The sequence below is a fragment of the Streptomyces sp. NPDC046909 genome (assembly GCF_040644695.1).
Taxonomy (GTDB): Bacteria; Actinomycetota; Actinomycetes; order Streptomycetales; family Streptomycetaceae; genus Streptomyces.
The window spans coordinates 225,177-282,071 of the sequence record NZ_JBEYXC010000010.1; the positions used below are offsets into that span (position 1 = coordinate 225,177).

At 71.9% G+C, this 56,895-nt stretch carries 46 protein-coding genes and 1 riboswitch (2 of these 47 running past the window's edge); of the genes, 28 read left to right on the top strand and 18 right to left on the bottom strand.

Features of this window, described 5'->3' with window-relative positions; genetic code table 11:
• Nucleotides 1–99, bottom strand: partial view of an NlpC/P60 family protein gene (locus ABZ928_RS31575; protein ID WP_361526363.1) — the 5' end (the start) only. It extends 963 nt beyond the left edge of the window; the window shows 99 of its 1,062 coding nt (coding positions 1–99); the start codon lies at nt 97–99; its stop codon lies off the left edge, out of view.
• A gap of 520 nt (nt 100–619) precedes the next feature.
• Between ABZ928_RS31575 and ABZ928_RS31580 the strand changes: the two genes are divergently transcribed.
• The gene (locus tag ABZ928_RS31580; RefSeq protein WP_361526366.1) at nt 620–973 is read left to right on the top strand and encodes a hypothetical protein; all 354 of its coding nucleotides are present in this window, start codon (nt 620–622) and stop codon (nt 971–973) included.
• Here the strand turns inward: ABZ928_RS31580 and ABZ928_RS31585 are convergent.
• Entirely contained in the window at nt 951–1,994 is a 1,044-nt protein-coding gene (locus ABZ928_RS31585) for a tellurite resistance/C4-dicarboxylate transporter family protein (protein ID WP_361526368.1), read from the bottom strand. The two genes, ABZ928_RS31580 and ABZ928_RS31585, sit on opposite strands and share 23 nt — an antisense overlap.
• A gap of 252 nt (nt 1,995–2,246) precedes the next feature.
• Between ABZ928_RS31585 and ABZ928_RS31590 the strand changes: the two genes are divergently transcribed.
• The gene (locus tag ABZ928_RS31590) at nt 2,247–2,882 is read left to right on the top strand and encodes a hypothetical protein (RefSeq protein WP_361526371.1); all 636 of its coding nucleotides are present in this window, start codon (nt 2,247–2,249) and stop codon (nt 2,880–2,882) included.
• Between the two features lie 44 nt (nt 2,883–2,926).
• Here the strand turns inward: ABZ928_RS31590 and ABZ928_RS31595 are convergent, their stop codons facing one another.
• Complete coding sequence (locus ABZ928_RS31595; protein ID WP_361526374.1) at nt 2,927–4,096, bottom strand: NlpC/P60 family protein; 1,170 nt, start codon at nt 4,094–4,096, stop codon at nt 2,927–2,929.
• An 8-nt stretch (nt 4,097–4,104) separates the two neighbouring features.
• Nucleotides 4,105–4,277, bottom strand: a riboswitch (cyclic di-AMP (ydaO/yuaA leader).
• A gap of 271 nt (nt 4,278–4,548) precedes the next feature.
• On the opposite strand from ABZ928_RS31595, the gene ABZ928_RS31600 reads away from it, so the two are divergent.
• Both ABZ928_RS31600 and pcrA read left to right on the top strand, forming a co-directional pair.
• Nucleotides 4,549–5,640, top strand: coding sequence for a ScyD/ScyE family protein (locus ABZ928_RS31600; RefSeq protein ID WP_361526376.1), 1,092 nt, complete (start codon nt 4,549–4,551; stop codon nt 5,638–5,640).
• A gap of 61 nt (nt 5,641–5,701) precedes the next feature.
• Complete coding sequence (gene pcrA, locus ABZ928_RS31605) at nt 5,702–8,191, top strand: DNA helicase PcrA (protein ID WP_361526379.1); 2,490 nt, start codon at nt 5,702–5,704, stop codon at nt 8,189–8,191.
• An 80-nt stretch (nt 8,192–8,271) separates the two neighbouring features.
• On the opposite strand, the gene ABZ928_RS31610 is transcribed toward pcrA, so the two are convergent.
• The gene (locus ABZ928_RS31610) at nt 8,272–9,687 is read right to left on the bottom strand and encodes a M23 family metallopeptidase (protein ID WP_361526706.1); all 1,416 of its coding nucleotides are present in this window, start codon (nt 9,685–9,687) and stop codon (nt 8,272–8,274) included.
• Between the two features lie 225 nt (nt 9,688–9,912).
• On the bottom strand, nt 9,913–10,779 hold the full coding sequence (locus tag ABZ928_RS31615) for an alpha/beta fold hydrolase (protein WP_361526381.1): 867 nt from the start codon (nt 10,777–10,779) through the stop codon (nt 9,913–9,915).
• 515 nt (nt 10,780–11,294) lie between these two features.
• Here ABZ928_RS31615 and ABZ928_RS31620 point away from each other — a divergent pair.
• Nucleotides 11,295–11,711 (top strand): cobalamin B12-binding domain-containing protein, encoded by a 417-nt coding sequence (locus tag ABZ928_RS31620; protein ID WP_361526384.1) that lies wholly within the window; start codon nt 11,295–11,297, stop codon nt 11,709–11,711.
• A 134-nt stretch (nt 11,712–11,845) separates the two neighbouring features.
• On the opposite strand, the gene ABZ928_RS31625 is transcribed toward ABZ928_RS31620, so the two are convergent.
• Together ABZ928_RS31625 and ABZ928_RS31630 are read right to left on the bottom strand one after the other, a co-directional pair.
• A complete protein-coding gene (locus ABZ928_RS31625; RefSeq protein ID WP_361526386.1) occupies nt 11,846–13,468 on the bottom strand; it encodes a DUF5691 domain-containing protein in 1,623 nt (540 codons plus the stop codon).
• Nucleotides 13,469–13,956: 488 nt separating this feature from the next.
• Entirely contained in the window at nt 13,957–15,306 is a 1,350-nt protein-coding gene (locus ABZ928_RS31630; protein WP_361526389.1) for an SWIM zinc finger family protein, read from the bottom strand.
• Between the two features lie 146 nt (nt 15,307–15,452).
• On the opposite strand from ABZ928_RS31630, the gene ABZ928_RS31635 reads away from it, so the two are divergent.
• From ABZ928_RS31635 to sucD, 7 genes are all read left to right on the top strand, one after another.
• Nucleotides 15,453–16,592, top strand: a complete 1,140-nt coding sequence (locus ABZ928_RS31635) for an AAA family ATPase (protein ID WP_361526392.1) — start codon at nt 15,453–15,455, stop codon at nt 16,590–16,592.
• Between the two features lie 314 nt (nt 16,593–16,906).
• Entirely contained in the window at nt 16,907–19,552 is a 2,646-nt protein-coding gene (locus ABZ928_RS31640) for a DUF5682 family protein (RefSeq protein ID WP_361526708.1), read from the top strand.
• Nucleotides 19,553–19,739: 187 nt separating this feature from the next.
• Nucleotides 19,740–20,909, top strand: a complete 1,170-nt coding sequence (locus tag ABZ928_RS31645) for a VWA domain-containing protein (RefSeq protein ID WP_361526395.1) — start codon at nt 19,740–19,742, stop codon at nt 20,907–20,909.
• Nucleotides 20,910–21,168: 259 nt separating this feature from the next.
• Nucleotides 21,169–22,038 carry a hypothetical protein gene (locus tag ABZ928_RS31650; RefSeq protein ID WP_361526398.1) on the top strand — a complete coding sequence of 290 codons (870 nt, stop codon included), beginning with the start codon at nt 21,169–21,171 and terminating at the stop codon, nt 22,036–22,038.
• 257 nt (nt 22,039–22,295) lie between these two features.
• Nucleotides 22,296–23,804, top strand: a complete 1,509-nt coding sequence (locus ABZ928_RS31655) for a hypothetical protein (RefSeq protein WP_361526401.1) — start codon at nt 22,296–22,298, stop codon at nt 23,802–23,804.
• Nucleotides 23,805–24,280: 476 nt separating this feature from the next.
• Complete coding sequence (sucC, locus tag ABZ928_RS31660) at nt 24,281–25,459, top strand: ADP-forming succinate--CoA ligase subunit beta (RefSeq protein ID WP_164423563.1); 1,179 nt, start codon at nt 24,281–24,283, stop codon at nt 25,457–25,459.
• 18 nt (nt 25,460–25,477) lie between these two features.
• Nucleotides 25,478–26,362 carry a succinate--CoA ligase subunit alpha gene (sucD, locus tag ABZ928_RS31665; RefSeq protein ID WP_030930211.1) on the top strand — a complete coding sequence of 295 codons (885 nt, stop codon included), beginning with the start codon at nt 25,478–25,480 and terminating at the stop codon, nt 26,360–26,362.
• 189 nt (nt 26,363–26,551) lie between these two features.
• On the opposite strand, the gene ABZ928_RS31670 is transcribed toward sucD, so the two are convergent.
• Complete coding sequence (locus ABZ928_RS31670) at nt 26,552–27,664, bottom strand: helix-turn-helix domain-containing protein (RefSeq protein ID WP_361526404.1); 1,113 nt, start codon at nt 27,662–27,664, stop codon at nt 26,552–26,554.
• Between the two features lie 96 nt (nt 27,665–27,760).
• On the opposite strand from ABZ928_RS31670, the gene ABZ928_RS31675 reads away from it, so the two are divergent.
• Entirely contained in the window at nt 27,761–30,178 is a 2,418-nt protein-coding gene (locus ABZ928_RS31675; protein WP_361526407.1) for a DUF6350 family protein, read from the top strand.
• 3 nt (nt 30,179–30,181) lie between these two features.
• Here the strand turns inward: ABZ928_RS31675 and ABZ928_RS31680 are convergent, their stop codons facing one another.
• The gene (locus ABZ928_RS31680) at nt 30,182–30,967 is read right to left on the bottom strand and encodes a hypothetical protein (protein WP_361526410.1); all 786 of its coding nucleotides are present in this window, start codon (nt 30,965–30,967) and stop codon (nt 30,182–30,184) included.
• Between the two features lie 294 nt (nt 30,968–31,261).
• Between ABZ928_RS31680 and purN the strand changes: the two genes are divergently transcribed.
• From purN to ABZ928_RS31695, 3 genes are all read left to right on the top strand, one after another.
• A complete protein-coding gene (purN, locus tag ABZ928_RS31685; RefSeq protein ID WP_361526413.1) occupies nt 31,262–31,909 on the top strand; it encodes a phosphoribosylglycinamide formyltransferase in 648 nt (215 codons plus the stop codon).
• The gene (purH, locus tag ABZ928_RS31690) at nt 31,906–33,471 is read left to right on the top strand and encodes a bifunctional phosphoribosylaminoimidazolecarboxamide formyltransferase/IMP cyclohydrolase (protein WP_361526415.1); all 1,566 of its coding nucleotides are present in this window, start codon (nt 31,906–31,908) and stop codon (nt 33,469–33,471) included. Before purN ends, purH begins: the two co-directional genes overlap by 4 nt.
• Nucleotides 33,472–33,556: 85 nt before the next feature.
• On the top strand, nt 33,557–34,294 hold the full coding sequence (locus ABZ928_RS31695; RefSeq protein WP_361526418.1) for an AAA family ATPase: 738 nt from the start codon (nt 33,557–33,559) through the stop codon (nt 34,292–34,294).
• Between the two features lie 39 nt (nt 34,295–34,333).
• On the opposite strand, the gene ABZ928_RS31700 is transcribed toward ABZ928_RS31695, so the two are convergent.
• From ABZ928_RS31700 to ABZ928_RS31720, 5 genes are all read right to left on the bottom strand, one after another.
• On the bottom strand, nt 34,334–36,208 hold the full coding sequence (locus ABZ928_RS31700; RefSeq protein WP_361526421.1) for a serine/threonine-protein kinase: 1,875 nt from the start codon (nt 36,206–36,208) through the stop codon (nt 34,334–34,336).
• Between the two features lie 135 nt (nt 36,209–36,343).
• Nucleotides 36,344–36,829, bottom strand: a complete 486-nt coding sequence (locus ABZ928_RS31705) for a hypothetical protein (RefSeq protein ID WP_361526424.1) — start codon at nt 36,827–36,829, stop codon at nt 36,344–36,346.
• Nucleotides 36,830–36,919: 90 nt separating this feature from the next.
• Entirely contained in the window at nt 36,920–38,413 is a 1,494-nt protein-coding gene (locus ABZ928_RS31710; protein WP_361526427.1) for a serine/threonine-protein kinase, read from the bottom strand.
• Nucleotides 38,410–39,156 (bottom strand): FHA domain-containing protein, encoded by a 747-nt coding sequence (locus tag ABZ928_RS31715; protein ID WP_361526430.1) that lies wholly within the window; start codon nt 39,154–39,156, stop codon nt 38,410–38,412. Before ABZ928_RS31715 ends, ABZ928_RS31710 begins: the two co-directional genes overlap by 4 nt.
• A gap of 146 nt (nt 39,157–39,302) precedes the next feature.
• Nucleotides 39,303–39,953 (bottom strand): hypothetical protein, encoded by a 651-nt coding sequence (locus tag ABZ928_RS31720; RefSeq protein WP_361526433.1) that lies wholly within the window; start codon nt 39,951–39,953, stop codon nt 39,303–39,305.
• 247 nt (nt 39,954–40,200) lie between these two features.
• Between ABZ928_RS31720 and ABZ928_RS31725 the strand changes: the two genes are divergently transcribed.
• The 6 genes from ABZ928_RS31725 to ABZ928_RS31750 all read left to right on the top strand — a co-directional run bounded on the left by ABZ928_RS31725 (nt 40,201) and on the right by ABZ928_RS31750 (nt 46,155).
• Complete coding sequence (locus ABZ928_RS31725; RefSeq protein WP_361526436.1) at nt 40,201–41,055, top strand: bifunctional methylenetetrahydrofolate dehydrogenase/methenyltetrahydrofolate cyclohydrolase; 855 nt, start codon at nt 40,201–40,203, stop codon at nt 41,053–41,055.
• Between the two features lie 31 nt (nt 41,056–41,086).
• On the top strand, nt 41,087–41,527 hold the full coding sequence (locus ABZ928_RS31730) for a DUF3017 domain-containing protein (RefSeq protein ID WP_361526711.1): 441 nt from the start codon (nt 41,087–41,089) through the stop codon (nt 41,525–41,527).
• Nucleotides 41,528–41,741: 214 nt separating this feature from the next.
• Entirely contained in the window at nt 41,742–42,206 is a 465-nt protein-coding gene (locus ABZ928_RS31735; protein ID WP_361526438.1) for a helix-turn-helix transcriptional regulator, read from the top strand.
• 333 nt (nt 42,207–42,539) lie between these two features.
• Nucleotides 42,540–43,715, top strand: coding sequence for a DUF2690 domain-containing protein (locus ABZ928_RS31740; protein ID WP_361526441.1), 1,176 nt, complete (start codon nt 42,540–42,542; stop codon nt 43,713–43,715).
• A 380-nt stretch (nt 43,716–44,095) separates the two neighbouring features.
• Nucleotides 44,096–45,085: a malate dehydrogenase gene (locus tag ABZ928_RS31745; protein ID WP_361526443.1), complete on the top strand. Its 990-nt coding sequence runs from the start codon at nt 44,096–44,098 to the stop codon at nt 45,083–45,085.
• A gap of 137 nt (nt 45,086–45,222) precedes the next feature.
• Nucleotides 45,223–46,155 carry a hypothetical protein gene (locus tag ABZ928_RS31750; protein ID WP_361526445.1) on the top strand — a complete coding sequence of 311 codons (933 nt, stop codon included), beginning with the start codon at nt 45,223–45,225 and terminating at the stop codon, nt 46,153–46,155.
• Between the two features lie 21 nt (nt 46,156–46,176).
• On the opposite strand, the gene ABZ928_RS31755 is transcribed toward ABZ928_RS31750, so the two are convergent.
• Entirely contained in the window at nt 46,177–47,583 is a 1,407-nt protein-coding gene (locus ABZ928_RS31755; protein WP_361526448.1) for an MFS transporter, read from the bottom strand.
• A 96-nt stretch (nt 47,584–47,679) separates the two neighbouring features.
• Here ABZ928_RS31755 and ABZ928_RS31760 point away from each other — a divergent pair, with 96 nt between their 5' ends.
• A complete protein-coding gene (locus ABZ928_RS31760; protein WP_361526451.1) occupies nt 47,680–48,660 on the top strand; it encodes a LysR family transcriptional regulator in 981 nt (326 codons plus the stop codon).
• Here the strand turns inward: ABZ928_RS31760 and ABZ928_RS31765 are convergent.
• Both ABZ928_RS31765 and ABZ928_RS31770 read right to left on the bottom strand, forming a co-directional pair.
• Complete coding sequence (locus ABZ928_RS31765; RefSeq protein ID WP_361526454.1) at nt 48,589–49,566, bottom strand: helix-turn-helix domain-containing GNAT family N-acetyltransferase; 978 nt, start codon at nt 49,564–49,566, stop codon at nt 48,589–48,591. The two genes, ABZ928_RS31760 and ABZ928_RS31765, sit on opposite strands and share 72 nt — an antisense overlap.
• 11 nt (nt 49,567–49,577) lie before the next feature.
• Nucleotides 49,578–50,561: a WYL domain-containing protein gene (locus ABZ928_RS31770; protein ID WP_361526457.1), complete on the bottom strand. Its 984-nt coding sequence runs from the start codon at nt 50,559–50,561 to the stop codon at nt 49,578–49,580.
• 67 nt (nt 50,562–50,628) lie between these two features.
• Between ABZ928_RS31770 and ABZ928_RS31775 the strand changes: the two genes are divergently transcribed.
• Nucleotides 50,629–51,225, top strand: a complete 597-nt coding sequence (locus tag ABZ928_RS31775; RefSeq protein ID WP_361526459.1) for a DinB family protein — start codon at nt 50,629–50,631, stop codon at nt 51,223–51,225.
• On the opposite strand, the gene ABZ928_RS31780 is transcribed toward ABZ928_RS31775, so the two are convergent.
• Nucleotides 51,211–51,960, bottom strand: a complete 750-nt coding sequence (locus ABZ928_RS31780) for a hypothetical protein (protein WP_361526462.1) — start codon at nt 51,958–51,960, stop codon at nt 51,211–51,213. The genes ABZ928_RS31775 and ABZ928_RS31780 overlap by 15 nt on opposite strands.
• A gap of 187 nt (nt 51,961–52,147) precedes the next feature.
• Between ABZ928_RS31780 and ABZ928_RS31785 the strand changes: the two genes are divergently transcribed.
• From ABZ928_RS31785 to ABZ928_RS31800, 4 genes are all read left to right on the top strand, one after another.
• Nucleotides 52,148–53,677 (top strand): aldehyde dehydrogenase family protein, encoded by a 1,530-nt coding sequence (locus ABZ928_RS31785; protein ID WP_361526465.1) that lies wholly within the window; start codon nt 52,148–52,150, stop codon nt 53,675–53,677.
• Between the two features lie 72 nt (nt 53,678–53,749).
• On the top strand, nt 53,750–55,291 hold the full coding sequence (locus tag ABZ928_RS31790; RefSeq protein ID WP_361526468.1) for a GMC oxidoreductase: 1,542 nt from the start codon (nt 53,750–53,752) through the stop codon (nt 55,289–55,291).
• Nucleotides 55,291–56,373, top strand: a complete 1,083-nt coding sequence (locus ABZ928_RS31795) for a glycine betaine/L-proline ABC transporter ATP-binding protein (RefSeq protein WP_361526470.1) — start codon at nt 55,291–55,293, stop codon at nt 56,371–56,373. Before ABZ928_RS31790 ends, ABZ928_RS31795 begins: the two co-directional genes overlap by 1 nt.
• Nucleotides 56,373–56,895, top strand: the 5' portion of a protein-coding gene (locus ABZ928_RS31800) for an ABC transporter permease subunit (protein WP_361526473.1). It continues 1,454 nt past the right edge of the window; the window shows 523 of its 1,977 coding nt (coding positions 1–523); it begins with the start codon at nt 56,373–56,375; the stop codon falls past the right edge of the window. The genes ABZ928_RS31795 and ABZ928_RS31800 overlap by 1 nt, the downstream gene beginning before the upstream one ends.

Genomic DNA, 56,895 nt, shown 5'->3' on the forward strand with positions numbered 1-56,895 from the left:
GCCGGTCGCGGTCGCCGCGCCCGCCAGGGCGATCGTCGTCGCGGTGCGGGCCGTATTGCCGCCGACCGAGCGCTGCCTGGGCTTGCGGTGCGCTGCCACGTGCGTCCTTTCGTACGACCGCCTGATCCGTCTGATCCGTCTGACCTGTCGGATCCAGCGGACCCGGCTGATTGATCCAGCTGATCCAGCCGATCCACCCGGTCCGTCGGATCCGTACGACCGCCCCGGACGACCTGTGGTCGTACGGCCACCAGGGGGAAGCGGACGTACGACCGCCCGGGGCGGCTTACGCGTCCGGCGGCGGCCCGCACAGGGGGAGCGGGCCGCCGCCGGACCTTCTCGGCGGTGGTGTCCGACTGCCGCCCCTGGCCCGGGCGGCGGTGGGGAGCCGGTCACCTGGTGGAGGACGCTAAACCTCGGTGTGCCGTCCGGGTAACGGCTTGCGCGGAACTGCCCCCAGGGGACCGCCGGGTGTCCGCATCTGACCGCGCCGCCGTGGGCGTGCCGTCGACTTCACGCGGGGTGATGACCGAAGTGGGGATTCCGGAACATGGGCGGGCGGGTGAGTGCTATGGGGCGCATATATGCACCCTGGGGTCATTGGTTAGGCTCCGGCCTCATGGACGTACTCATCCATCTCTTCGTCGGCCTGCACATCATCGGCATCGCCTCGCTGCTCGGCGGTTTCCTCACCCAGATGAAGGCGATGGGCCAGGGCACCGCCCGCTTCGTCCCGGCGATGCTGCACGGCGCGCTGACCATGCTGGTCACCGGCGTGATCCTGGTCGGCCTCAACCAGGCGGACGACCAGACCGTCAACAACATCAAGATCGGCGTGAAGCTGGCCCTGCTGGTCGTGATCCTGGGGCTCGTCTATGTGCAGCGCGACGAGGAGAAGGTGGACAAGCGGCTGTTCGGGCTGGTCGGCGCGCTGACCACGGCGAACATCTTCATCGCGGTGCTGTGGACCTGAGGGTTCGCACGCCCGTACGGGCCGCCCCCACCGCACCCGCCGCCACCGCCAGCCACGCCGCCACGGCCATCCACAGCAGCACCTGACCCGGCGTCCTGAGCCACGGCACGTCCAGGGCGGCGGCCACCGACAGGGTCGCCGCCGACGTCATGCCCATCGGGAACACCGTCGCCCAGCGGCGTACGTCATAGCGAAGGCGCGGCCGTACCACCTCCGCGACCAGCAGTACGGCGTACCAGGCCAGGTCCAGCGCCAGCAGCGCCACCGTCACGGCACGCAGGACGCCCCGGTCGTCCACGTTCCAGAGGTACAACCGCGCGCTGTCCGCGGCGATGAGCTTCGCGCCCGCCAGCGCCGAGATGGCCATCGCCCCGCCGGCCACCCAGTGGTCCCCGGCGCCCGTCGTCACCTGGCGCAGGTCGAAGCGGGCCAGGGCGAGGCCGTAGAGGACCAGGCCCAGCCAGAAGAGCACGAGCGCGGTGTGGGCGAGCCACGCCGTCGACTCCGCCGCGGCGAGCGTGGCGCCGAGCACCGCCAGACCCTGCGTGGCCACGCACGCCAGGAACACCGCCCCCGGCATCCGCCGCTTCCAGTGCCCCATGACCAGCACGATCAGCACCGGCCACAGCAGCGCGGACAGCGCGAGCAACGCCTCGGCGAGCGACTGCCACCCGAGCAGGGACAGCCGCGTGCCCAGCACCGTCGTAGCCGCTACGGCGGTCAGCGCGCCCGGCGTCTCCGCCTCCGCCACCCATCGCGCCCGCTCCCACAGCAGCCGTACGGCGAAGTCGGCGGCGAGCCCGACCCAGGCGACGCCGGCCAGCGCGAGGGCGATGCGGGACAGCGTCTCGTACCCCGTCAGGTGCAGCCCGACCGACACGATGCCGGTCGCCATGACGGCCGCCCCGGCGGCGGGCGGACGCTGCGCCCACCAGGCGCCGAGGGGGGAGCGGGGGGCGCGGTGGGAGGCGCGGTGAGAGGGGTGGTGGGTGGCGCGGGAGGCGTGGGAGGGGCCTGGCATGGGCCGATGCTAAGGAGCGCGGGCCGGGGTGAGGGCGGGGCACGCGCGCGGGCGGGGCGGAATACACGCGGGCGCGGGGTAGGGGGCGTGCTGCGGGGGTGCGGTTGCGGGCCGAGCTCGGTGGTGCCCGGCCCGCCCCAGGGCTCGCAGGGCTCGGTGATGGGCAGATCCGTTCCACACCGGCCTCCGCCCCAGCCCATCTGAGTAGTTGCGCTCATGACAGGGGTGGAGTGAGGCGGCGAGACTCCCGCCATGTCCTACAGACGATCAGTCGGGCCGGCCTACAGGCAATCCGTCGCCCTGGCCGCCCTCGCTCTGCTCACCCTGACCGCGTGCGGCACCGAGAAGGCCGGGCGGACGGAGACGGGCGCGGCGGCATCGGGCAGCCCGACGCCCTCCTACTCGTACCCGCCGCCGCCCAAGTGCGCCCAGGCCAGCGCCACGCCCGCGCCGACGCCGACCTCCGCCTCCCCGTCGAGCGCGTGGAGCAAGCCGGCGAGCCCTCCGGAGGGAGCGGGGGACGCACCGCCCAACTACGCCGACAACCACGCCTACCGCATGCAGGCGTCCCTGAGCGCGGTCCAGCAAGCGAGCGGGGAGGCATCCGCCGAGCTCATCCGGAAGGAGCTGGAGAAGGTCCGCGAGGAGGGCGGTTCGGGGGAGTACGGCGCCTATCCCGACGCCCGGGTCGAGGCGGCGCTGCAACGGCTCGGCTGCGGTGAGAAGCACGGCGTCGTCGTCGCGAACGGCTTCTACGCCGTGTACACCGGCATCGCCTGCGTGTCCGGGCGGGTGACCAAGGACGAGCTGACCACCGAGGTGCACGGCGTCTACGCCGAGCCCCAGCCCGGCCAAGGGCCCTGTGTCGAGAACCGGGGAGGTCACTGACACCAGGGCCCCACCGGGCGTCCCACCGCGCACCCCATCGTGTGTCAGGCGGGCCGCACCACGCTGTGGATCGCCGACTCACCGTCGTAGTAGATCGACTCCTCGCGGACGTACGCCCCCGGCTTCGGCGCGTGGATCATCATGCCGTTGCCGATGTAGATGCCGACGTGGCTGACGTCGTCGTAGAAGAAGACGAGGTCGCCGGGCCGGGCGTTGGCGAGGGAGACCGTGGTGCCGAAGTCGACCTGGTCGTAGGTGGTGCGGGGGAGGGAGATGCCGGCGGCGTTCCAGGCGGCCTGGGTGAGGCCGGAGCAGTCGTAGGAGTCGGGCCCTGTGGCGCCCCAGACGTACGGCTTGCCGATCTGGGAGCGGGCGAAGGCGAGGGCCTTGTCGGCCTTCGTGGCGTACGAGGAGTCCGTGGAGGTGGAGGAGGAGCCGGAGGTCCCGGAGGACGAGCCGCTCGCCGCCTCCTCGGCCGCGGCCGCCTCCTCCGCCGCCTTCTGCTCGGCCGCCTGCTGCTTCGCCAGCTCGGCGGCCTTGCGGGCGGCCTCCTCCTGCTTCCGCTTCTCGATCGCCGCGAGCCGGGCCTTCTCCTCGGCGGTGAGCTGCGACAGCAGCTCGCGCGCGTCGGAGAGCTTGCGCTGGACGGTCGCCTTGGCGGTCTTGAGGTCGCTCTGCGACTCGGTGAGCGTCGCGAGGCTCTCGGTGGCCTCCTGGCGCTTCTTCATCGTCGCGGACTGCTCGGTGATGTAGTCGTCGACCGCGCCCTTCTGACGGTCCGTCATGCGGCCCATCAGCTGCGTCTGGTCGAAGTAGTCCTGCGGGGTGTCCGCGAGCAGGAAGGTCGCGGTGTCGGGCGCGGAGGCGCCGGTGCGGTACTGGGCCGCGGCGAAGGAACCGAGTTCCTCGCGGGCCTCGTTGAGCTTCTGGGTGCGCTGGGCGACGTCGTCGAGGAGGGTGTCGACCTCCTTGCGCTGCTTGGTGGTCTTCTCCTTGGCCGAGTTGTACTTCTCGGTCGCCGACTCCGCCTGGCGGTAGAGATCGTCGACCTTCTTCTCGACTTCCTCGATGCTCGGCTTGTCATCGGTCGAGGGTGCTGCGGTGGCCGTCTGGGAGAGCAGGGCCACGGAGGTGAGGGCGGCCGTGGCGAGGGCGGGGGTGCGTATGCCTGCTACGCGCGTACCCGCCGGCGGCGACTTGCGGTGCGACGCCAAGGGTGGCGACTCCTTCCATGTTCCGCCTACCGAGTTAGCTGTCGGGTTCGGGCGGGTGGTTCGGAAGGTGTGCCCTACGGCCGTTCCCGTGAAGGGAGTCGGGCCGATTCACCCCAAGGTCGGTGTGGGTCCCCGGCTCCGGGCGCCCCCAGGGGCGTACCGGATTGAGCGGAGGCCGCGCGGCCCGGCGAGGTTCGCCGGTGGAGGTCGTACGGCCTGTCCGGCACGGTAGCCAACTGGTGTGGCCCCTGTGAAGGTTGATGTCCGATAGGCCCGATACATTTTCGTGACCTTTGGTCAGCCCCTCGCTCGGCGTGGTCAATCCGGAAGGATCTGCGGCGAGTTGTGCGTATTTTGACCCGAGTGTTACGGAGTAGAGCCGTCCGCCCGCTTATGGCCGCTACCTTCCAGTCGACCCGCGGACGCACCCCGTGGGTGGGAGGGATACGGCCATGAAGACCCGTACGTCACTCGTCGTCGCCACCGGAGTCGCACTCGCCGCCACCGCGGGCATCGCACCCGCGACAGCCTCAGGAGGTCACGGCGGCGCCAAACCCGTCGTCCGCGTCATCGCGACCGGCCTCGACAACCCGCGCCAGCTGTCCTACGCCGACGGGAACGTGTACGTCGCCGAGGCCGGCCGCGGCGGCAAGAAGTGCATCGGTGAGGGCCCCGAGGGCGAGACCTGCATCGGCCTCTCCTCCGCCGTCACCAAGATCTACTGGGACGGCGGCGCATGGCAGCACTACCGGGTCGTACGGGGCCTGCCCTCGGGCGCCGCCCCCGACGGCGGCTTCGCGACCGGCGTCGACGGCGTCTCCGCCCGCTGGGGCGAGCTCTGGGGCGTCGAGACCTTCGCCCCGCCGGAGGCCGGAGTCCCCACGACCCCGCCCTGGAACAAGCTCGGCAAGCTGCTCCGCGTCGAACAGAACGGCGATCACGGCACCGCGGAGATCGCCGCCGACATCACCGCCGTGGAGCTCAGGTACAACCCCCACAAGGCGGCCCTGGAGTCCAACCCGTACGCCGTCCTCGCCCTCCCCGACGGCCGCGAGATCGTCGCCGACGCGGCCGGCAATGACCTGGTCGTCGTCTCCCCGCACGGCAAGGCCCGCCCCTTCACCGTCTTCCCCGACCACGACAAGCACGAGACCGTCCCCACCTCCCTCGCCCTCGGCCCCGACGGCAACCTCTACGTCGGCGAGCTCAACGGCCTCACCGAGAAGCCCACCGCGCGCGTGTGGAAGGTCGACCCCCGGACCGGCAAGATCCTCGGCTGGAAGTCCGGCTTCGGACCGATCACCGGGATCGCCCTCAACGACCGTGGTGATCTGTACGTCAGCCAGCTCCTCCAGGGTGTCGTGACCAAGGTCTCCGGCGGCAAGCGTACGAACGTGAAGGTGCCGTTCCCGGCGGGCCTGGCCGTCGACCCGTACGACGGCAAGGTGTACGTGTCCGCCTGGTCGGTCGCGGACCGTGACGGGACGGTCATGGAGGGCAAGAAGACGCCCGGCGGGCAGGTCTGGAAGATCCTCGGGTTCTGATGCGCCCGAGTTCCCGGGGCGGCGGCGGGGTGTCAGTGGGGAGCCCTAGACTCGGAGAGCGATGACAGGCCTCTTTGACGACAGCTTCCTGGCGAACCTCCAGGCCCCTCAGGGGCACGAGGAGGAACCCCCGCCGCCGCCCGAGGACGAGCACGGACCGGAACCCGTTCCGGACGATCTGTTCGGCGGGAAGTTCGACGTGCCGCCGGACCGGGACGGCTACTACCGGGACGGCGCACCGCGGCCGGTCCTGGACGCGGCCGCGCTGATCGACGGGCTCAACGAGAACCAGCGCGCGGCGGTGATCCACTCCGACACCCCGCTGCTCATCGTGGCCGGTGCCGGCTCCGGCAAGACGCGCGTGCTCACCCACCGCATCGCCTACCTGCTGGCCGAGCGGAACGTCCACCCGGGCCAGATCCTCGCGATCACCTTCACCAACAAGGCCGCGGGCGAGATGAAGGAGCGCGTCGAGCAGCTCGTCGGCCCGCGCGCGAACGCGATGTGGGTCATGACGTTCCACAGCGCGTGCGTACGGATTCTCCGGCGGGAGTCCAAGAAGCTCGGCTTCACGTCGTCGTTCTCGATCTACGACGCGGCCGACTCCAAGCGTCTGATGGCCCTGGTCTGCCGTGACCTCGACCTCGACCCCAAGCGCTTCCCGCCCAAGTCCTTCAGCGCCAAGATCAGCAATCTCAAGAACGAGCTGATCGACGAGGAGGACTTCGCCGCCCAGGCCACCGACGGCTTCGAGAAGACCCTCGCCCAGGCCTACGCCATGTACCAGTCGCGGCTGCGCGAGGCCAACGCCCTCGACTTCGACGACCTGATCATGACGACGGTCAACCTGCTGCGTGCCTTCCCGGACGTCGCCGAGCACTACCGCCGCCGCTTCCGGCACGTCCTGGTCGACGAGTACCAGGACACCAACCACGCGCAGTACGCGCTGGTGCGGGAACTGGTCGGGACCGGCTCGCATGCTGAGGACGTACCGCCCAACGAGTTCGACGTACCGCCCGCCGAGCTCTGCGTCGTCGGTGACGCCGACCAGTCGATCTACGCCTTCCGCGGCGCGACGATCCGCAACATCCTCCAGTTCGAGGAGGACTACCCGAACGCGACGACGATCCTGCTGGAGCAGAACTACCGCTCCACGCAGACCATCCTGTCCGCCGCCAACGCGGTCATCGAGCGCAACGAGTCCCGCCGCCCCAAGAACCTGTGGACCAACGCGGGCGCGGGCGCGCGCATCACCGGCTATGTCGCGGACACCGAGCACGACGAGGCGCAGTTCGTCGCCGAGGAGATAGACCGACTGACGGACGCGGGCGACGCGAAGGCCGGCGATGTCGCCGTCTTCTACCGCACCAACGCCCAGTCCCGAGTCTTCGAGGAGATCTTCATCCGCGTCGGCCTGCCCTACAAGGTCGTCGGCGGTGTCCGCTTCTACGAGCGCAAGGAGGTCCGGGACGTCCTGGCCTACCTCCGAGTGCTGGCCAACCCCGAGGACTCGGTGCCGCTGCGCCGGATCCTCAACGTCCCCAAGCGGGGCATCGGAGAGCGCGCCGAGGCGATGATCGACGCCCTCTCCCAGAGGGAGAAGATCAGCTTCCCGCAGGCCCTCAAGCGGGTCGACGAGGCGTACGGCATGGCCGCGCGGTCGACGAACGCCGTGAAGCGGTTCAACGTGCTGATGGAGGAGCTCCGTACGATCGTCGAGTCCGGCGCCGGACCCGCGACCGTCCTGGAGGCGGTGCTCGAACGCACCGGCTATCTCGCCGAGTTGCAGGCCTCCACCGACCCACAGGACGAGACCCGGATCGAGAACCTCCAGGAACTCGCCGCCGTGGCCCTGGAGTTCGAGCAGGAGACCGGGGAGGGCGAGGAGTCCCCCGGGCTCGCCGCCTTCCTGGAGCGGGTCGCGCTCGTCGCCGACTCCGACCAGATCCCCGACGAGGACGAGGACGGCTCCGGAGTCATCACCCTGATGACTCTCCACACCGCCAAGGGACTCGAGTTCCCGGTCGTCTTCCTCACCGGCATGGAAGACGGCGTCTTCCCGCACATGCGCTCCCTCGGCCAGACCAAGGAACTGGAGGAGGAACGGCGGCTCGCGTACGTCGGGATCACGCGCGCGCGTGAGCGGCTGTATCTGACCCGCTCGTCCCTGCGCAGCGCGTGGGGGCAGCCGTCGTACAACCCGCCCTCGCGGTTCCTGTCGGAGATCCCGGAGCAGCATGTGGACTGGAAGCGGACCGGTGCGACGACCGCGCCGGTGTCCTCCGGGCCGGCGTCGGGTGTCGCGGCCTCGCTGTCCTCGTCCCGGTCCCGTTCGTCGGCCTCCGGCGCGTCCGGCTTCGCCACGCGGCGTGCCGCCGAGAAGCCGGTCGTCTCACTGGCCGTCGGTGACCGGGTCACCCACGACCAGTTCGGGCTCGGCACGGTGACCTCGGTGAAGGGCACGGGCGCGAACGCGGAGGCGACGATCGACTTCGGGGACAGCAAGCCGAAGCGGTTGCTGCTGCGGTACGCGCCGGTGGACAAACTGTAAGAGCCGTTACGTGAGTGAGCCCCCGCTGCTGTGAAGTGCGGGGGCTCACAACGTGGTGGGGGCGTACGGCCGGCTGCTGCTTACGTCGGGTCCAAGCCGTGGCTGCGCAGCCACGGGAGCGGGTCGATCGCCGAACCGCCCGCCGGGCGCACCTCGAAGTGCAGGTGCGGGCCGGTCGAGTTGCCGGAGTTGCCGCTGTACGCGATCGGGTCGCCGGCCTTGACCGTCGTACCGGAGGCCACGCGGTAGCTGGAGAGGTGGCAGTACCACGTCTCCGTACCGTCCTTCGCGGTCACGATCATCATGTTGCCGTAGGCGCTGTTCCACTGCGTGCGCACGGTGCCGTCGGTCGCGGCCATCACGGTCGTGCCGTACGAGACGGGGAAGTCGATGCCGGTGTGCACGGACATCCAGTTGACGCCGGCCTGGCCGAAGTAGGCGCTGAGGCCCCTCTGTGCGACCGGGAGCGCGAACTTGGGGCGCAGCCGCTCCTTGCGGGCCGCCTCCTCCGCCGCCTTCTTCTTCTCGGCCGCCTGCTGGGCCTTGAGGTCGATGCGTTCCTGCGTACGGCTGGCCCGGTCGGCGAAGTCGTCGGCGCCCGCGGAGAGGCTCTCCAGCTGGGTGTCCAGCTTGTTGTTCGCGGCGGACGGCTTGACGGACTTGGTCGTCGCGTCGGACGCGGACGCCGAGGTGTCCTTGCCGTCGCTCATGCTGCCGACGGAGGCGGCGGCGATGCCCGTGACCCCCATGACGCACGCGGAGGGCACCGCGATCTTCATCAGCGCGGAGCGCTTGGCGGGCGGACGGCGGCGGGAGCGGCCGGCGTTGCGGGCGGCCATGCGCGAGCCCGGGGCGGGCGCGGGGGCGGGGTCTTCCTGATCGTCGAGGAGCGCGGGCAGCTCACCGGTGGCGCTCAACTCGACGTCATGGGCGGCCGGTTCCTCGTAGCCGACCTGCTCGAACATCGTCGTCGACTGGTGGTCGACGGACTCCTCATGCTGCTGAGTCGCGTCGTCGCCGTCGGAGTTCCACTGCGTGGCGTCGTACGCGCCGGTGTCGAAGGTCTGCGTGCCCCACTGCCAGTGCTGGGTCTGGTCGGCCGCGTTCCCGGACTGGTCGGGCTGGAGCCAGGCGCCCGCGTCCCACTGCCCGCTGACGTCGGCGGCACCGGCCTGCGGCGGGATCGCGGAGAGCTGCTGGTGCTCGCCGGTCCAGCCGGTCGTGTCGTACGCGCCGGTGTCGTAGGCGGCGTGGTGCTGGGCCGCGTACGCGTCGTAGTTCAGGGTCTGATGGCCGCCCGTGGACCACTGATGGGCGTCGTACGACCCGGTGTCGTCACCGGGGAGACTGCCGAAGAGCGGGTCCGTGTCGAAGTGCCCGGTGGTGTGTGCGCCCGTGTCGTAGCCGTAAGTGGCGTAGTCACCGTACTGAGCCTCCTGCGTGCCGTACGACGCGTAGTGCGCCGTGGCATCGGAAGCCGGAGCCGGGGTCGTCATGATCCCCGACGGGTACGGGTCGTTCACCAACTTCTCTTTCGCCTCGACAACAGGGGCTGCCAGAGCAGTGCGGTGACTGTACCCGGCGGTACGCGGGCACGACAATCTTCGGCAGGTTTCGCGCCTTCAGGAAACGGGCATTCGGCCGTGTTTCGGGGGACTGCGGACGCGAGTTTGGCCCTGTGTTCGAAGATTGTTCGATGTTGGACGGCTGTCCGCCGGCTGTTACGCCACTGTCAGGCCGCCGGCGTGGGCGGCGGCTGCGGCTCCTGTCCGGGTCGAGTCGAGGGCCTGCCGTATCCCGGTCGCGACGGCCGGGTGCACCGGCAGGGCGAGATGCCCGATACCGCTGACCCGGATGTTCTGCACCATCAGATCGGGATGGTCGATGCAGGCGGTCTCCAACGGGTCCATCAGATGGTCGAGATCGCTCCAGAAACTCACGAAATGCGTACGGCAGCCGGGCGCCGGGCGGGTCAGTTCCTCCAGGACGTCCGAGCCGGGGCGCATCTGCCGCACGATCGGGTGCGCGTCCGCCAGCGGCACCACCCGGGTGCCGGAGTGCGGGGTGCCGAGCGTGACCAGCGTGCGCACCCGGAGGTCGCCGCCGAGGCACTGCACGTAATAACGCGCGATCAGCCCGCCCAGGCTGTGCCCGACGACATCGACCTGCTTGCTGCCCGTGCGCTCGCAGATCCCCTCTATGTGCCGGCCGAGCAGCTCGGCCGCGGTGCGGATGTCGCACGTCAGGGGGGAGTAGTTGAGCGACTCGACCTGCCGGTGCCCGTGCTGGAGCAGGCTGCGGCGCAGGAGTACGAAGACCGAGCGGTTGTCGATGAAGCCGTGCAGCAGGACGACCGGCGGCTTGGCCTCCGTCGGCAGCTGCGCGGGGCCGTCCGGGGAGGGGAGCGGGACGGCCGGCGCGCGGCGCTCTTGCAGGACGCCGGAGGGATAGAGCAGGAGGTGTCCGGCCAGGATCGCGATCTCCAGGGCGGTCGCCTTCAGCAGCGCCACGGACAGGCCCGCCAGTCTGCTCGGGAGCAGCCGCTGACAGAGCGGAAGAAAGGGCGCCACTGCCCTGGTGACCTTCATGGCCGACCTCCTGTCGGCACACGTGAGGACGGCTCTGTCCCCCGTGTGCCCTCGTGGGAGGGCGCGATCGAGGCCTTCGGCGCGGCATGCGGAGGGCGCGTGGGGTGAGTGCGGCGCGCGGCGCGGGTGGAGCGTGCTGCGCCGATGACGTGACGAGGCTCCTTGCCGGTGTGGCGACGAGGCTCCCCGCTGTCGTGCCTTACCTGCCCTACGTGCCCTTCGTGCCGGCGCCGACGCGTCGCACCGTCACGTCGCGCGGCCCGCGGCGCGGTGGTGCGGCGACCTCGTTGCGGCTCCCGTTGCGCTTGCTCCCGCTGCGGTACGGGTGCCGCGGTCTTCTGCGGTCCCTGTGCCGCAAAGACTCGGAACGGTGCGCGGCGAACGTGTCCCACCGTGTGATTTCCCCCTCGGTCAGCACCGCGAAACTGCGGGTTACGGGATGCTGGAGATAACGTTCGTTCACTTCCTCGTACGACGGTGTGTGAGGAAGACGGAGTCGCTTGCTGGAGGCAGTGATGGGTGTGGCAGCCGGTCCGATCCGCGTGGTGGTGGCCAAGCCGGGGCTCGACGGCCACGATCGCGGGGCCAAGGTCATCGCACGGGCCCTGCGCGACGCGGGCATGGAGGTCATCTACACCGGCCTCCACCAGACCCCCGAACAGATCGTCGACACCGCGATCCAGGAGGACGCCGACGCGATCGGCCTCTCCATCCTCTCCGGCGCCCACAACACCCTCTTCGCCGCGGTCATCGACCTCCTCAAGGAGCGCGACGCCGCGGACATCCTCGTCTTCGGCGGCGGCATCATCCCCGAGGCCGACATCGCCCCCCTGAAAGAGAAGGGCGTCGCGGAGATCTTCACTCCGGGGGCGACGACCCAGTCGATCGTGGAGTGGGTCAGGGAGAACGTGCGGGAGTCGGCGGGGGCGTAGTCCATCCGGTACGCCTGGCTTGCGGGCAGGCGTGCCGCTAGGGGCGGCTCCCGACCCAAAGAGAGGCGGCACCCCGCTGGCGCCGGGCCGCGCGAGCCACCCCCGCCCAGCCCCCACGCACCGCACCCGAACTCCTACGCCGCCCCCAACTCCGCAGCCATCGCCGCACGCAACCGCAACGTCGTGACCAGCCTCTGAAACGCCTCCGCCCAATAGCCCCCCGCCCCGGGCGACGCGTCCTCCGACTCGTCCGGCACCGCCATCAACGCGTCCAGCCGCCCCGCCTCCGAAGGATCGAGGCACCGCTCGGCCAGCCCCATCACCCCACTGAAACTCCATGGATAACTCCCCGCGTCCCGAGCGATGTTGAGCGCGTCCACCACAGCCCGCCCCAGCGGCGCGGCCCACGGCACCCCACACCCCCCGAGCAACTGAAACGCCTCCGACAACCCGTGCGCCGAGATGAACCCCGCCACCCACTCGGCCCGCTCGGCGGAGCCCAACGTGCCCAGCAACTTGGCCCGCTCCGCCAGGGACACCGCTCCCGGCCCCCCGGCCTCGGGCGCCGCGGGAGCGCCCAGCAGCGCCCGCGCCCACCCGGCGTCCCGCTGCCGCACCGCCGCCCGGCACCACGCCGCGTGCAGTTCGGACCGCCAGTCGTCCGTCACCGGCAGCGCCACGATCTCCTCGGGCGTCCGTCCACCGAGCCGCGCCGACCACGTCCCCAGCGGTGCCGCCTCCACCAACTGGCCGAACCACCACGACCGTTCACCCCGTCCCGCCGGAGCCTTGGACACGACACCGTCCCGCTCCATGCTCGCGTCGCACTCGTGCGGAGCCTCAACGGTGAGCGTCGGCGTCTCCCGCGTACGGTCCAGCGCCACGCACGCCGACGCCCGCACCGCCATCCGCGCGGCGAGCGCGGAACCCGGCAGCGCCGACAGCAACTCGGCCGCCGTCGCCCGGACATTACGGCTCCGGTCGGCCAACGCCTGCTCCAGGAACGGCTCGTCCTGCGCGCCGAGCCCCGTCCGCAGCGAGTCGAGGAACATCAGCCGGTCCTCGGCCCGCTCCGTCCCCCACGTCGTCACCAGCAACTCCCGCGCGGCGGCGGGCTCCCGGGCCCGTAGCGCGGCGAGCAGCGCGACCCGCTCCGCGAACAGCCCCTCCTGCCACAGCCGCTGGACCCGAGCGGTGTCCTGCGGATGCGGCAGCGCCGCGTCCCCGCCCGGCGCCGCACGCAGGGCGAACCGCCAGTCCGCGTTCAGCCTGGCCAGCCACAGGGCACGCGGCCCGGCGAACGCCAGCGCCGCCGGCCGCAGATCGGTACGGCCCCGCGCCGCGTCGAGCAGGGCCGGCAGTATCTCCGGGGGCGCCGCGAACCCCCGCGCGTTCGCCACCGCCAGCCACTGCGGCAGCAGCTCCATCAGGTCGGGTGCCGTGCCCCGACGACCGCCACCGCCCGCGCCCGGACGGTCCGCCAGCAGCATCGCCAGCCTGCGGGCCGCGGCGGCGGGCAGCGCGGGGCGCCGGTCCTCGGGCGCCGGTTCCGGCCGCGCCGCCGCACGGGCGGGCCGCAGCCCGGCCCGCCGCCGTACGGTCTCCGTCGCCGCCGCGTCCAGCAGCACGACCGGCGCTTCCCGCCCCGGCACCCCGCCCGCCGGCGGCCGCCGCTCCGTCCCGAGCAGAGCGACGGTGACGAGCTCCTCCCAGACGCCCTGCGCGGGCGCATCCACAGGTGTGGACGTGCTGTTCATGCGGGTCCCTTCCGTAGGGCGCCTCGGTGGTGACACCGCGTGCGTCGGGTGCATCGGGTGACACAGGCGTCGGAGCCGGTGTGTGCTGTGCGGTTGCTTCGGGTGGCGTGGACGTTGTCGTCGGTGCGGGCAGTGCGAGTGATGTGCGTGTCGTCGTCGTCCGTGTGCGCGGTCCGGGCGGTACGGCTGATGTGGGTGTCGTCGTCCCCGTGCTTGTGCTGGTGCGTGTCAGCGGGTGCCGTGCGGCCGGTGCGGGTGGCGTGGACGTTGGTGTGCGTGTCTGCTCCCAGGTCGATGAATGGGGATCGGCGTCGGGGTGCGCGGGTGTCGCGCGGCCGGTGCCGGTGGTGCGGGCGTCCATGGACATCCGCGTGTTGGTGTTGGTGTTGGTCCGGTCGGGCCTGGCGCTGTCGCGTCGGCTGTCGGACCGAGCCGTGCGGTGTTGTGGTTGTGCCGGCTGGCGGAGCGCGCCGCTCGGGCGGGGCGGCTCAGTACAGCCGTACCGGCTCGCCCGTCCCCTCCGGCCAGGCCGTCAGCGGGGTGAAGCCGCGGTGGCCGCACTCGCCGAAGACCTTGACCGGGGCGCCGCCGGAGAGGGCGACCAGGCGCCACAGGCCGGGGCGGGAGCGGGCGGTCGGGGTGAGGGGGAGGGCCGTCTCCTCGTCGGCGTCCGCCAGTTGCCAGGTGTCGCCGTCCGGGGCCGGGACCACGCGGTCGAGGGTCACCGGGACGGAGTCCAGCCAGGGGTCGTCGCGGAGGGCCTCGCCGTAGCGGGCGGCCGCTTGGCTGGTCGATATGCCCGGAGGTCTGGTCGGTGAGGGCGCGGGTGGCGCGAACTGTTCGCCCAGGGCGGCCCGCAGCTGTCCGGCCCCCGGGTACGCCGACACCTCGGCCTCCAGGACCAGCCCCACCGGCAGGGCCAGTTCGGGGGCGCGGCCGGCGGCGCCGTAGGAGAGGAGCAGGGCGGTACGGCCGGACTCGGCGCCGTACAGCCAGATGCGACGGGTCGTCAGCTTGGCGTCCGCCGTGTCGTACTGGGCGAGCACCAGCCAGCGGTCCCGCACTGCCGGTCCGTCCGCCGAGGCGGGCAGACCGATACGGGAACGGACCGTCGCCGCGAGGCCGTCGGGCAGCCCCTCCCGGTGCAGCCAGCCCTGGTCGAGGAGATGGAGGAGCGCGCACTCCTCCAGCAACCGCACCGGCCACCCCGGCCCGGACGCCGGGATCGCACCCAACTCCCGCACTCTCGCGGCGAGTCCGGGTGCCTGGGCGTCGACCATACGGGCCGCCGTCTCCTCCCACAGCCCGTACCCCGCCTGCTCCGCGCCCGCCAGCCCGCCGCGCAGCAGGTCCGCGAGGCGCTGCTCCAGCTCCGTCGCCCCCGCGGTGACCAGCGTGGCCCGGCGCTCCGCTCTGCGCCGCGCCGCCTCCGGATCACCGGTGCCGGTGGCGGACGGTGCCGTCCCCTTCTTCTCCTCCGCGCGCTTCCGCCTCCCCGCCAGCCACTGCTCGGCCCAGTCCGGTGCCTGCCCCCGCGGCACCGCCCCGTCCTCGCCCGCCCAGAGCAGCAGCAGCCCGAGTGCGTGCTTGCACGGGAACTTGCGGCTCGGGCAACTGCACTTGTACGCCGGCCCCGACACGTCCGCGATGTCGACGACCGTCTGATACGGCTTGCTGCCACTCCCCTTGCACAGCCCCCACACCGTCCCCTCGTCGGAACTCCCCGCCTCGGACCACGGCCCCGCCGCCCCGAGTTTGCTTCCCGCTTTGCGTGACGCGGCGTCAGGCGCCAGCGCCAGCACCTGGTCCGCGCTCCAGCGCACCCCCTGCTGAGTCATGTCTTCGACGGTAGATCCCACCACTGACAATCGGTCCGGCGAGCGGCCTCGCCAGCACGTTTTCGCAGGTCGGATCGCGTTGTCAGTGGCGTGGTGCAACGTGGATGCCAGATCCGAACCGGCCGAGCTGGAGGGGGCTCTCAGCCATGTCTGTGTCCGTGGACGCGATGTCCGTCGAAGCATCCGCATCACCCGAGCACGAGCGGTCGGAGGAGTTGCGGCCGCACGCCGAGGACACCTTCGCCGCCGAACTCGCCGCGCTGGCCGCACAGGACGACCGCCCGCGCCCGGCCCGCTGGAGGATGTCGCCGTGGGCGGTGGCGACGTACCTGCTCGGCGGCACCCTGCCCGACGGCACCGTGATCACACCGAAGTACGTGGGCCCGCGCCGCATCGTCGAGGTCGCCGTCACCACGCTCGCCACCGACCGGGCCCTGCTTCTGCTCGGCGTGCCCGGAACGGCAAAGACCTGGGTGTCCGAACACCTGGCCGCCGCCGTCAGCGGCGACTCGACCCTGCTGGTGCAGGGCACGGCCGGCACACCGGAGGAGGCGATCCGGTACGGCTGGAACTACGCGCAGCTGCTCGCGCACGGTCCGAGCCGCGACGCGCTCGTCCCCAGCCCGGTGATGCGGGCCATGGCGGAGGGGATGACGGCGCGAGTGGAGGAGCTGACCCGAATCCCCGCCGACGTCCAGGACACGCTCATCACCATCCTGTCCGAGAAGACGCTGCCGATACCGGAGTTGGGGCAGGAGGTGCAGGCCGTCCGCGGCTTCAACCTCATCGCCACGGCCAACGACCGCGACCGCGGGGTCAACGACCTCTCCAGCGCCCTGCGCCGCCGCTTCAACACGGTCGTGCTGCCGCTGCCGGAGAGCGTCGAGGCCGAGGTCGACATCGTCTCGCGGCGCGTCGACCAGATCGGCCGCTCCCTCGACCTGCCCGCCGTGCCGGAGGGGATCGACGAGATCCGCCGCGTGGTCACCGTCTTCCGTGAACTGCGCGACGGCGTCACATCGGACGGCCGCACCAAGGTCAAGTCGCCCAGCGGCACCCTGTCCACGGCCGAGGCCATCTCCGTCGTCACCAACGGCCTCGCCCTCGCCGCCCACTTCGGCGACGGCGTACTGCGGGCCGCCGACGTCGCCGCGGGCATCCTCGGCGCCGTCGTCCGCGACCCGGCCGCCGACCGCGTCATCTGGCAGGAGTACCTGGAGGCCGTCGTGCGGGAGCGGGACGACTGGAAGGACTTCTACCGGGCCTGCCGGGAGGTGAGCGCGTGAGCGGGGACGACCTGGGGTGGGGGCGCCCGGGCGGGGGCCAGGGATCGGGTGGATCCGGCGGATCCGGGGGGGCCGGTGGCTCGGGCGGGAGTCAGGGGTCGGGCGGATCGGTGGTCATGGGGGAGTGCGGGGGAGTCGTCGGTGGGGTTGAGGGCGGCGGTCGGTGATCGGCGGTCTGTGGTTGGCGGTCGGGGGCCAGGGGTTTCTGAGGGGAGGGGGACGGTGTGACGGGATGTGAGAGGGGCGGGGCCGTGGGGGACGTGAGTGGGGCGGCTGGGGTGCCTGCCGATGGGGTCGCTGTCGGCAGGGAGCCGCTGTTGCTCGGTGTGCGGCATCACGGGCCCGGTTCGGCGCGGGCCGTGCGGGCGGCGCTGGACGCGGCTCGGCCGAGGGTCGTTCTGATCGAGGGGCCGCCCGAGGCCGACGCGCTGATCCCGCTCGCCGCCGAGGAGGACATGCGGCCGCCGGTCGCGCTCCTCGCCCACGCCGTCGACGAGCCGGGCCGCTCGGCGTTCTGGCCGCTCGCCGAGTTCTCCCCGGAGTGGGTGGCGATCCGCTGGGCCCTGGAGCACGAAGTCCCGGCCAGGTTCATCGACTTGCCGGCCACGCACTCGCTGGCTTGGGGGAGCGACGTGGCGGCCGACGGGACTGACGGGACTGAAGATTCAGGTCGGGTCGACGGGACTGACGGGACTGAAGAATCAGGTCAGGGCAACGGGATTGACGGGACTGACGGGACTGAAATTCCCGGTAAGCCCGATGTTCGGGTCGATCCTCTCGCCGTGCTTGCCGAAGCCGCCGGTTATGACGACCCGGAGCGGTGGTGGGAGGACGTCGTCGAGCACCGGGGGGCCGGTGGTGGGGACGTGTTCGCGCCGTTTGTCGCGCTGGAGGAGGCGATGGGGGCGCTGCGGGAGGAGTACGGGAGCGGGGGGCATGAGCGGGATCTCGTGCGGGAGGCGTATATGCGGCTCCAGGTGCGGGCGGCGCAGCGGGAGTTCGGCGGCGGGGTGGCTGTGGTGTGCGGGGCGTGGCACGTGCCCGCGCTGCGGCGGAAGACGGCTGTTGCCGCCGACCGGGCGCTGCTGAAGGGGCTGCCCAAGGTCAAGGCGGACATGACGTGGGTGCCGTGGACGTATCGGCGGCTGGCGCGGGTCAGTGGATATGGGGCGGGCATCGACTCGCCGGGTTGGTACGGGCATCTGTTCGGTGCGCCCGACCGGCCCGTCGAGCGGTGGCTGACCAAGGTGGCGGGGCTGCTGCGGGAGGAGGACCGGATCGTCTCCTCGGCCCATGTCATCGAGGCGGTGCGGCTCGCGGAGACGCTCGCGGCGATGCGCGGGCGCCCGCTGGCCGGGCTGAGCGAGACGACGGATGCCGTGCGGGCGGTGATGTGCGAGGGCTCGGACGTACCGCTGTCGCTGGTGCACGACCGGTTGGTCGTGGGGGACGTACTGGGGGAGGTGCCGCAGGCGGCGCCGGCGGTGCCGTTGCAGCGGGACCTCGACCGGACGCAGCGTCGGCTGCGGCTCAAACCGGAGGCGCTGGGACGGGAGTTGGAGCTCGACCTGCGCAAGGAGACCGACGCGGCGCGCAGCACGCTGCTGCACCGGCTGCGGCTGCTGGGCGTCGGGTGGGGCGAGCCGGGGGTGTCGCGGGGTAGTACGGGGACGTTCCGGGAGAGTTGGCGGCTGCGCTGGGAGCCCGAGCTGTCCGTGCGGGTCGCCGAGGCGGGGGTGTGGGGTACGACGGTGCTCGGCGCGGCGACCGCCAAGGCCGAGGCGGACGCCGTCGCCGCGCAGAGCCTCGCCGACGTCACCGCGCTCGCCGAGCGCTGCCTGCTGGCCGAACTGCCGGAGGCCCTCCCCGTGGTGATGCGGGTCCTCGCCGACCGAGCTGCCCTCGACGCCGACGTCGGCCACCTCGCCCAAGCCCTGCCCGCCCTGGTCCGCTCCCTGCGCTACGGCGACGTCCGCAGCACCGGCACCCACGCCCTCACCGAGGTCGCCGCGGGCCTCGCCGAACGCGTCTTCGTCGGCCTCCCTCCGGCCTGCGCCGCCCTCGACACGGACGCGGCGGAGGAGATGCGACGGCATCTGGACGCGGTGCACGGGGCGGTGGGGCTGCTGGGGGACGCGGTGGCAGCGGGATGGGCGGCACCGGGCGGAGAGGCGGTGCCGGGCGCGGCTCTGGACGGCGATGGACGGGGGGACTCTGCCGACGTCGCCGTGCCAGGTTCCGAGGCTCACGCACAGGGCGTGGCCCCCGAGTCGGCGGAGTCGGCTCGGTCCGGTGCGCCCGTGCCTAACCCCGTACACGTCGCGCTCCCCTCTCCCCACGGCGACCTCCGTCCGCGCTGGCGGTCCGTACTCCGCGTGCTGTCGGCGCGGGACAGCGTGCCCGGGGTCATTCGGGGGCGGGCCGTGCGGTTGTTGCTGGATGAAGGGGAGTTGGGGCAGGACGAGGCCGCGCGGTTGATGGGGCTCGTGCTGTCGGTGGGGACGCCGCCGGCGGACGCGGCCGCGTGGATCGAGGGGTTTGTCGGCGGTGGTGCCGGGGGCGGGCTGCTGCTCGTGCACGACGAGCGGTTGCTCGGGCTGGTCGACGCCTGGTTGACCGGGGTGTCGGCGGAGGCGTTCACGGATGTGCTGCCGCTGTTGCGGCGGACGTTCTCGGCCTACGAGCCGGGGGTGCGGCGGACGCTCGGGGAACTGGTCCGGCGAGGGCCGGGGGAGAAGGCGGGAACTGCGGCCGGTCGCGCCGGAATACCTGGCTTCGCAGCCGACCTCGACACGGCACGCGCGGACGCCGTGCTGCCGGTAGTGCGGCTGCTGCTGGGGATGGGCGGCGACGGCAGCGGCGGAAACGGGCACGGCGCCGGCGGGATCAGGGACGGCCGCGGTACCGGTGGTGGTGGCCGGGGCTCGGGTGACAACAACCTTGTGGGGGTGGGGATATGACGATCGATCTGTTGAGCCGACCCAACGCGCGGAGCGAGGCTGCGGACGCCGCCGGAGGTGAGCGAGGGGTGCGAGCCGGGGACGGTTCGGGGGACCGTCAGGTGCCTGCCGTGCGGGTGATGCCGCTCTGGGCGCGGCCCCTGGCCGGCCGTCCCGCAGGGGTGCGCGCTCTCACGGAGGTGGGCGGATGACCATCGAGGCCATGGACCCCGCGCAGGAGCGGTTGCGGCGGTGGCGGCTCGTTCTCGGGGGTGAGGCGGCCGACGGTACCGGGTGCACGCTCGGTGGGCGGGACGCGGCGATGGACGGGGCGCTGGCCGCGCTGTACGGGAAGGGGGAACGGCAGGGACAGCAGTCGGGGCGGGAGCGTTCCGCGGGGCTGGGGGCCTCGGCGCCGTCCGTGGCGCGGTGGCTCGGGGACATCCGGACGTACTTCCCCTCCTCCGTGGTGCAGGTCATGCAGCGCGACGCCATCGACCGGCTCGGACTCGCCACGCTGCTCCTGGAGCCGGAGATGCTGGAGGCGGTGGAGGCCGATGTGCATCTCGTCGGCACGTTGCTCTCGCTGAACAAGGCGATGCCGGAGACGACGAAGGAGACGGCACGGGCCGTCGTGCGCAAGGTCGTCGAGGATCTGGAGAAGCGGCTCGCCACGCGTACCCGGGCGACGCTCACCGGTGCTCTCGACCGCAGCGCGCGTATCAGCCGGCCCCGGCATCAGGACATCGACTGGAACCGCACGATCGCGGCCAACCTCAAGCACTATCTGCCGGAGTACCGGACGATCGTGCCGGAGCGGCTCATCGGGTACGGGCGGGCATCGCAGTCGGTGAAGAAGGAGGTCATCCTCTGCATCGACCAGTCGGGGTCGATGGCGGCGTCGGTCGTCTACGCGTCCGTGTTCGGGGCGGTCCTCGCCTCCATGCGGTCCATCAACACCCGGCTCGTCGTCTTCGACACCGCGGTCGTCGACCTCACCGACCAGCTGGACGATCCGGTCGACGTCCTCTTCGGCACCCAGCTCGGCGGCGGCACGGACATCAACCGGGCGCTGGCGTACTGCCAGTCGCAGATCACCCGGCCCGCGGAGACGGTGGTCGTGCTGATCAGCGACCTGTACGAGGGCGGGATCCGGAACGAGATGCTGAAGCGGGTGGCGGCGATGAAGGCGTCGGGGGTGCAGTTCGTGACGTTGCTCGCGCTGTCCGACGAGGGGGCGCCCGCCTACGACAGGGAGCACGCGGCCGCGCTCGCCGCGCTGGGCGCACCGGCCTTCGCCTGTACGCCCGATCTGTTCCCGGAGGTGATGGCGGCGGCGATCGAGAAGCGGCCGATCCCGATACCGGACACGGCGTGATGGGGCGATCGGAGAGGTGCACGGTGGAGTGAAGGGCGGGAAATCGGGGGTGATTTGTCGACCCGGTGACATCCGTATTCGGCCAGCAAAACGGACATGAGTCGCATCGGTCACGGGGGGCTTGCGCAACCTCCGCACTGCCGTGCGAGTATCGGTGCCTCGTCAGCGGTGCGTCGCGCACCGCTCGTCCCTGCCGCGTCGCGCCGACTCATCGCTCGTCACGCGTCATTCGTTCCGCCGTACGGGAGGACCCGTCCCCTTGACCTGGCCGGCCGCACTGCCCGGTGCCGCTCTGCGCAGTCTGCGCACGGCGGCCGGGCGGCGTGCGCTGCACCTGGTGCTGCTGGTGGGCGGGTTGGTCGTGCTCGGGTTCCTCTGCGGGGGACAGGCGAGCGCGGCGGAGGACGTACCGACAGCGGGGACGTCCCTAACGTCGACGGTGGCACCGGACGTCCTTCCCCTGGACGCGCTGGGCGAGACGGTCGATGCGAGCATCTCCACGGTCTCCACTGTTTCCGCCGTTGTTCCCACGTCGGCCGACGACAAGGTGCTGCGGCCCGTCGGTGACCTGGTGGAGACGGTGACCGAGCAACTGGGCGAGGTGCAGGCGCAGTTGCCGGCGCTTCCGCTTCCGTCTCTTCCCGAGGAGCCGAGCCTTCCGGAGCTGCCGGGGCTGCCGGAGGTTCCGACCGTTCCGGCTCTTCCCGGTGTGCCCTCGGCTCCGGCGCAGACGCTGCCGGCCGCGGCGACGCCTCAGTCGGAAGCCCCCGTGGCCGACTCGTCCGAGGGCGACGACTCCGGGACGCGCTCCGGTGAGGGCGCGGTGGCCGAGTTCTACGGTCCGCCGTCCGTCGGCGGTTCCTCGACGGCGGGTACGGCTACGCGGGCCGGCGGGCCTTTCGCGGCGCAGGGTGCGCACGCGCCCGTACCGCAGGTGCCCGGGGGTGACCCGGGTGGGGCGCCGGTCAATCGGCCGTCGGCGGACAGTGGTTCGTCGCGGCACGGGGACGCGCAGGCCGTGTCCCTGAACCAGCGGGCACCGTTGCGGCTCGTGGCCGGTGCCGCCGCGCGGGATGACGCGTTCGGCACCCGGGACAGGCACCGGGACATTCCGGTTTCCCCGGCATAGGGCAGACGCCCTGCCCCCTCCGCCGTAGACCTGTCGCGCGGGGGCGGAACAGGTCTGCCCGCCGTCCGGACGCCTCTCTCGTGCTCCGGATGTATCCGACGAAACCGACGTAGCCGTGACCGGCACCGCAGGACCCCGCCCGGGGCATCGCGGTCGGAACCGGCACCGGAATGTCCCCAGCCCTCCGAAGCCCGGAGTCTCCACGGAGCGCTCCCCTGGGCCTTCGGACCTCCAGGATCTAAGGATCTGACGTACGCATGAACAAGAACATCCGCCGCTCCATCGTCATAGCCGCCGGAGTCACCGGCGCGTGGGCGCTCGGCTCCAGCGTGGCCAGCGCCGATGAACTGCCCGCCTCCTCGCTGTCCGTGTCGGACACGACGACCGACGTCACGGACGCCCTGACCGACACGGTCGACACGATCGACGGGGTCGTCTCCGGCGTCGACGACACGGTCGCCGGCGTGACCGCGTCATCGACGGTCGAGGACACCACCGCCGGGGCCACCTCCACGGCCACGAAGACGCCCTCCGGGACGGTCTCCGAGACCGTCGGCACCGCCCAACAGGCGGCGGCTCCCGTAGACGCCGTCCCGCAGACCGCCAAGGCCTCGAAGATCAAGGGCGCCGCCGCCATCCAGGGCGCGAAGGCCGCCCGGGCCGCGCAGGCGCACGTACAGGCGCAGGCCAAGGCCACGGCCGAGGAGACGGTCACCGCCGCCCGCGCCACCGTCTCCGATGCCACCACCCCGCAGGACGAGGTCGACTACCTCTTCGGGCCCCTCGCCGCCTTCGCCCCCGAGCTGGAGCGCGCCCTCGCCGGTGCCCAGACCAAGCTCCAGGGCGCGCAGTCGGCAGCGCGCACCCAGACCCAGGGCGTCGACGGCGTCGTACGTACGAAGGCGCAGCAGACCCTCTCGGGCGCGGGCCGCACGGCCGCCGGCGTGCAGCAGCGGGCTCTCGGCACCGTCGGCGGAGTGCGCGAGGAGGCTCTCGCCACCGTCACCGCCCTCCCCGCCACCCTCACTCCCCTCCTCGACGAAACCCTCGCCGCCGCAGTCCCCCCGCTCGCCACCACCGCCGTCGACGGCGTGCTGCCGGTCGCCGGGCACGTCGTGGACGGTGTCGTCCCGACCGCCGGGCATGCCGTCGCCGGGGTCGCCTCCGCCGCCACCGGTGCCGTCGCCGACCTGCACCCCGTCGTGGACGGTGTCGCCACCGACGTACCCGACTACGCCACCGGCCTGGTCGGACAAGTCGCCGCCGATGCCACCGGCGCTGTACTGCCGCCCGTCGTGAACACCGCCGTGCACGGGGTGGTCCCGGTCGCGGGGCAGGCCGTCGGGGACGCGGGTGGGCTGGCGTACGGCGTGGTCGGGGACGCCCGGACCGTCGTGGGCGGCATTACACCGCTCGCGTACGGCGTGACCGGGCACACCGCCGGTCTCGCCCACGGTGTGACGGGGGAGGTCCAGCCCTTCGTGGACGGTGTCGTCGAGCCGGTCGTCGATGTGGTCCAGCCGATCGCGGGCAGCGCCGGTGACCTCGCGTACGGCGTCACGGGCGAGGTCGGGCCCTTCGCGTACGGCGTCGTCGGTGACGTACAGCCCGTCGTCCAGGGCGTCGCACCGGTCGTCGGGCACGCGGTCGACGGGGTCAGCCCGCTCGCCGGGCATGCCGTCGCCGGTGTCCAGGGCGTCGCCGAGTCGATCACGCCGGGTTACGCGCAGCGGCAGTACGGCGGCAGCGGCGCGTATATCGCCTGACCGGCATCTCACCTCCGTCTCACTCCCCTCTCACCCGACTCCGTGAGGGCGCAGGACCCGGACGGCCGAAAGCCGTCGGTTTGTCCGACCGAAGCCTCACGGACGGGGTGGAGCGGTCCCCATTGGGGTGGGGACCGGCCGCCCCGCGCCCCCTCAGGGGCTGCTCAGGGGGCCTCACCGGGTCAACCCCAGCCCGGTGAGGCCCCTCCCTTGAAGGCTCCCCCGCAGTCCCCTCGGTCCCTCACATCCGGCACGCCGTGCCAGTGAGGGCGGCATCATGTGACAGGTATCACCGCTCAGGTGTGACCCTCGATTTAGGGGCCCCCTGCAAGCAGCGATAACCTGCGAGACGGACATGCCGCGCGCTCGGACACCGTGTGCGCCCCCCTTGTGACAGACGGCGGACGTCACGTTGCCCATCGCGGCACGCCCACGCATCCAACGAACCGCGAGATCACTGATAGGGACGGAAGCGCGTGGACCTGTTCGAGTACCAGGCGAGGGACCTCTTCGCCAAGCACGATGTACCGGTGCTGGCCGGTGAAGTCATCGACACGCCTGAGGCGGCCCGCGCAGCCACCGAGCGTCTCGGTGGCAAGTCCGTCGTCAAGGCCCAGGTGAAGGTCGGCGGCCGCGGCAAGGCCGGTGGCGTGAAGCTCGCCGCCACCGCCGACGAGGCGGTCGAGCACGCGACCAACATCCTCGGTATGGACATCAAGGGCCACACGGTCCACAAGGTGATGATCGCCGAGACGGCCCCGGAGATCGTGGAGGAGTACTACGTCTCCTTCCTCCTGGACCGTGCCAACCGCACCTTCCTCTCCATCGCGTCCGTCGAGGGCGGCATGGAGATCGAGGAGGTGGCGGAGACCCGCCCCGAGGCCGTCGCCAAGACGCCGATCGACGCCAACGTCGGTGTGACCCCCGAGGTCGCCCGCCAGATCGTCGAGGCCGCGAAGTTCCCGGCCGAGGTGGCCGACAAGGTCGCGAACGTCCTGGTCACCCTGTGGAAGACCTTCGTCGAGGAGGACGCCCTCCTGGTCGAGGTCAACCCGCTGGCCAAGGTCGCCTCCGGTGACGTCATCGCCCTGGACGGCAAGGTCTCCCTCGACGAGAACGCCGAGTTCCGTCAGCCGGAGCACGAGGCCCTCCAGGACAAGGACTCCGCGAACCCGCTGGAGGCCGCCGCCAAGGAGAAGAACCTCAACTACGTCAAGCTCGACGGCGAGGTCGGCATCATCGGTAACGGTGCCGGTCTGGTCATGTCGACGCTGGACGTCGTCGCGTACGCCGGTGAGAACCACGGCGGCGTGAAGCCGGCCAACTTCCTCGACATCGGCGGTGGCGCCTCCGCCGCCGTCATGGCGAACGGCCTGGAGATCATCCTCGGCGACCCCGACGTCAAGTCGGTCTTCGTCAACGTCTTCGGTGGCATCACCGCCTGTGACGAGGTTGCCAACGGCATCGTCCAGGCGCTTCAGCTGCTCGCGGACAAGGGCGAGGAAGTCACCAAGCCCCTCGTCGTCCGCCTGGACGGCAACAACGCCGAGCTGGGTCGCAAGATCCTCTCCGACGCCAACCACCCGCTGGTCCAGCGCGTGGACACCATGGACGGCGCGGCCGACAAGGCCGCCGAGCTCGCGGCTGCGAAGTAAGGGACGAGGACAACAGCCATGGCTATCTTCCTCAACAAGGACAGCAAGGTCATCGTCCAGGGCATGACCGGCTCCACGGGCATGAAGCACACCAAGCTCATGCTCGCCGACGGCACGAACATCGTCGGTGGCGTGAACCCGCGCAAGGCGGGCACGACCGTTGACGTCGACGGCACGGAGATCCCGGTCTTCGGCACCGTCGCCGAGGCGATCGAGAAGACGGGCGCGAACGTATCCGTCCTCTTCGTACCGCCGGCCTTCGCCAAGGCGGCCGTCGTCGAGGCGATCGACGCCGAGATCCCCCTCGCGGTCGTCATCACCGAGGGCATCGCGGTCCACGACTCCGCCGCCTTCTACGCCTACGCGGTCAGCCAGGGCAACAAGACCCGGATCATCGGCCCGAACTGCCCCGGTCTCATCACCCCGGGTCAGTCCAACGCCGGCATCATCCCGGGCGACATCACCAAGCCGGGCCGCATCGGCCTGGTCTCGAAGTCCGGCACGCTGACGTACCAGATGATGTACGAGCTCCGTGACATCGGCTTCTCGTCGGCCGTCGGCATCGGTGGCGACCCGGTCATCGGTACGACCCACATCGACGCCCTCGCCGCGTTCGAGGCCGACCCCGACACCGACCTGATCGTCATGATCGGTGAGATCGGTGGCGACGCCGAGGAGCGCGCGGCCGCGTTCATCAAGGAGAACGTGACCAAGCCGGTCGTCGGTTACGTCGCGGGCTTCACGGCTCCCGAGGGCAAGACGATGGGCCACGCCGGTGCCATCGTCTCCGGTTCCTCCGGCACGGCCGCCGCGAAGAAGGAGGCCCTTGAGGCCGCGGGTGTCAAGGTCGGCAAGACCCCGACCGAGACGGCGAAGCTGGCGCGCGAGATCCTCGCCGGTTGAGCAGCGGTTTCTTAGCTGAGCGTTCGTGGGCCCGTTCCCCTGGGTGGGGGGCGGGCCCACGGTGCGTCGTGAGTCGGGTGCGGGTGCGTTGTGGCTGGTCGCGCAGTTCCCCGCGCCCCCAAAAGCCGGTCCGGCTGAGGTCTTTTAGGGGCGCGGGGAACTGCGCGACCAGCCCCCACCGGCCCGCAGTCAACGACTCAGCGGTAGCAACCTTTCCGGACCGCTCGCCATCCCGCCGCGCAGCTTCTCCCGCAACGCCGCCTCCGCCTCCGACAAGGCTCCCTGCGCCACCCGCTCCGGCACCCCCTGGATCTCCGCACCGGGCGCGATCGGCGGCTCGTAGTGCGTCGGAGCCGTCCGTACCGTCAACGCCGTCGTCCCGATCAACGCCACCGTGAACGCGATCGCCGCCCGCGTCCAGAAACGTGCCCGGCGTTCACCCCCGTTCCGTACGGTCGGCGGCTTCGCGGCGCGCAACCGCTCCGTGGAGGCGAGTGCGGCGAGGCGTCGGTGCAGTTCGGCGGGGTCGGACAGTTCCGGCATCCGCGTGGCGACGGCCTCGCGCGCGTGGAGCAGGCGGTTGGCGGTCGCCGGGGTGCTCGCCTCCGTCTCCGCCGCGGTCTCCGGGAGATCGAGGCCTACACCGTCGTACAGCAGGAGTGTGCGGCGATACGGCGGTGGCAGGCGAAGGAGTACGTCCATGAGGGCGCGGTCGGAGGCGGAGGCGGGCGGGGGTTCGGGGTGGCGGTAGCGGGGGCGGAAGCGGTGCCAGGGGGAGAGGGCGTACTCGTACGCCGTGGCCCGTACCCAGCCCGCCGGGTCGCGGTCGACGGCGACCTCGGGCCAGCGCTGCCAGGCGAGTTGGAAGGCGCGCTCCACCGATTCGCGGGCGAGTTCGCGGCGGCCGGTGAGGAGGTAGGCCTGTCGTACGAGGGCCGGGGCGCAGAAGGCGTACAGCGCGTCGAAGGCCTGAGCGGGGGTCAGGGGGGCGGCCGGTTCCTCGGGTTCGGGAACGGCGGCCGGCTCGTCGTGAGGGACCGTCAGCTCGACATCGGGCTCAGCCACCGGCTCGGGCTCGGGACCCGGCTCCGGTTCCGGCTCGGCCGTCAGGGTGTCCAGCAATTTCGCGTACGCCTCCCGCTTCGGACCGCGCGGGTTCGTGCGGCCGGACTCCCACGCGCGGACCGTCTCGCGGGAGACGCCCACCCGTTCCGCGACCTGAGCCTGCGTCAACGACCCGGCCTCGCGCAGGCGTCGGCGTTCCTTGGGTGGGGGGAGCGGGATGGCAGGGCTCTGTGTCACAGGGCGCCCCTTCGTACGAAAAAGAACATAGTCGTATATTGAGCGACACTTCGGAAGTTCGCCTGTTACGACGGGAAAGCGCGTGTCGTTGGGAGCATGGCGGGCGTGATCCAGATGACCGTTCGCCGAGCGTCCCCGTCGTCCCTGCTCGCCCGGATGCGCGACCGTTCGCCCGGACTGGCCGCGAGCCTCGCGGGCGGGGTGCTCGCGGCGGGGCTCGGGCTCGGGTCGCTCGCGGTGCTGGTGATGGTGCTGTGGATCAGCTCGCCGTATCCGGACAGCGGGCCGGGCGGGGCGCTGCATGTCGCGGCCGGGCTGTGGCTGCTGGCGCACGGGGCGGAACTGGTCCGCGCCGACACGCTGTCCGGGGTACCGGCGCCGGTGGGGGTCACCCCGCTGCTCCTCCTCGTCCTGCCGTCCTGGCTGGTGCACCGGGCGGCGCGGGACGCGGTGGACGACTCGCTGGAGGCGTCCGGGTGGACGGCGTTCGTGGGGGTCGTCGTCGGCTATCTCGCGGTCGGCGCGGGGGCCGCGCTGTATGCGGCGGGCGGTGAGCTGCGGCCGTCGTGGGTGTGGACGGGCGTGTGCGTTCCGGTGGTGGTGACGGTGGCGGCGGGCGCGGGGGTCTGGACGGCGTACGGCCGTCCGCGCGAGCCGGTCGACAGCGCGCTGCTCCTGCTGCCGGCCGGGGTGCGGCGCCTCCTCCTCGGCCCGGACGCCCACCGCCGCCTCGGCACGGCGGTACGGGCGGCGGGGGCGGGGACGGCGGTGCTCGTGGGCGGCGGCGCGCTGCTCCTCGCGGCGTCCCTGGTGTGGCACGGCGGCGCGGCCCGGCTCTCCTTCCTCCAGCTGACGGAGGGATGGTCGGGCCGGTTCGCGGTACTGCTGCTGTGCGTGGCGCTCGTGCCGAACGCGGCGGTCTGGTCGGCGTCGTACGCACTGGGACCGGGCTTCCTCCTGGGCGCGGGCCACGTGGTGGGCCCCCTGTCCTCGGCTCCCGCCCCGCTCCTCCCGCCGTTTCCGCTGCTGACGGCGGTGCCGGAGGCGGGGACGGGTATGTGGATGAACTGGGCGGCCGTCGGGGTGCCGGTGGTGGCCGGGGTGACGGTGGGGTGCTTCGTGGGGCGGGGTGCGGGAGTTGAGGCGGGGGGCAGGGGAACGGGCAAGGGCGGCAGGGGCCTTGCGGCGGACACGGGTAGCGGGGTTCTGGCTGGGTCGCGGGGCGGAAGCGCGGGTGTGGGGGCCGGAGCTGACGGGGCGTCCGTGGCCGGTACGGGCAGGGGCGTCGGGGTGCCGGGCGGGCGTCTCGGCGTGCCGGTGAGAACGGCGGGCGGACCTGCTCCAGCAACCGACGGCGTCCACACGGGCGCCCGTTCCCGGCCCGAGCTCGCCACGTCCTGGTCCCGCGGTCGTACGGCCGGTACGACCGGACTCGCGGCCGCCCTGTGCGCGCTCACCCTCGCCGTCCTCGCCGCCCTCGCCGGCGGGCCGCTCGGAGTCGCCGCCCTCGCCTGGTTCGGCCCGGTCTGGTGGCTCACCGGAGCGGCGGCACTGGCCTGGACCGCGGCGGTGGCGATCCCTACGGCACTCGGGCTGCGGGCGTGGCGGTGCCGGGAACGGCGCGTGCGGAAGCCGAAGGGGGGTGACGCGCCGGTGGAGCGGCTCACGGTGCGGGGCGGTGGGGCCGGGGTAGGTGGATTCGGGGCCGGTGCGGTCGGCGTGGGGATGGGGGAGTCGGCGGGCGGTGCGGCTGGGAAGGGGGCGTGGGCGGTTGCGCAGGATTCACTGCGTGCGGAGGCGTCTGAGCCTGGGGGTGGCGGGGCGCAGACGTGGGCGCCGGGGAGCGATGGCAGTGCGGCGGGGGCGCGTGGGTCCGGGGCGGGCGGTGCAGCGGCGGAGGCTCATGGGTCCGGGACGGGTGATCCGGGGATGAGGTCACACGGGCCCGGGATCGGCGGTCCGGCGGCCGGGGCGCGTGGGGCCGGGGCGAGCGATGCAGCGGTGGAGGCGCAGGGTGCCGGGGCCGGTGGTCCGGCGGAGGTGTGGGAGTCAGGGACGGTTGGGGCAGCGGGTCGTGTTGGTGCCGTTCCGCAGGGGGATCCCCAGTCGCGGAGTGGCCAGTCCGACGGCCGGTCCGGCGGCCGGTCGGGCGGGTGGTTCTCGCGTGGAAAGAGTGCCGCCCAGGCAGCGGAGCCCTCAGCTGGAGGGCGGTTCGGTCGGCGGAGGCGGCGTGGGGACTCGGGGGCGGATGCCTTGTCGGTCCCGGAGGCCCCGGCCCCGGGGACCTCGTCGCGCCGCTCGTTCTTCTCTCGTCGCAAGGGTGCCGATCCGTACGACCCGGCGCCCTCCACGTCGTACGACATCGGCGGCGACGACCTCGCCTTCGAGCCCTACGACTTCCTTCCCGCCGACCCCCATCCCCAGGCCCCCTGGCACGACGACGCCTCCCGCGAGGCCCGCTGGGCGGCGTTGAAGGAGGCGTCGGGGCCGGAGGAGCCGTCGGACGGGCGGTGATTGTCAGCCCGTGCCCAGCACCCCCCGCAGTTCCTTCGGCAGAAGGTCCGTGCAGGACTGCTTGGCCGCGTTGGTGAGGGCGTCGTTCGTGCAGGTGTAGTAGTCGCTGTAGACGAGCTGCGCGGTGAAGGTCGCCGCGACCAGGGCGATGGCGAGGGAGGCGGTGACCAGGCCGCTGATGGCCGCCGTGGTTTGGGGGCGGCCGGGTGTGTTCGGGGTCGCCGGGGTGTCGGGGTCCGGGGTGCGGGTCTTCGACCGGAGGGCGCTGATGCCCCAGTACAAGGAGAGCGCGCCCAGGAGCAGGGCTACGTACGGCCAGCTGAAGAGGGCGAAGAAGAAGGCCCACATGCCGCTCAGGAGGGAGTAGCGGGCGCGGCGTTGGGCCGGGTCGGTCGGGTCCCAGCGCATGCCGGGGCCGGTGCCGCCGGGACCGCCCTGGCCCTCGGGGCCGGTGCCGGGGCGGTCGCCGAAGCCGCCGCCGGAGCGGCCCGGCTGGCGGTCGCTCCACTGGCTGCCCCACGGGGAGCGGGAGTTGTCGTCGCCGTCGGAAGCCTCGGAGTCACCGGACGCCGGGCGGCGCGGCTGCCACGGGCGGTCGGGGGTGCCCTCCGGCGGCGGGGCGAAGGGGTTGTCCTCCTCGCGCGTGCCGCCGGAGTCGTCCGAGGGGGCCTCGGGCGGTGAGGCGGGGCGCTCCCGCAGCAGCACGCCGCGGCGCTCCCCTCCCCGCACAGGATGTCCCTGCACCGGATGCGGGGGGAGCGTGAGGAGTCGCAGGCTGCGGTCCGGCATCAAGTGAGCGTCTTCCCCTAGGTGATACGGCTGATACGGCTGGCTGATGTGAGCTTTCCACTTCGGAAACGCACCGCACGACGGCCACGTTCCCGAGTCGGGCCCTCCCAGACGCTACCTTCCGGCCACGCCCCCGTCCCGTGGGGGCCGCCCGGTGTGCCGGTATCGTTGCTGGCGTTCGGCCGCTTCGTAGACTTCCCCGTATCCCGGGGCGCGAAGCATTCGTACGAACGTACATAGCGTGCGTGCGCAGGGCCGACCGTACGGAAACGTTCCCCGAGAAAGGGCCCCACCGTGGCCGCCAAGCCCGTGGCCGAGCCGGCCAAGCGCCTCGTCGTGCTGGTCTCCGGATCCGGCACCAACCTCCAGGCGCTCCTCGACACCATCGCCCAGGACGGGCCGGAGGCCTACGGGGCCGAGATCGTGGCCGTGGGAGCCGACCGCGAGGGCATCGAGGGGCTCGCCCGGGCCGAGCGCGCCGGGATTCCCACCTTCGTGCGGAAGGTCAAGGACTACGGCACCCGCGAGGAGTGGGACACCGCGCTCACCGAGGCCGTCGCCGCGTACGAGCCCGACCTGGTGGTCTCCGCCGGGTTCATGAAGATCGTGGGCAAGGAGTTCCTCGCCCGCTACGGCGGGCGGTTCGTGAACACCCACCCCGCGCTGCTGCCCAGTTTTCCCGGCGCCCACGGCGTCCGTGACGCGCTCGCGTACGGCGCCCGGGTCACGGGCTGCACCGTCCACTTCGTCGACGACGGCGTCGACACCGGACCGATCATCGCTCAGGGCGTGGTGGAGGTCCGGGACGAGGATCACGAGGACGAGGGTGCCGCTCTGCACGAGCGCATCAAGGAAGTCGAGCGAAAGCTGCTCGTCGAGGTCGTGGGGCGGCTCGTCCGCAACGGCTATCGCATTGAGGGACGAAAGGTAGTTATCCAGTGACCGCCGAGAGCAACAAGCGGGCCATCCGACGGGCGCTCGTCAGCGTCTACGACAAGACCGGTCTGGAAGACCTCGCGCGCGGCCTGCACGAGGCCGGTGTCGAACTCGTCTCCACCGGGTCGACCGCCGGGCGCATCGCCGCCGCCGGCGTCCCCGTCACCAAGGTCGAGGAGCTCACCGGCTTCCCCGAGTGCCTGGACGGCCGCGTCAAGACGCTGCACCCGCGCGTGCACGCCGGCATCCTCGCCGACCTGCGCCTGGAGGACCACCAGCGGCAGCTGGCCGAGCTGGGCGTCGAGCCGTTCGACCTGGTCGTCGTCAACCTGTACCCGTTCCGCGAGACCGTCGCCTCCGGGGCGTCCCCCGACGAGTGCGTCGAGCAGATCGACATCGGCGGCCCGTCCATGGTGCGCGCCGCCGCCAAGAACCACCCGTCCGTGGCCGTCGTCACCAGCCCCGCGCGGTACGCCGATGTCCTGAGCGCCGTCCAGGACGGCGGCTTCGACCTCGCCACCCGCAAGCGGCTCGCGGCCGAGGCCTTCCAGCACACGGCGTCGTACGACGTGGCGGTCGCCTCCTGGTTCGCGTCCTCCTACGCGCCCGTGGACGAGTCGCAGTTCCCCGACTTCCTGGGCGCCACCTGGGAGCGCAAGAACACCCTCCGCTACGGCGAGAACCCGCACCAGCCGGCCGCGCTCTACGTCGACGGCAATGGCGGCGGCCTCGCCGAGGCCGAGCAGCTGCACGGCAAGGAGATGTCGTACAACAACTACACGGACACGGACGCCGCCCGCCGTGCCGCGTACGACCACGACGAGCCGGCCGTCGCGATCATCAAGCACGCCAACCCGTGCGGTATCGCGGTCGGCGCGGATGTCGCCGAGGCGCACCGCAAGGCACACGCGTGTGACCCGCTGTCGGCGTTCGGCGGCGTCATCGCCGTCAACCGCCCGGTCAGCAAGGAGATGGCCGAGCAGGTCGCCGAGATCTTCACCGAGGTCATCGTCGCCCCCGACTACGAGGAGGGGGCCCTGGAGGCCCTCGCCAAGAAGAAGAACATCCGCGTGCTCAAGGCCCCGGCCGCGCCCGCCAACCCCGTCGAGCTCAAGCTCGTCGACGGCGGCGCGCTGCTCCAGGTGACCGACCGCCTCCAGGCCGACGGCGACGACCCGGCGAACTGGACCCTGGCGACGGGCGAGGCGCTCGGCGCCGCCGAGCTCGCCGAGCTGTCCTTCGCCTGGAAGGCCTGCCGCGCGGTGAAGTCCAATGCGATCCTCCTCGCCAAGGACGGTGCCTCGGTCGGCGTCGGCATGGGTCAGGTCAACCGGGTCGACTCGGCGAAGCTGGCCGTGGAGCGGGCGGGCGCCGAGCGCGCGCAGGGGGCGTACGCCGCCTCCGACGCGTTCTTCCCCTTCCCGGACGGGCTGGAGATCCTCGTCGAGGCCGGTGTGAAGGCGGTCGTGCAGCCGGGCGGTTCGGTCCGTGACGAGCTGGTCGTCGAGGCCGCGAAGAAGGCGGGCGTGACGATGTACTTCACGGGGACGCGGCACTTCTTCCACTGAGTGTCGCTTGAGCGACGCTTTCTCCACCGAGTCCCAGGAGGCTCTCACCCGGCCGTTGTCAGTGCCGGGTGAGAGCCTTTCTCACATGATCGTGGAACGCGCGTACGCCCATGCCGCAGAGGCAGCCGACGGGGACTGGCCCTGGTCGGTGCCGTGCGTGCGGCAGCTCCTCGACGGCGGGCTGCGGTTCACCGCGCCGGTCACCTTCCTGGTCGGGGAGAACGGCTCGGGGAAGTCGACGCTCGTCGAGGCGCTCGCGGAGGCGTTCGGCCTCGACTCCTGGGGCGGATCGGCGGGGTACCGCTACGCCGGTCCGCGCGAGCGGTCGGTGCTCGGCACCCGGATGCGCTTCGAGGCGACCACGTCCGGGCGCCGGATGCTCCAGGGGCCCCACACCCGTCGCCGGGGCTTCTTCCTGCGGGCCGAGACCGCGCTCGACGCGCTGGGCCGGGAGCGCCGCACGGGCCGCCTCAGCGGTGTCGCGGACGAGATGAGCCACGGCGAGGGCTTCCTGATGGCGTTCCGCGAACGCTTCCACGAACCCGGCCTGTACGTCCTCGACGAGCCGGAGTCCGCCCTCTCCTTCGCCTCCTGCCTCGAACTCGTCGGCGTCCTCGACGACCTCTCCCGCACCGGCGCCCAGATCATCTGCGCCACCCACTCACCCCTGCTCACCGCCCTGCCCGGCGCCGAGATCATCGAGGTCGGGGAGCACGGGATGCGGCCGGTGGAGTGGGGGGAGCTGGAGCTGGTGGACCACTGGCGGCGCTATATGAAGGACCCGTCGGTGTATCTGCGCCACATAGTCGGCGGCGGGGCCTGAGGGGGCGACGGCCAGCTGGAACTCCCTAGCTGGAATTCCTTAGCTGGAACTCCGCAGCGCCGCCCACGTCTTGGGCCCCACCTCCCCGTCGACCTCCAGCCCCTTCGCGGTCTGGAACTGCTTCACCGCGGCCAGCGTGTCCTTGCCGAACTGACCGTCCACGCCCGCGTCGCCGACGCTGTAGCCGCGTTTGGTGAGCATGCACTGGACCTGGACGACACGTTGGCCCTTGTCGCCGTAGGTGGTGAGTTCGGTGCCGGAGTAGTAGGTGCAGTCGGAGATCCAGGCGGGGGTGGCGGGCGCGGACGCGGTCTCGGTGACGGTGGCGGTGGGTGCGGGTGCGGGAGTGGTGCTCGTACCTCCGCCGCCACCGCCCCCACGGGTGGCCGTCGCGGAGGGCGTACGACCACCGGCGCCGCCCTCGTCCCCCTCCGCACCGCCCGTCGCCCCGTCGGTCGCCTTCGCCTTCGCCTTGCCATCGGCCTTCGCCTCCGACTCGCTCGCGGAGGGCTCGGGCGACGTGCCGGGCGAGACGGACGCCGGCTTCCCGGCATCGGAGGAGGCGGCGCTGCTGGAGACCCCGGGGGAGGCCGAGGCCGCTTCGCTGTGAGACGGCCGGGTGAGGAAGAAGGCCCCCGCAGCGACGGCGACCACGGCCGCACCGGCGGCGAGGACGAGGTAGGGCTTCTTGCGGGTGCGGGGAGCGGGGTGCTCGCCGGGGGAGTAGGGGCGCGGGGTGGTGGCGGCGGTGCCGAATTGGCCGGGCGGGGTGGAGGGCGTGGGGTACGCGCCGACCTGCCCGAACCCGCCGCCCTGCCCCGCGTCGGCGCTCCGAGCTGCTCCGGCGCCCCCAACTGCCCCAACTGCCCCAAATGCCCCGCCCGCCCCCGCGGCCCCCACACCCCCCTCCACCGGCGCCCGGAGCCGTACCGTCTCCGGCGGCACGGCCTGGGCCAGCAGGGTGCTGGCGTCCTGGCGGGCGAGGAGGCGGAAGGACAGGGCCTCGTGCCAGGTCGGGGGGACGTGCTCGTGTGCGGTCGCCGCCGCTTCGGTCAGCCGGTCCGGGGTAGGGCGTGCGGTGGGGTCCTTGCTGAGGCAGGCGGTCAGGAGGTCGGCCAATGCCGGGTCCGCCGCGGCCAGTTCGGACATCACCTCCGCTCTCGGTTCCTCGAAGGCGACGCGGTGCATGACGTCGACGCCGGTTCCGTCGCCGAACGGGGCGTGGCCGGTGGCGGCGTAGATGAGGGTTCCGGCGAGGGAGAAGACGTCGGAGGCGCCGTCGCTGCGGCCCTCGCGCAGGTACTCGGGGGACATGAAGGCCGGCGTGCCGACCCGGCTCCCCGTGCCGGTGATCGCGCTGCTGTCGACGGCCCGCGAGATGCCGAAGTCGATGACGTGCACACCCTGCGTGGAGAGGAGGACGTTGGAGGGCTTGAGGTCGCGGTGGACGACCCCGGCGGTGGCCAGGGCCGCGAGAGCCTGACCGAGCTCCGCCACCAGGCGCCAGACGCCCGCCGGTTCGAGGCGGCCGCCCTGGCGTACCGCGTCGGCGAGGTTGACGCCGGGGACGTACTCCGTGGCCATCCACAGCAGTTCGTGCTCGAACCCGGTGCCGAGCAGCCGCGGGGCGTGCGGGGTGCTGACCCGCCCGTGCACGGCGGCCTCCCGCTCGAAGCGCCGCCGGAACTCCGGGTCCTCGGCGTACTCGGGCCGGATCACCTTCACCGCGGCGAGCCCCGGAGCGCCGGTGTCGGCGGGGCGCGCCAGATAGACCCGCCCCATCCCGCCGCTGCCGAGCCGCCCGAGCGGAACGTACGGCCCGATCCGCGCGGGGTCGGCCGGCTGGAGCGGGTCGGCGCCCGCCTCCGTGAGCGCGGTGCGGTACGGCGGCGTGGGGTGCCGCTGGTCCGTCATGAGTCCCCCGGGTGCTGTTCTGCCTCAACATGCGCGTGTGTCACGCGAGTTGGACCGAGGCTAGCGTGCCGGGGCGTTCCGTACAGCCGTGCGGGGCCCGTGCGTGACGGGCCCCGCACGCCTACCCGCTCCCGCTCAGCAGGGGCGCAGCGAGTAGATCGGGTCCCAGGTCGCCGTACCGGCCTGGTACGCCGTCGAGGACCAGCGCTCGCTGCCGTCCTTGTTGTAGAACCGGGCGACCGTGCCGGTCGTCTGGTTGTTGGTGAAGGGGCCGTCGCCGGTCCAGTTGGAGACGGTCCACGTCTGGCACTTGTAGAAGTCGAACTTGGTGCCCTTGACGATCATGCACAGGTGGCCGTAGTCGCAGGCCAGGTCCTGGGCGCCGAGGTCGCCCTTGGGGGCCTTGGTGACGCTGAGGCCGTCGTAGGCGACCTTGTCGGCGGAGACGGACAGCGGGGCCTTCTGGTCCTTGCCGAGCACCTCGTCGGCGGTCTGCTGGAGGCTGGTGACCCGGGTGCCGTCCGGGCTGTCGGGCGCGGTGGCCGCGGTGGCGGCGACCGTGGAGCCGGCGAGCAGGGCGGTGGCCGCGACGAGCAGTGCGGCCGGCTTGACGATGTTCATGCTGGTTCCCCCATGAATGAACGTGGTCGGTGCTTGCGGGGATCACCGTTCCAGGGGGCGCGGCGGGCGGGTACCTCAGAACTCTCAGGGTCACTGCTCGCCGGGCGGGGTGTACTCCTTGAGCCAGTGAGCGACGCGGGCGGCGTAGGCGCGCTGGTTCGGGGGAACGCCGCCCGCGGCGTTCACCTTCTTGTACGAGGTCCGGTACGAGGCCGCCAGCAGCACCCGGCGGTCACCGGGCAGCGAGTTCTTCAACCGCGGTTCGATGAAGCAGAGATAGCGGCTCACCGCCGGGATCGACTGGGAAGGGGTGAGCGGCGGCGCGGGCGTCGCCGTCGCCGGCGCACCGTCCGCCCGGATCCACCAGCGCAGCACGCTCGGGGTCCACCGGGCGATGCCGTACTCGTTCTTGGCGGGATCCGACAGATCCGGGTCGAAGTCGCTCTCCGCCTTGAGCATCGCGGCGAGCAACGCCGGTGACACCTCCGGCTGCCGGCAGTCGTGCGCCGAGTCGACGATGAGCCGCCGGTAGGCCACGGGGACGCCCCGGTCGGTACGGAGTTCGGCGGCCCCATAGGCGGCGGCGGTGTCCTTGGCGTCGCCGGAATCACCCCGCCCCGCCCAGACGCCGAGTCCTACCGCGGCGAGGGCGACAGCGGCCACCAACACGGACGTTGTACGACGAGGCCGGCGCCGTCGCAGCCGGGGCGAGCGGCCCGTGCCCGCCACCGCCTCGACCCGCCGCAGCAGCGCCCGCGTGCCGATCCGCTCGGCGTGCGTACGGGCCAGGCACTCCCGCACGATCTCCCGCCAGGCGTCCGGCAGTTCGGGCGAGAGCCGCAGCTCGTCGGTGCCCCGGGCGTACGCGGCGGCCGCGTCCCGGCGGGCCGTCGGGGTGCCGCCGGGCAGCGGGAAGGAGTCGGTGAGCAGCAGATGGGCGAGGACGCCGAAGGCCCAGACGTCCGCCGACGGGCGGATCCGGCGGCCCCGTTCGCCGATCTCCGCCCACAGCAGCTCGGGCGGCGTGTAGTCGGGCGTGGAGAAGGCGGGCGTGTACGCGTGCGTGCCCTCCAGCTCCGCCGCCATGTTGAAGTCGGCCAGCCGCGCCGAACCGTCCTTCATCAGCAGCACATTGGCCGGTTTCAGGTCCCCGTGCACCCACCCCGCCTGATGCAGCTGGGCCAGCCCCTCGCAGATCTGGGCGAGCAGCGGCCCGGGTTCCGCGGGCCGTACGCCGTGCAGGGAGCCCTCCGCCTTCTCCAGTACGAGGACGGTGGCGCCGTCCAGCTCCGGGTGCCCGGGGTCGTCGACCACCACGGTCTCGTACATGCGGATCAGCCGCGGTCGCTTCAGTCTGCGGTACAACTCGACCTCGCGCTCGACGAGTTCCCGCAGGTGTGCCAGCTGCCGGGGTGTTCCGGTGCCGGTGGGCAGGAACTTCAGGGCGGCGGTGCGCGGGGTGCCGTCGGTGGTGCGGCGGGCCGCGTAGACGCTGCCGAAGGCGCCCGTGGCGAGGGGGTCGCGCACCTCCCAGACGCCGACCCGGTAGCCGCGGGGCACCGGGACGGCGTACGGCTCGGTCATCCGGTCGCCCGTCCGGAGGGTGCCGTCAGGACGACCAGGTCGTCCTCGCGTACGAGGTCGAAGCGGAGTGCCAGGGAGACCAGCGACTCCTTCTTGCCGTTGAGGCGCGGGCCGGGGTCCGCCTCGTCGGGGCCGGGCTTGAGGCGCAGCTTCACGGCGAGGTAGTCGATGTTCCACTGCACCGAAGTGCGGGACGCGGCGGGCCAGTTGGGGCTCAGCCGGTCCACCACCTGGTCGACGGTGGGCAGCGGGGCGTGCGGCTCGCCGCGCAGCCGGGGTTCGCACAGGGCGGCCAGGACCGCGAAGTACCGCTTGGAGGGGTCGAGGGCGAAGGCGGCGGCGGTGGTGTCGCCGTCCCGGGCGCTCTCCCCGTCCAGATAGTCGTGGCGCGGCGCCCACACCTCGACCGGCAGCAGATCACCGGCCGCGGGCAGCACGATCCGCGAGAACTCGAAGGGCACGGGCGCGTCGAGGCGCCCCGGCCCCACCTTGATGTGCTCGCCGGCCCCTTCCGGGTTCTCGACGACGTACGTCTGGTCCCTGCTCAGGTTGCTGAGGATCCAGAAGGCTCCCTGCGCGGTGATCTCACCGGCTCTGCGGGACACCCCGTCATGGGCGATCCGCAGGTCGTTCTCCCGGTCGGAGCGTCCGAAGGTGAGGCGCTCGCCGGGGGCGAGCCTGATCTGGGTGCGGTGCTGCTCGTCCTCCGTGGTCGGCGGAGGTACCACGATGATGCTGTACAAGGTGCGTCTCCCCGTGCCTGACGGCTACCCGGTTCAGAGTAGGGCGACGCACCAGGGCCGTGTCTCCCCTCGTACGGGTGAGACACGGCCCTTGGATCAGGATTGGCGCGAACTGTTCAGTCGCGAACGAGGTGTTCGGGAACGGTTCAGTAGCGCGGTCGCGCGAACCACGCCGTGCCGCTGGACACCACCGGAGCGGCGGTGATGATGGCGCCGAACACGACCCACAGCAGCGGGAAGATGATCGCGGAGGCCATGCCCGTGTCGAGGCCGACGAAGAGGAAGATCAGGCCGACGATCGTGCCGAGCGCGCCGTAGATGACCGTGGTGATGCGGACACCCTGGCCGCCCCGGCCGAACTTGACGCCCAGCGTGATGGAGAGGGCCGCCAGCGCGAGCGCGAAGATGCCGATGCCCGCGATGAGACCGGCCGCGGCGTCCCCGATGTCGCCGATCCCGTCGAACGGGTCGTCGGAGGAGGAGCTGTAGGAGTCCGCCGCGTCCGACACGTCGTTCACGAACGCAGCGATGTACAGGTAGACGAGACCGGCCAGGATCTGCACGGCCGAGATGATGTAGAGGAAGACGCGGGCCGTCACCAGCAGGCCCGGCATCGACTGCGGCACCATGTTGACACCCGGGTAGCCGGGGTACGCCGGCTGCGGCGGGTAACCGGGGTAGCCCTGCTGCGGGGGGATGCCGGGCGCGGGGGGCTGCTGGGGGTAGCCGTAGCCGGGAGCGGGCGGCTGCTGCTGGGGCGGGGGCCCGTAAGGATTGTTCGGATCGCCGAAACTCATGGCGGGGTTTCCTCCGTTTACCGAATGTGCGGGGACGACGAGCGGCACGGTTCGGAGGAAGGTTCAACAGATGCGGTTCGTCCCCCCGGTACAGCCCGCGGCACTGTGGCGTCAATCGTTCTTCAGTGGCCGGTTCGTTGTCCAGCCGCAATTCATATGTGTTGTGCAAGTGCAACATCGCTGATCATGAGGGGCGCCGGGGGACCCGGATTGGAACCGGGGCCCCGTCATCCGCGAGGATGGGGACATGACCGCCCAGATTCTCGATGGCAAGGCCACCGCAGCCGCGATCAAGTCCGATCTGACCGCCCGCGTGGCGGCGCTGAAGGAGAAGGGCGTCACGCCCGGCCTCGGCACGATCCTCGTCGGGAGCGACCCCGGCAGCCAGAAGTACGTCGCCGGCAAGCACCGCGACTGCGCCGAGGTCGGCATCGCCTCCATCCAGCGCGAACTGCCGGAGACGGCGACGCAGGAGGAGATCGAGGCGGTGGTGCGGGAGCTCAACGAGGACCCCGCGTGCACCGGTTACATCGTCCAGCTGCCGCTCCCCAAGGGCATCGACGAGAACCGCATCCTGGAGCTGATGGACCCGGACAAGGACGCGGACGGCCTCCACCCGATGAACCTCGGCCGTCTGGTCCTCAACGAGCCCGCCCCGCTGCCCTGCACCCCCAACGGCGTCCTCACCCTCCTGCGCCGCTACGGCGTGGAGATCAAGGGCGCCGAGGTCGTGGTCGTCGGACGCGGTGTCACCATCGGCCGCCCGATGCCGCTGCTGCTGACCCGGCGCAGCGAGAACGCGACCGTGACCCAGTGCCACACCGGCACCCGCGATCTGTCGGCCCACCTCAAGCGCGCCGACATCATCGTCGCCGCCGCCGGTTCCGCCCACCTCATCCGCCCCGAGGACGTGAAGCCGGGCGCCGCCGTCCTCGACGTCGGTGTCTCGCGCAGCGCCGAGGGCAAGATCGTCGGCGATGTCCACCCCGGGGTCGCCGAGGTGGCCGGCTTCATCTCCCCGAACCCGGGCGGTGTCGGACCGATGACCCGGGCCCAGCTGCTGGTCAACGTGGTCGAGGCGGCGGAGCGCAGTGCCGGCTGACGCGCGTCCGGAGGCCTCCGGGAACGACGACATGGAGGTGCGGGACGCGATCAGCGCGCCCGACGCCGAGGGGAAGCCGCGCCGCGCCACCCGCCGCTTCCCGCTGTTCACGAGGGACACCGCACGCCCCGAGGGCGGCGGCCGCGCCGCTCCCGGCGACGCCCCGGCGCCCGCCCGGCAGTGGCCGATCCTCGCCGTCCTGGCCACGGTCGCGATCGGCCTGCTGGTCACCGCCCTCGACAACTTCCGCGTCGGCTGTCTGCTGATCGGCGCCGCGCTGCTCGCCGGCGGCGTACTGCGCTGGCTGGTCCGGGACGTCGGCATGCTCGCGGTCCGCTCCCGCTTCACCGACATCCTCACCTACGGCGTGCTCGGCTCCGTGATCGTCCTGCTGGCGCTGATGGCCCAGCCGAGCCCCTGGCTGGTGCTGCCGTTCCTCAAGGACACCCTGCACTTCACGATCGACGGCTAGGCACAACGCGTACGTACGTCAACGGCGGCCCGTCCTCTCCCCCGAGTAAGGACGGGCCGCCGTCTGCGTCCACCTTCTTGCACGGTGAACGGCCTGTTCAACGGCTGTCAGAGCGCTGTGGCACGGAAGTGACCGTTCCGCTACGGTGTCCGGTCCCTGCCACAAGCGGAACCGATCACCCGCCCCGTGTCGTCCGACAGCGTGGAGGTGAGCGATGGGCGCCTGGCAACCGCTGCCGGACGATCTGCCGCCGGAGGTGCGGCACTTCGTGGAGCAGTTGCGGCGGATCAAGGACCGCACCAACCTCAGCCTGGCCTCGCTGGGTGCGCGCACCGCGTACAGCAAGTCGTCCTGGCACCGCTATCTCAACGCCGGCCAGCCGCCGCCCCGGCAGGCCGTGGTCGCGCTGTGCGGGATCGCCGGGCTCGCCGAGACCGACATCGAACGCGTCCGGGTCCGCTGGGAGCTCGCCGTCCAGGCCTGGCCCCGCCCGGTGACCGTCCCGGCGCCGCCGGCCGGCGCGGAGGAGTACGAGGACGACCCGACGCTCCCGTGGTGGGAGGAGCCGCCGCAGCCACCGCAGCAGACCCGGGACAGCGGCCGGCTGCTCCGGTACGCGGGACTGCTGTTGCTCCTGCTGCTCGTGCTCGCGGCTGTCGGAGTCGTGGTGTTCGGGTGAGCTTCGTACGGGAGTGACGGGTGTTGCGACATGTGTGCGCCCTGTGTGTCGATGTGTTGACAAGTTTGCGTATTTGCAACGAAGTCGTTCAACAACCGAGTTAGCGTGGCCAATCGGGACGGTCCGGGACGTCCCGTCGCTGGAGGACTGGACCTGGGCATGCTGGGCGTGCAACGGTGCATGCCCACAGCCCCGATGCACCCGTGCGCCCCCACCCCGGGAACTGAGATCCTTACTGGGCGCATCCCTTTGGGTAGCCAGACGGGGACTCGGCAGAGGGCACATGCGCGGGGGAACAGACCAGCACCAACCGGGGGGAAGAGGGGGGAAGCAATGCCTCGTTGGAGGGCCTTGCCGGATGAACTGGATCCGCAGGTCAGGGAGTTCGCCAGCCAACTGCGGCGGCTCGTGGACCGCAGCGGACTGAGCATCGCGGCGGTGGCCGACCGCACGGGCTACAGCAAGACGTCCTGGGAGCGTTATCTCAACGGCAGACTCCTCGCGCCCAAGGGCGCCATCGTCGCACTGGCCGAGGTCACCGGCACCAATCCCATCCACCTGACGACGATGTGGGAACTCGCCGAGCGTGCCTGGAGCCGCTCCGAGATGCGCCACGACATGACCATGGAGGCCATCCGGATCTCCCAGGCGCGCGCCGCGCTAGGGGAGTTCGGGGCGCCTCCGGCCAACGCCAAGGGCAGCAAGACCGCCCGCAAGAGCACCAGCGCGACGGCGACCCCGGGGGTGGCCGGGCCCGCGGGCGTGGCCCCGACCGTGCCGCCGCAGCCGGCCTCGCCCGAGGTCCGGGACGCCACCCCGCAGACGGCTCGCGAGGGCGGCAACTCGTGGGGTGTCGCCGGGTACAACGGCCCCTCCTCCTCGGGCGGACGCGCCCCGGAGAACGGCGCCGCCCGTCCGTCGCCGGTGCCGGGGCAGCCGTACGGCGAACCCCAGGGCCGGCCGATCGGCGAACCCCCGCAGGGGCCCCGGCCCGCCACGACCCCCGGCGGTGGTTCCGGCGGGAAGCGGCGGCTGACGATGTTCCTCGCCGGGGTCATCGGAGTGCTCGTCGTGGTCGCCGCCGCGTACTTCCTGACGGACGGCGGCGAGAAGAAGAACGAAGGCGGGGGCGCCTCGCCCTCCCCGACCGCCACCACCTCCGTCCAACTCCCGCCCGGCGTCCAGTGCAGCGGTGCCTCCTGCACCGGCAAGGACGCCGAGACCATGGGATGCAGCGGAGACCTGGTGACCACCACCGCCACCGCGACCGTCGGCACCACGGTCCTGGAGGTCCGCTACAGCAAGACGTGCGGCGCGGCATGGGGGCGTATCACCCAGGCCGCACAGGGCGACGAGGTCGTGGTGAGCGTCGGCAAGACCAAGGAGAACGGCTCGATCACCGAGGCCGGCGACACCATCGCGTACACGCCGATGGTGGCGGTGAAGGACGCGGGCGACGCCGTGGCCTGCGCGACGCTGGCGGCGGGGGAGAAGGGCTGCACCAAGTAGGCGCCGAAGACGGCCGAGCGGTCGCGGACCGCTGAGAAACAATTTCAGAATCACAGGCATGGCCGGATGAATCGTGGGCACGCGAACCGTACCCCCACGGGAGTCCGGCCATGTCGGTTTCCCCTTGCGGCGGCCGCCCCGGTCCCCCCTCTCCCGGACGGACGGGCGGCCGCCCCCTTCTTTTTCCGGCCCCGTTCCCGCATCTGTGGGGTGGGCCACAGGGACCCGGCGGTCCGAGATCCCGGATGCGCGATAGCCTGACCGGTGGATCTCTTACCTGCCGATATGCGGCTCCGCCGCGGGCAAGAGATCGATCATTTGTACGTCCGCCAGCCCTGGGGCAGTGACGCCCCACCGCCAGCTGTCCTACGGAGAACGCCATGACCCGCACTCCCGTGAACGTCACCGTCACCGGCGCGGCCGGCCAGATCGGTTACGCCCTGCTCTTCCGCATCGCCTCCGGCCAGCTGCTCGGCGCGGACGTGCCGGTCAAGCTCCGCCTCCTGGAGATCACCCCGGCGCTCAAGGCCGCCGAGGGCACCGCGATGGAACTGGACGACTGCGCGTTCCCGCTGCTCCAGGGCATCGACATCTCGGACGACCCGAACGTCGCCTTCGACGGCGCCAACGTAGCCCTCCTGGTAGGCGCCCGCCCCCGTACCAAGGGCATGGAGCGCGGTGACCTCCTGGAGGCCAACGGCGGCATCTTCAAGCCGCAGGGCAAGGCCATCAACGACAACGCCGCGGACGACATCAAGGTCCTCGTCGTCGGCAACCCGGCCAACACCAACGCCCTGATCGCCCAGGCCGCCGCCCCGGACGTGCCGGCCGAGCGCTTCACCGCGATGACCCGCCTCGACCACAACCGCGCGCTGACCCAGCTCGCGAAGAAGACGGGCACCACGGTCGCCGACATCAAGCGCCTGACCATCTGGGGCAACCACTCCGCCACCCAGTACCCCGACATCTTCCACGCGGAGATCGCCGGCAAGAACGCGGCCGAGGTCGTGGGCGACGAGCAGTGGCTCGCCGACACCTTCATCCCGACCGTCGCCAAGCGCGGCGCCGCGATCATCGAGGCCCGTGGCGCGTCCTCCGCCGCGTCCGCCGCCAACGCCGCCATCGACCACGTCCACACCTGGGTCAACGGCACCGCCGAGGGCGACTGGACCTCCATGGGCATCCCGTCGGACGGCTCCTACGGCGTCCCGGAGGGCCTGATCTCCTCGTTCCCCGTCACCACCAAGGACGGCCAGTACGAGATCGTCCAGGGTCTGGACATCAACGAGTTCTCCCGCGCCCGGATCGACGCCTCCGTCGCCGAGCTCGCGGAGGAGCGCGAGGCGGTCCGCGCCCTCGGCCTCATCTGAGCCCGCCTCTGTAGGAAGCGGCTTCTGTCACGAGCCTGCACGGGCCCTGTTCCGGTTTCTTCCGGGGCGGGGCCCGCGCCCGTTTTCACCGCTACCGTCAAGAACGTTACCCGCCAAGGTGATTCGGGGGGTTCGCGATGGGCGGATGGAACGGTCAGAACGGTCACAGCTCCGGTTCCGACGAGCACGAGCCGAGCGAGGAGAGGGGCCAGGCGGCCTGGGGTGCGCAGGGTCAGGGCGGCTCTTCACCGCCCTGGGCCTCGGCGGAGACACAGACCTCGCACACACCGCCGCCCTGGGTCCCGGACCGGATGCGGACGGACAGCACCCCGTTTCCGGTGCCGCCGGCGCCGCCCGTACCACCGTCTCCCGGCCCGCGCCGGTTCCTGGTGATCCTCACCGCGATGGCCGTGCTGGGCGCGGGCGTCGGCGCGGGTGTCTGGTTCGTGACCCGCGAGGGGGTGACGGGCGCCGGAGGCACCCCGGGACCGGGCGTCGTCGTCACGACCGCGCCACCGAAGACATCGGGGACGCCGGGGACCACACCGCCCGAGACCCCTCCGGAGTCCACCACTCCGCCGCCCTCGCCCGTCGACTCGCCACCGCCGAGCCCCGCCACCGGCTACCGCGTCATCGAGGACCCCGTCGGCTACACGCTCTTCGTGCCCGAGGACTGGACCCGCAGACAGGAACAGGGCGTGAAGGCCCCCGTGGTCTTCTACGACGACCCCGCCGACGGCCGCCAGCTGCACATCTTCCTGGTGACGGAGGACGACGACCGGGACTCCCTCTTCCAGGCCGAGAACAGCCCCGACTTCGGCCTTGTCCACCTCAACGGCTACCAGGCCCTGGAGCGCGACGAGGGCGCCACCTGGTCCGAGCTCACCTACCGCTACGACGACGAGGACAAGGGCCCGCGCCAGGTGATCGACCATCGCTTCAAGGCGGCCGAGGACACCTACTACGCGATCCGAGCGAGCGGCCCCGAGGACATGTCCCTCGCGCAGATCCGCGAGCCGCTCACCCAGGCGCTCAGCTCGTTCTGCCTGCGCGACCAGCTCTGCCTCTGACGGCACGCTCTCTTCGTCCGGTCAGCCGACGGGTGACTTGACCCGCGCAGACCCGGCGGCCACCCGGGAGCGCCCCGAGCCGTACCCGGCGACCACCGCCGCCGTCGCGGCCAGCACCAGCAGGGCGACGATGCGCAGGGCGGGCCCCATGCCCTGTGAGAAACCGTCGTGCGAGCCGAGGGCCGTGCCGGTGACGGCCACCCCGAGGGCCGCGCCGATCTCCCGCGCCGAGGTGCCGAGTCCGGAGCCGAGGCCCGCCCGGTCCGCCGGGAGCGAGGTCACCACACCGAGGGTCAGCGCCGGCATGCTCAGCCCCGTACCGGCGGAGATGACCAGCAGCCAGCAGGCGTACGCCGCGTAGGGCGTGCCCGCGTCCACCGTGGACGCGCCGAGCAGCCCGAGTCCGATCAGCGCGAGCCCGCCACCGATCACGAGCCGGGGGTACGACGTCCAGCGGGCCGCCAGCTTCGGCATCACCGCCATCCCGACGATCAGCGGAACGATCGCGACACCGGTGCGGGCGGGCTCGTAGCCCTTGACGCCTTGCAGGTACTGCGAGTTGACGTAGAACAGGGCGAACAGGCCGAAGAAGCCGGTGGCCAGGCCGAGGGTCGTGGCGCGCAGCCGGGGCGCGGCGAAGACGCGCGGGTCGAGGAGCGGGGTGCGGGAGCGGAGGGCGTGGGCGACGAAGGCCGCCAGCAGGAGGGCGCCCGCGGCGAAGGCCACGAGGATGCGCGGGGAGCCCCAGCCGTACGCCGGGCCCTCGATGATGCCGAACAGGACCGCGACCAGGCCCGCCGTGAGGAGGGCGGTGCCGAGGGGGTCGGGGTGGTTGTCGGGGGCGCGGTCGGTGCGGGGGGTCGTCACCGCGACGGCGAGGGCCAGCAGCGCCGCCAGCGGGACCATGAGCGCGAACAGGGCACGCCAGGACAGGAACTGGCCGACCAGACCGCCGCCGAGGTTGCCCGCCATGCCGCCCAGGCCGATCGCCAGGGTCCAGGACGCCATGGCCTGGGCGCGGTGTTCGGGGCCGGCGAGCCGCATCAGGATCGACAGGGTGGCGGGCGTGATCAGCGCGGCTCCGGCGCCGGAGATACCGCGTCCCGTGATCAGCAGCGCCGGGCCGGAGGCGAGGGCGCTGGTGGCGGCGCCCGCCCCGAACAGGGCCAGCCCGGTGAGCAGGGCGCCCTTGCGGCCGTATCGGTCGCCGAGGGCGCCGGCCGGGACGAGGAGGGAGGCGAAGACGATGACGTACGCGTCGACCGTCCACAGGATCTCGGTGTGGGAGGGGTGCAGGGAGGATGAACTCAGCTGGGGGATCAGGAGGTTGATGGCGGCGACCATGCTCTGGGCCACGAGGACGCAGGCGCAGAGGGCGAGGAGCGTGGAGCGTTTGAGGGCGGGCGGGTTCGGGGCGGGCGAGGGCATGGCTCCTCCGGGGAGCTCGGTGGGTTGGTGGGGGATGCCCTGTCACCGTAGGGTCGATGCTGTCCTGCACTCCAGTGCAAGCTTTGCAAGGGGTCGATGCGTGTGACGCAATCCGCGAACCTGGACCTGAATCTGCTGGTCGCCCTGGATGTGCTGCTGGAGGAGCAGAGCGTCGGAGGCGCCGCCCGCCGCCTCCATCTCTCCGAACCCGCCATGTCCCGCACCCTCGGCCGGATCCGCAAGGCGCTCGGTGATCCCGTGCTGGTGCGGGCCGGGCGGCGGATGGTGCCGACCCCGCACGCGCTCGCCGTACGGGCAGAGGTGAGCGCGGTCGTGGAGCGGGCGCGGGTGCTGTTCGCGCCGGGCCGGGACGCGGATCTGCGGACCGTGGAACGGACGTTGACGATCATCGGGCATGACGCCATCGCCGCCGCCTGCGGTCCCGCCCTGTTCGCCCGCGCCGCCGAGGAGGCGCCCGGCATCAGGGTGCGGTTCCTCGCGGAGACCCATATCGACGCGCCCTTCCTGCGGCAGGGAACCGCCGATCTGGAGGTGGGGGTCGTCGACACCTCGGCGCCCGAGGTGCATGTGGAGTCCCTGTACGAGGACCGGATGCTGGGGGTCGTGCGGGCCGGACACCCGTTGCTGGAAGGGGAGTTGACGCCGGAGCGGTACGCCTCGGAGGTCGATCACCTCATTGTGTCGCGGCGGGGCAAGCTGCATGGGCCGATCGACGAGCGGCTCGCCGAACTGGGGCTGCGGCGGCGGGTGGTGGGGAGTGTGGGGACCTTCCCGGCCTCGCTGTTCGTCATCCGGGACACCGATCTCGCCGGGCTGATCAGCTCCTGGAGCGTGCCGTTGGCGGACAGTCTGGGGCTGGCCGTGTTCGACGTACTGCTTGAACTGCCGCCGCTGCGGCTGGGGTTGGCGTGGCATCCGCGGCATGACGCGGATCCGGCGCATGCGTGGTTGCGGGAGGCGGTGCGGGGCGTACTGGCGGAGTGGTCAGGGGGAGGGAGCGGTGGGGGTGGCGGGAGCGGTGGGGGTGGCGGGGGCGGTGGGGGCGCCTCGACGTAGCCGTTTCTCGAACCAGTGGCTGGCGTAGACGTGGTCGTCGTACGCCGGGATCTCCTGGTAGCCGCATGCCCGGTACATCGCCTGCGCCTCGGTGAGTGTGGCGTGGGTGTCGAGTCGTACGGTGGTCAACTGCCGTTCCATGGCGGCCTGTTCGAGTTCCGCGAGGATGCGTCGGGCCAGGCCCAGGCGGCGGGCCTCCGGGTGGACCCAGACGTGGCGGATCTCCCCGACGCCCGAGGACAGGCGGCGCAGCGCCCCGCAGCCCACCGGCCGGCCCTCCTCGTACGCGACGAAGAACGCGCCGGCGTCACCGGAGACCTCCTCGGGGCGGACGAGGTCGGACTTGTCGAAGCCCTCCGGGAAGCGGGCCTCGATGTCGGCGGCGTAGGCGTCGAGGCAGGCGCGGGCGTCCGGGGCGTGGCCGTCGACGAGGGTGACCGTGATGGCCGCGAGGCGCAGCAGGCGGCGGGTGGTGGCCAACGCGGCGGTCAGGTCGGTGCGTTGGGTATCGGTGAGGCCGGAGAGGAGACCCGCGGCGAGGGCGTCGGCGCGGCGGTTCTGCTCCTTGACCTCGGTGCGCCCTGCCGGGGTCAGCTCGACCGTGCGCAGCCGGTTGTCGTGCGGGTGCACGCTGATCCGGACCATCCCCTGGGCCTCCAGCGTCTTCGCCATCCGGCTCAGATACCCGGCGTCCAGCGCGAGCCGGCTCCTCAGCTCGCGCAGGGACACCCCGTCGCCGATCTCGAAGAGCAGCCGGGCCTCGCCGAGGGGGCGGTCCTGGCCGAGGTAGTGGTCGTCGAGTGCGCCGATGCGGCGGGTGAAGTAGCGGTTGAAACGGCGGAGGGCCGCGACCTGGTCCGTCGGCACGGGGTTCGTGTGCGCTGGGTCTGTGTGGGCAGGCTCCATGTTCTTTGACTTTAGTCAAAGGTTGCGGTGGGGTCCAGGGATGCGTTCATCAGGCGGCGGCCGATCTTCTGCGCCGCCTCTCGCAGCTCGCGCGGTTTTACGATCCGGAACGGGACGGGGAGCTCCGTGAGCTGTCGGGCGTACCACTCCGGTTCGTCGGTCGTGGCGAGCAGGCGGGTGGTCCGGGCGTCCCGTGGCTCGGGGCGGCCCAGGCTGCGGGGGAGCCAGGCGGCCACCTGGTCGGCCGGAGCCTCGACGATGACCTCGATCTCGTTCGACCAGCCCTCGGCGAGGTGTTCCTCCAGGGTTTCCAGTGGGTCGAGGTGCTCGGGGGGTGTGAAGTCCGCTTCGAGGACCGTGACACCCGCGATCCGGTCGACGCGCAGGATCCGGCGGGCGTCGGCGTAGTGCGACCGGCACAGCAGGTACCAGCGGCCGTGGCGGACGACGACCGCCCACGGGTCGACCTCCATGGTGCGTACGCCCTTGGCGCCGAGGTCGTAGTCGAGGCGGACCTGGTGGTGGGCGGTCGCGGCCTGGACCAGGGTCGCGGTGGTGGCGGGGTCGGGGGCGGTGGCGTCGGGGGCGGTGGCGTCGGGGCCCCGGGTGCTGATCCGGCGTACCGCCTCCGCCGGGTGGGCGACCGGTTCGGGCAGTACGCGCACGATCTTGCCGAGCGCGCCGCCCACGGGGGTGGTCGGGTCCGCGGCGTCGTGATGGCCGTCCAGTACGGCCATCACCAGGGCCAGCGCCTCCTCCGAGGTGAACATCAGCGGGGGTACGCGGGCGCCGCGGCCGACGCGGTAGCCGCCGTACGGGCCGCGTGTGGAGTCGATGGGGATACCGGCCTCGCGGAGGACGGCGACATAGCGGCGGGCGGCGCGTTCGGAGACGCCGAGGCGGGTGGCGAGGCGGTCGGCTGTGATGCCGGGGGTGTTGTGGAGGTGTTCCAGGGCGAGGAGGGTGCGGGCGGTGGGGCTCTCATCGGGTTTCATCGTCGTCATCGCTCATCGCTCGGATTCCGGTCGTGGATCGTCCGGAATGGACCGTAGCGTGATCGGCATGAGTGAGGACATGAGTGAGGGCGGCATCGGCGAGAGCATCCTTCTGGAGCCGCCCGTCGCGGGCAGCGAGGTCGACACCCTGATCGGCTCCCTGGAACGGCAGCGCAGGACGTTCGCCTGGAAGTCCGAGGGGCTGGACGCGGCCGGGCTGAACACCAGGGTCGGGGCCTCCACGATCACGCTGGGCGGGCTGCTCAAGCATCTGGCGCTGGTCGAGGCCGACTACTTCACCCTGCGACTGCTCGGGAAGGACCCGGGCGCGCCCTGGAACACCGTCGACTGGGACGCCGAGCCGGGCTGGGAGTGGCGCTCGGCCGCCTCCGACAGCCCCGAGGAGCTGTACGCGCTGTGGCAGGCGGCGGTGGCGCGATCGCGGGCGAACATCCGGGAGTTCCTCGCCGACGGTGGCGTCGACCGGCCCGTCGCCTACACCTCGCCGCGCGGGGAGTCGCCGAGCCTGCGGCGGATCCTGGCGGACCTCATCGAGGAGTACGCCCGCCATGTCGGGCAGGCGGACCTGATCCGGGAGGCGGTCGACGGGCGGGTGGGGGAGGACCCGCCGGCCGACTTCCAGGCGTGGTCAGGTGCTCTGTAGTTCTTCCTGAAGCTTCCCCACGTCCACCGACTCGTCCGCCGAGGGTGTCGCGGTCGGCACCGGCTTGTCGTAGTCCGTGAAGGTCAGTGTCATGTCGGTGCCGTCGCCCCGCTGGATCGCCTTCACCAGCCGGTGCGGCGAGTCCGAAGTGACGTACAGGACCGTCCTGTTGCCGTCCTCCGTGCCCGTCAGCGGAATCACCTTCGTGCCGTCGACCGTGGTCTCGTCGCCCTTCGTGAGCGCGTTGGCGTCGTCGGAGCCGTCGCCCTCGACCTCCTTCTGGAAGGAGGTCAGATCGCAGGTGTCGGCCATGCCCTTGAGCATGGCGTCGTTCGTGGAGCCGTGGATGTAGCGGTTCTTGAAGAGCTCGGCGACCGCGTCGCCCTGGCTGCCGGGCACCTGAGCCTTCCAGAAGGTGCGGTCCGGTTTCATCCACACCTCGTCGCCCTGTTTGACGATCTCGACGCTGCCGCCGCCCGCGCCCATCTTCATCGAGCCCACGCAGTTGCCGTCCTGGTCGAGGGCGAGGTCCATCGAGGTCGGCTGGGTTCTGCTGGCCGTCGTGCTCGTACTGCGGTCCGTCAGCCTCAGATGGACGGACCCGGCGTCGAGGAGATTGTCCTTCGCCTGGTCGGCGAGTTGCCGTGCGCTCAGGTCGTCGCCGTCGTCCGCGGCGACGAGGACCGGTGAGAGCAGAAGTACCGCTGTCGCGCAGATCAGTGCTTTCCCTGTCATGTGCCACCTCCGCACCACTCCTCAGCGTACGATTCGCCCCTCTTTGTCCGCATGTTCAGTGACGCCGCACACTTTCGGGCATCGATTGCGCATGCAATGAGGGGGTCCGGGCAGGCGGTGACGGTCCCCGTGAGTGAGACGTCTGTGACTCAGGGGCACCGAACAGGAACGGAAGGCAACACCGATCATGGCCGGACAGCACGAGAGGCATGCGCGGCGCTCGCAGCGGCAGGCGCAGCACACGATCCACGCGGGCGGCGAGTGGCACGCGGCCCGCTCCGGCGCGACCCGTGACATCCTCGACCCCGCGGACGCGCGGCCCTTCGCCGTCGTCGCCGAGGGCGACGAGCGGGACACCGACCTCGCGGTCGCCGCCGCGCGGGAGGCCTTCGACCACGGCGACTGGCCGCGCACCCCCGTCTCCGAGCGTGCCGCGCTGCTCTACCGTGTCGCCGATTCCCTGATGCGCGACCGCGAACGGCTCGGCCTGCTGGAGAGCCGGGACGCGGGCAAGACCCTCGAAGAGGGCCGCGTCGACATCGACTGTGTCGCCGACGCCTTCCGCTACTTCGCCGGCCTCGTCGCCGCCGAGGCCCCCGGCCGGGTCGTCGACGCGGGCTCGCCCGAGGTCCACAGCGTCGTCGTACACGAGCCCGTCGGTGTCTGCGCGCTGATCACACCCTGGAACTACCCGCTGCTCCAGGCCAGTTGGAAGATCGCCCCGGCGCTCGCGGCCGGCAACACCTTCGTCGTCAAGCCGAGCGAGATCACCCCGCTGACGACGATCGCCCTGATCGAGCTGCTGGTGGAAGCGGGTCTCCCGGCCGGTGTCGCCAACATCGTGACCGGGCCGGGCGGTTCGGTCGGCGCGCGGCTCGCCGAGCACCCCGACGTCGATCTCGTCTCCTTCACCGGCGGCCTGGTCAGCGGCACCAAGGTCGCGCGGGCCGCGGCCCCTTCGGTCAAGAAGGTCGCCCTCGAACTCGGCGGCAAGAACCCCAACGTGGTCTTCGCCGACGCCTGCGCCACGGACGAGGGCTTCGACACCGCCGTCGACCAGGCCCTCAACGCCGCCTTCATCCACAGCGGGCAGGTCTGCTCCGCGGGTGCCCGCCTCATCATCGAGGAGTCGGTCAGCGAGCGCTTCGTCGCCGAACTCGCCGACCGGGCAAGCCGCATCCGCCTCGGCCGCGGCACCGACGACGGCGTCGAGTGCGGCCCGCTCGTCTCCGAGCAGCAGCGCGCGAAGGTGGAGGCGTACGTCGCCTCGGCGCTGGCGGAGGGGGCGGTGCTGCGGACCGGGGGGAAGCGCCCGGAGGGGCTCAACGAGGGCTTCTTCTACGCGCCGACCGTCCTCGACGCCTGCCACCGCGAGATGAAGGTCGTCCGCGAGGAGGTCTTCGGCCCGGTCCTCACCGTCGAGACCTTCCGCACCGAGGACGAGGCCGTCGCGCTCGCCAACGACACCGAGTACGGCCTCGCGGGCGGCGTCTGGACCACCGACGCCGGCCGCGCCCGCCGCGTCGCGGGCCGCCTGCGTCACGGCACCGTCTGGATCAACGACTTCCACCCCTACCTCCCGCAGGCGGAGTGGGGCGGCTTCGGCAAGAGCGGCACCGGCCGCGAACTGGGCCCCGCCGGACTCGCCGAGTACCGCGAGACCAAGCACATCTACCAGAACCTCGCGCCCCGGCCCGTCCGCTGGTTCGCCGGCTGAGCGCACCTCGCCGACTGAGCACCCGCGCGGCTGAGCACCCCTCGCACGCACCACCCCTCAGGAGTACCCCCCATGCACAGGCACGACCACGACCACGATCACGAGTACGACTACGTCGTCATCGGCGGCGGCACCGCAGGATCCGTCATAGCCGCCCGCCTCACCGAGAACCCCGACACCACCGTCGCCGTCATCGAGGGCGGCCCCAGCGACGTCGGCCGCGACGACGTCCTGACCCTGCGCCGCTGGATGGGCCTCCTCGGCGGCGAACTCGACTACGACTACCCGACGGTGGAGCAGCCCCGCGGCAACTCCCACATCCGGCACAGCCGCGCCCGCGTCCTCGGCGGCTGCTCCTCCCACAACACGCTGATCGCCTTCAAGCCGCTGCCCTCCGACTTCGACGAGTGGGAGGCGAACGGCGCCAAGGGCTGGGGCGCGGTCCCCATGGAGGCGTACTACGCGCGGCTCCTCAACAACATCGTCCCCGTCGACGAGAAGGACCGGAACGCCATCGCCCGCGCCTTCGTCGAAGCGGCGCGGGAGGCGACGGGCGTCCCGCGCGTCGAGGGCTTCAACCGCAAGCCCTTCAACGACGGCGCCGGCTTCTTCGACCTCGCCTACCACCCCGAGAACAACAAACGGTCCTCGGCGTCGGTGGCGTATCTGCACCCGGTCATGGACGAACGCCCCAACCTGACCATCCTGCTGGAGACTTGGGCGTACCGGCTGGACCTGGACGGCACCCGCGCGCGAGGCGTGCAGGTGCGTGCCGCCGACGGCGAGGAGTTCACCGTACGGGCTCGTCGCGAGGTCGTGCTGTGCGCGGGCGCCGTCGACTCCCCGCGTCTGCTCCTGCACTCCGGCATCGGCCCGCGCGCGGACCTCGAAGCCCTCGGCATCCCGGTCGTCCACGACCTGCCCGGCGTCGGCGAGAACCTCCTCGACCACCCGGAGTCGGTGATCGTCTGGGAGACCCACGGACCGATCCCGGAGAACTCCGCGATGGACTCCGACGCGGGCCTGTTCGTCCGCCGCGACCCCGAACACCCGGGCCCGGACCTGATGTTCCACTTCTACCAGGTCCCCTTCACGGACAACCCGGAGCGCCTCGGCTACGAACGCCCCGCGCACGGCGTCTCGATGACCCCGAACATCCCCAAGCCGAAGAGCCGCGGACGCCTCTACCTGAAGAGCGCGGACCCGGCGGAGAAGCCCGCCCTCGACTTCCGCTACTTCACCGACGAGGACGACTACGACGCCCGCACCCTGGTCGACGGCATCCGTATCGCCCGCGAGATAGCGAAGACCGAACCGCTCGCGGGCTGGCTGAAGCGCGAGGTCTGCCCGGGCCCTGAGGTCGTCGGCGACGAGGAACTGAGCGAGTACGCCCGCAAGGTCGCGCACACCGTGTACCACCCGGCGGGCACCTGCCGTATGGGCGCCGTCGACGACGAACTCGCCGTGGTCGACCCGGAGTTGCGGATCCGCGGCCTCGACGGCATCCGTGTCGCCGACGCGTCCGTCTTCCCGACGATGACCGCCGTGAACCCGATGATCGGAGTGCTGATGGTCGGTGAACGGGCCGTGGACCTGATCGGAGGTGGTGCGTGATGAGTACCGCGATGGAGAGCAAGGAGAGCATGGAAAGCGCGGGGAACGCGGTCTTCTCCGTGGACGGCCTGTGGAAGGTGTTCGGCCCCAAGGCGGACAGGATTCCGGCCGATCCGGAGCTCGCCCGGCTGCCGGCCCCCGAACTCCGCGCCCGCACCGGCTGCACGGCCGCCGTCCGGGACGTCTCCTTCGACGTCCGCAAGGGCGAGGTCTTCGTCGTGATGGGCCTGTCCGGCTCCGGCAAGTCCACCCTCGTCCGATGTCTGACCCGGCTCATCGAACCGACGGCCGGCACGATCGCCATCGACGGGGAGGACGTCCGCGCCATGGACAAGTCCCGCCTCCGCGAACTCCGCCGCCACCGCGCCGCGATGGTCTTCCAGCACTTCGGCCTCCTCCCGCACCGCACGGTCCTCGACAACGTGGCGTACGGCCTGGAGATCCAGGGCGTGGGCAAGGCGGAGCGCCGGGAGCGGGCCGCCGAGGTCGTCGCGAAGGTCGGCCTGGACGGCATGGAACAGCGCAGGCCGAGCCAGCTGTCGGGCGGCCAGCGGCAACGCGTGGGCCTGGCACGGGCCTTGGCGGTGGACCCCGAGGTGCTGCTCTTCGACGAACCCTTCAGCGCCCTCGACCCCCTCATCCGCAGGGACATGCAGGAGGAGGTCGTCCGGCTGCACCGCGAGGAGGGCCGCACGATGGTCTTCATCACCCATGACCTGAGCGAGGCCCTGAAACTGGGTGACCGCATCGCCCTCATGCGCGACGGCCGCGTGGTCCAGCTGGGCACCCCGGAGGAGATCGTGGGCTCGCCCGCCGACGACTACGTCCGGGAGTTCGTCCGTGACGTCCCGCGCGAGCAGGTCCTGACGGTGCGCACGGCGATGCGTCCCGCGTCGGAGGCGGAGGCGGAGGCCGGGAACGGGCCTGCGGTGGCGCCGGGCGCGACGGTCTCGGAGGCGATCGAGGCGGTGGCGCGGGCGGGGGCTCCGGCGCGCGTCGTCGAACAGGGGCGCTGTGTCGGGGTGGTGGACTCGGACGCGCTGCTCGGGGTGGTGGCCGGGATCGCCAAGGAGGCCGTCTGATGGCAACCGTCACCGCTCCCGCCCCCCGCGCCCTCCCCGCCGTCCTCAAACACCGCGCCGTGCACAAGCTCCTCCTGCTTGCCGCGGCCGCCGCTGTCCTCGTCCCCCTCGCGAACGCCCGCTGGGCCGACGGCACTTGGCCCACCGCGCTCACCGTCGACCTCACCGACCCCCTCACCAGGGCCAGCGACTGGATCGTCGACAACCGGGACAGCCACCCCCTGTTCCTCTACTTCTTCGGCCATATCAGCAACGCGGTCGTCCTCTCCGTACGAGCCGTCTATCTGGTCCTTCTCGCCGCGGGCTGGGCCGGAGTGACAGCCCTCGGCGCCCTCGTCGCCTGGCGCGTCGCCGGGGTCAGGCTCGCCCTGGGCACCGCCGCCGCGTTCCTCACCTGCGGTCTGCTCGGCATGTGGGTGCCGACGATGCAGACGCTGGCCCTGATGGTGGTCGCCGTCCTGGCATCGGTGGCCGTGGGCGCCGTGCTGGGCCTCGCCGCGGGCCTGTCCGACCGCCTCGACC

Coding starts and splice junctions, on each gene's coding strand:
- sucD (WP_030930211.1), top strand. CDS start 25,478: ATGGCTATCTTCCTCAACAAGGACAGCAAGGTCATCGTCCAGGGCATG.
- ABZ928_RS31725 (WP_361526436.1), top strand. CDS start 40,201: ATGACCGCCCAGATTCTCGATGGCAAGGCCACCGCAGCCGCGATCAAG.
- ABZ928_RS31750 (WP_361526445.1), top strand. CDS start 45,223: ATGGGCGGATGGAACGGTCAGAACGGTCACAGCTCCGGTTCCGACGAG.
- ABZ928_RS31765 (WP_361526454.1), bottom strand. CDS start 49,566: ATGGAGCCTGCCCACACAGACCCAGCGCACACGAACCCCGTGCCGACG.
- ABZ928_RS31735 (WP_361526438.1), top strand. CDS start 41,742: ATGGGCGCCTGGCAACCGCTGCCGGACGATCTGCCGCCGGAGGTGCGG.
- ABZ928_RS31655 (WP_361526401.1), top strand. CDS start 22,296: ATGAACAAGAACATCCGCCGCTCCATCGTCATAGCCGCCGGAGTCACC.
- ABZ928_RS31795 (WP_361526470.1), top strand. CDS start 55,291: ATGAGTACCGCGATGGAGAGCAAGGAGAGCATGGAAAGCGCGGGGAAC.
- ABZ928_RS31590 (WP_361526371.1), top strand. CDS start 2,247: ATGTCCTACAGACGATCAGTCGGGCCGGCCTACAGGCAATCCGTCGCC.
- ABZ928_RS31615 (WP_361526381.1), bottom strand. CDS start 10,779: ATGAAGGTCACCAGGGCAGTGGCGCCCTTTCTTCCGCTCTGTCAGCGG.
- ABZ928_RS31775 (WP_361526459.1), top strand. CDS start 50,629: ATGAGTGAGGACATGAGTGAGGGCGGCATCGGCGAGAGCATCCTTCTG.
- ABZ928_RS31600 (WP_361526376.1), top strand. CDS start 4,549: ATGAAGACCCGTACGTCACTCGTCGTCGCCACCGGAGTCGCACTCGCC.
- ABZ928_RS31635 (WP_361526392.1), top strand. CDS start 15,453: ATGTCTGTGTCCGTGGACGCGATGTCCGTCGAAGCATCCGCATCACCC.
- ABZ928_RS31700 (WP_361526421.1), bottom strand. CDS start 36,208: ATGACGGACCAGCGGCACCCCACGCCGCCGTACCGCACCGCGCTCACG.
- ABZ928_RS31580 (WP_361526366.1), top strand. CDS start 620: ATGGACGTACTCATCCATCTCTTCGTCGGCCTGCACATCATCGGCATC.
- ABZ928_RS31610 (WP_361526706.1), bottom strand. CDS start 9,687: ATGACGACCCCGGCTCCGGCTTCCGATGCCACGGCGCACTACGCGTCG.
- ABZ928_RS31620 (WP_361526384.1), top strand. CDS start 11,295: ATGGGTGTGGCAGCCGGTCCGATCCGCGTGGTGGTGGCCAAGCCGGGG.
- ABZ928_RS31630 (WP_361526389.1), bottom strand. CDS start 15,306: ATGACTCAGCAGGGGGTGCGCTGGAGCGCGGACCAGGTGCTGGCGCTG.
- ABZ928_RS31720 (WP_361526433.1), bottom strand. CDS start 39,953: ATGAGTTTCGGCGATCCGAACAATCCTTACGGGCCCCCGCCCCAGCAG.
- ABZ928_RS31760 (WP_361526451.1), top strand. CDS start 47,680: ATGCGTGTGACGCAATCCGCGAACCTGGACCTGAATCTGCTGGTCGCC.
- ABZ928_RS31740 (WP_361526441.1), top strand. CDS start 42,540: ATGCCTCGTTGGAGGGCCTTGCCGGATGAACTGGATCCGCAGGTCAGG.
- ABZ928_RS31680 (WP_361526410.1), bottom strand. CDS start 30,967: ATGCCGGACCGCAGCCTGCGACTCCTCACGCTCCCCCCGCATCCGGTG.
- ABZ928_RS31770 (WP_361526457.1), bottom strand. CDS start 50,561: ATGAAACCCGATGAGAGCCCCACCGCCCGCACCCTCCTCGCCCTGGAA.
- ABZ928_RS31710 (WP_361526427.1), bottom strand. CDS start 38,413: ATGACCGAGCCGTACGCCGTCCCGGTGCCCCGCGGCTACCGGGTCGGC.
- ABZ928_RS31585 (WP_361526368.1), bottom strand. CDS start 1,994: ATGCCAGGCCCCTCCCACGCCTCCCGCGCCACCCACCACCCCTCTCAC.
- ABZ928_RS31625 (WP_361526386.1), bottom strand. CDS start 13,468: ATGAACAGCACGTCCACACCTGTGGATGCGCCCGCGCAGGGCGTCTGG.
- ABZ928_RS31705 (WP_361526424.1), bottom strand. CDS start 36,829: ATGAACATCGTCAAGCCGGCCGCACTGCTCGTCGCGGCCACCGCCCTG.
- ABZ928_RS31755 (WP_361526448.1), bottom strand. CDS start 47,583: ATGCCCTCGCCCGCCCCGAACCCGCCCGCCCTCAAACGCTCCACGCTC.
- ABZ928_RS31790 (WP_361526468.1), top strand. CDS start 53,750: ATGCACAGGCACGACCACGACCACGATCACGAGTACGACTACGTCGTC.
- ABZ928_RS31675 (WP_361526407.1), top strand. CDS start 27,761: ATGGCGGGCGTGATCCAGATGACCGTTCGCCGAGCGTCCCCGTCGTCC.
- ABZ928_RS31645 (WP_361526395.1), top strand. CDS start 19,740: ATGACCATCGAGGCCATGGACCCCGCGCAGGAGCGGTTGCGGCGGTGG.
- ABZ928_RS31745 (WP_361526443.1), top strand. CDS start 44,096: ATGACCCGCACTCCCGTGAACGTCACCGTCACCGGCGCGGCCGGCCAG.
- ABZ928_RS31785 (WP_361526465.1), top strand. CDS start 52,148: ATGGCCGGACAGCACGAGAGGCATGCGCGGCGCTCGCAGCGGCAGGCG.
- ABZ928_RS31695 (WP_361526418.1), top strand. CDS start 33,557: ATGATCGTGGAACGCGCGTACGCCCATGCCGCAGAGGCAGCCGACGGG.
- ABZ928_RS31780 (WP_361526462.1), bottom strand. CDS start 51,960: ATGACAGGGAAAGCACTGATCTGCGCGACAGCGGTACTTCTGCTCTCA.
- ABZ928_RS31730 (WP_361526711.1), top strand. CDS start 41,087: ATGGAGGTGCGGGACGCGATCAGCGCGCCCGACGCCGAGGGGAAGCCG.
- pcrA (WP_361526379.1), top strand. CDS start 5,702: ATGACAGGCCTCTTTGACGACAGCTTCCTGGCGAACCTCCAGGCCCCT.